The sequence below is a fragment of the Pseudomonas sp. MF06569 genome, from assembly GCF_059862735.1.
Genome location: NZ_JCBCUZ010000016.1, coordinates 1 through 56,553 on the forward strand (window position 1 = coordinate 1; position 56,553 = coordinate 56,553).

A 56,553-nucleotide genomic window follows, 5' to 3' on the forward strand; every position below is an offset into this window, starting at 1 on the left:
CCATTACCTCACCAACTAGCTAATCCGACCTAGGCTCATCTGATAGCGCAAGGCCCGAAGGTCCCCTGCTTTCTCCCGTAGGACGTATGCGGTATTAGCGTCCGTTTCCGAACGTTATCCCCCACTACCAGGCAGATTCCTAGGTATTACTCACCCGTCCGCCGCTCTCAAGAGAAGCAAGCTTCTCTCTACCGCTCGACTTGCATGTGTTAGGCCTGCCGCCAGCGTTCAATCTGAGCCATGATCAAACTCTTCAGTTCAAACATCTTTGGGTTTTTAAGAAACCCTAAACTTGGCTCAGCAATCGTTGGTTACATCTTTGATTTCTCGCGGAGTAACTTGTGATGCTGATAATCTTGTTGACTATCAGTCTGACTCCACAAGCACCCACACGAATTGCTTGATTCAGTTGTTAAAGAGCGGTTGGTTTAGCTTTCGCTGAACCGAGGCGCGCATTCTACAGCGTTACAAGCTGCTGTCAACACCTAATTTCCTGCTTCGATGACTTGAAGCTGACACTGCAAAACAATCCAACTCATTGATATTCAAGGAGTTTTCCGTTTCAACTGCGCCGGAAGTGGGACGAATTATAGGCCGCTAAAAATCCTAGTCAAGGGCTAATTGAGTAAAACTATCAATTAACTCCAAATACCCCTAATTACACCTATATAGAGGGGTGCTGACGCACCCCTCTATATAGCTACAGCACGCCAGACCGACGCAAACCCTCTACCACTACCGCGTCCAACCCCAGCACTTGCTCCAGAACTTGCTGAGTATGCTCACCCAACAAAGGAGGCGCATTGCGATACTCCACTGGCGTTTCGGACAGCCGAATAGGGCTCGCTACCTGCGGCACAAGCCCCGCCAACGCATGCGGTAGCTGCATCGCCAATCCGCGGGCACGCACCTGAGGGTCAGCAAATACCTGAGCCAGGTCATTGATCGGCCCACAGGGAACACCAACCGCCTCCAACTGCGCCACCCACTCAGCCGTGGTCTTGAAAACAGTTAACTGCCTGATAAGCGGCACCAACTCCGCCCGATTAGCAACACGCAGCTTGTTGGTAGCAAAGCGCGGATCCCCACCCAGCTCGGGCCGACCAGCCACTTCAGTAAATTTACGGAACTGACTGTCATTCCCTACCGTAAGAATGAAGTCGCCATCTGCCGTCGGAAAGTCCTGATAAGGCACGATATTCGGATGCGCATTGCCCAGGCGCTGCGGCGCTACGCCCGTAGTCAAATAGTTCATCGCCTGATTCGCCAGGCAAGCCACCTGCACATCCAGCAGCGCCATATCTATATGCTGCCCGCCACCATCATGCTGACGATGAGCAAGGGCGGCCAGAATCGCCACTGTCGAGTAAAGCCCGGTCAAGATATCTGTCAGCGCAACCCCAACCTTTACCGGCCCCGCCCCCTCATCACCTTCAGGCCGCCCCGTCAGACTCATCAGACCGCCAAGGCCCTGAACCATAAAGTCATAACCTGCCCGCTTGGCATAGGGACCGGTCTGACCGAATCCCGTAATCGAGCAATAGATCAAGTCAGGATTCAAAGCCTTTAGTGACGCATAGTCCAGACCATACGCCTCCAGCCCCCCAACTTTGAAATTCTCGATCAGAATGTCCGACTTGGCCGCCAGATCACGAACCAGCCGCTGCCCTTCAGGCTTGGTGAAATCAATAGTGACCGACTGCTTGTTGCGGTTTGCAGACAAGTAATAGGCAGCCTCCCCCGTACTTTCTCCATAAGCATCCTTGAGAAAGGGCGGCCCCCAGGCGCGAGTGTCGTCACCATTGCCAGGGCGCTCCACCTTGATAACTTCGGCCCCAAGGTCCGCCAGTATTTGCCCGGCCCACGGCCCCGCCAGCACCCGAGACAAATCCAACACCCGCAAATGCGATAAAGCACCCATGAGCCGAGCTCCTGTTAATAGAACGCCTGAAGGCCGGTCTGCGCACGCCCAAGAATCAAGGCATGCACGTCATGAGTGCCTTCATAGGTATTCACAACCTCCAGGTTGACCAGATGACGCGCAACCCCGAACTCATCCGAGATACCGTTACCACCCAGCATGTCGCGAGCCATACGCGCAATATCCAACGACTTGCCGCATGAGTTGCGCTTCATGATCGAAGTGATCTCAACAGCCGCAGTACCTTCATCCTTCATCCGCCCCAGACGCAGGCAACCCTGCAGGGCCAGCGTAATCTCGGTCTGCATATCAGCCAGCTTTTTCTGGATCAATTGGGTCGCCGCCAAAGGCCGGCCAAATTGATGACGATCCAGCGTGTACTGACGCGCCGCATGCCAGCAAAACTCAGCAGCCCCCAGCGCCCCCCAGGAAATCCCGTAGCGAGCCGAATTCAGACAGGTAAAAGGACCTTTCAGACCGCGCACATCCGGGAAGATGTTTTCTTGGGGGACAAACACGTTATCCATCACGATTTCGCCAGTAATGGACGCACGCAAGCCAACCTTGCCGTGAATCGCGGGCGTAGTCAGACCCTTCCAGCCTTTTTCCAGAACAAAGCCACGAATGTCGCCTTCATCATCTTTCGCCCACACCACAAACACATCGGCGATAGGACTGTTGGTGATCCACATCTTGCTGCCCGTCAGGCTATAGCCACCATCAACCGAGCGAGCACGGGTAATCATCGCGCCCGGGTCAGAGCCGTGGTTAGGCTCCGTCAGACCGAAGCAGCCAATCCATTCGCCAGATGCCAGCTTGGGCAGGTATTTTTGCTTCTGCGCCTCGGTACCGAACTCATTGATTGGCACCATCACTAAAGAAGACTGCACGCTCATCATCGAGCGGTAGCCCGAATCGACCCGCTCCACTTCGCGAGCTATCAGGCCGTAGCTGACGTAATTGAGACCGCTACCGCCGTACTGCTCAGGAATCATCGCACCCAGCAAACCGGTTTCGCCCATTTCACGGAAGATCGCAGGGTCAGTCTTCTCATTACGGAAAGCATCAAGAATACGTGGCGCCAACTTGTCCCGAGCAAACTGCTCAGCACTGTCGCGCACCATGCGCTCTTCTTCAGTGAGCTGCTGATCCAGCAACAGTGGATCAATCCAGTTGAAGCTTGCTTTACCCGCCATGAGAGAACCCTCGCGTAATAGATAAAATGTCGTGAGCCGATCCTAGGCTCCTTCTATATAGAAGGACAAACGAGGATTCAGCACCATCCTGTGATAATTTCTCACTCCGTAGCTCTATAAATAGCCTTTTCTGACTTCGTTTAGTGAGGAAGCCGTACATGCGCCGCAAGATCCCTAGCACAACAGCCCTGATCAGCTTCGAAGCGGCCGCACGCCATGAAAGCTTTACCAAGGCAGCACATGAGCTTTCCCTCACTCAAGGGGCTATTTGCCGACAGATTGCCAGCCTGGAAGAGTTCCTGAGTGTAGAGCTCTTCCGACGCTCTAAACGTGGCGTAAAACTGACCGAAGCAGGCCTTTCTTACAGCAGACGCATAGCAACCCAGTTGGATGCCGTGGAACGGGACACGCTGTCCGTCATGGGCCAACAGGGTGCCAACGTCATCGAGCTGGCTGTGGTGCCCACTTTCGGGACGCAATGGCTACTCCCTCGGCTCAAGGACTTTCAGCACCAGCATCCGGACGTCACGGTAAACCTGACCAACCGCACTCGCCCCTTTCTGTTTGCCGATACCGACTTTGATGCTGCCATCTACTTCGGAGATGCCGACTGGTCCGGAACATCGTCCTACCGCCTGATGGGTGAAAACCCGGTCCCCGTGTGCAGCCCCACATTATTGGGGGAACAGCAAAGCCTCACCCCGCAAGCGCTCTGCGAACTCCCCCTGCTGCAACAAACCACACGCCCCTACGCCTGGCGCCAATGGTTCAACGCGCAGGACATGAACGTACCTCGCGACATGACCGGGCCACGCTATGAACTGTTCTCGATGCTGGCCCAAGCCGCCATGCATGAAATGGGCGTCGCCCTTATCCCCCCCTTTCTGATTCAGCGAGAACTGGCCGAAAAACGCCTGGTGATTGCCAACAAGAGCACCCTGCTCAGCACCAAGGCTTACTACCTGATGATCCCCGAACGCAAAATCGAATCAGCTTCATTGCAGGCCTTTCGAGACTGGCTAGTCAATCAGGCCGCCACTTACAGCCTGATTTGAAAAACCGCATGGTCCAAACAAACTATGTAGTGATGCATAAAAACACACTACATATGTACGTAAATGTCGCGTTTAAACACTCTGTACTTTGGTCTAACTGGACAAACCTGCAAGCCAGTAACCACGCGGCCTGCAGGGTATTTCTCAAAGTTATGCAGCGATAACCAAAAGAAATGTGAAAAAAACTCAAAAAACACTCAAATCCTCTGAAAGCCTCGTATTTAAAGGCATGCAGCCGATCATTGCGACATTCGGTCACTGCATGACTTGTAGTTAAAATCCCGTCGCCCTCCATAAGTCCTTGAAGGGTAAAAAAATTGCCAGCAGAATGCCCCGCCCCACCCATACTTTGGTGGGATCGTGCTGATCGGCCGCCCCAGTCGCACCATCCGTAGTGCGCTGGCTTTCTTATAAAAGATCACGCAGGAGATATGACGTGCACATTGGTGTTCCTCTCGAGACCCATACGGGTGAAACCCGGGTTGCTGCAACCCCGGAAACCATCAAGAAGCTGATCGGCCAAGGCCATAAAGTGACTGTTCAAAGCGGCGCAGGTATCAATGCCAGCGTTATCGACAGTGCTTATGAAGCCGCCGGCGCAACTATTGGCAACGCTACAGATGCTTTCGGCGCAGAGCTGATTCTCAAGGTTGTCGCCCCAAGTGACAGCGAACTGGCCCTGATCAAGACCGGCACCGTGCTCATTGGCATGCTCAACCCGTTCAGCAATGAAACCATTGCCAAACTGGCCGAGCGCGGGATCACCGCTTTCTCTCTCGAAGCCGCTCCCCGAACCTCTCGTGCGCAAAGTCTTGATGTACTGTCATCCCAGGCCAACATCGCCGGCTATAAAGCCGTCTTGGTCGCCGCCCACCACTATCCGCGCTTTATGCCAATGCTCATGACCGCCGCCGGGACCGTTAAGGCCGCTCGCGTACTGATTCTGGGCGCAGGCGTGGCTGGCTTGCAGGCGATCGCCACGGCCAAACGCCTGGGCGCAGTGATCGAGGCATCCGATGTACGACCAGCCGTTAAAGAGCAGATCGAATCGCTGGGCGCCAAGTTCGTCGACGTACCTTACGAGACCGACGAAGAACGTGAGTGCGCCATTGGCGTAGGCGGCTATGCACGCCCAATGCCTGCCAGCTGGATGCAACGCCAGGCACAGGCTGTTCACGAACGCGCCAAGCAGGCTGACATCGTGATCACCACCGCCTTGATCCCGGGCCGTAAAGCTCCGGTACTGCTCAGCGCTGAAACCGTGGCCCAGATGAAACCCGGCTCGGTGGTCATCGATCTGGCTGCAGCCCAAGGGGGCAATTGCCCGCTGACCGTCGCCGACCAAGTAGTGGTTGAGCACGGTGTCACCATCGTCGGTCACACCAACCTTGCCGCAATGGTTGCTGCAGACGCCTCGGCGCTCTACGCCCGCAATCTGCTGGACTTCCTCAAGCTGGTCTTCACCCCCGAAGGACAGTTCCAGATCAACCTTGAAGACGACATCGTCGCCGCGTGCCTGATGTGCCGCGACGGTCAAGTCGTGCGCAAAAACGGCTGAGGATAAAAATAATGGAAGAGTTCATCTCCCCCGGTATCTACAACCTGATCATCTTCGTGCTGGCCATCTATGTGGGCTATCACGTGGTATGGAACGTGACACCTGCACTGCACACACCCTTGATGGCCGTCACCAATGCCATTTCAGCCATTGTGATTGTGGGCGCCATGCTCGCTGCCGCACTGACTGTTACCCCGCTGGGCAAAACCATGGGCACCCTGGCGGTCGCGCTGGCTGCCGTAAACGTATTCGGTGGATTTTTGGTCACCCGGCGCATGCTGGAAATGTTCAAGAAGAAAGCACCTAAAGCCAAAGAAGAGGTGCGCAAGCCATGAGCATGAACCTGGTCACTGTTCTGTATCTGGTTGCATCAATCTGCTTTATTCAGGCGCTCAAGGGCCTGTCGCACCCCACCACCTCACGTCGCGGCAACCTGTTCGGCATGCTCGGCATGGGCCTGGCGATCATTACCACGGTTGGCCTGATCTACAAGCTGGGCGCAGAGATCGCGACGGCTGGCATCGGCTACGTGATTGTCGGCCTGCTGGTCGGTGGTACTGCTGGCTCAATCATGGCTAAACGCGTCGAAATGACCAAAATGCCTGAGCTGGTCGCTTTCATGCACAGCATGATCGGCCTCGCGGCGGTATTCATTGCAATCGCAGCCGTGGTCGAACCGCAGTCCCTGGGTATCGTCAAACACCTGGGCGACTCTATTCCTGCAGGCAACCGTCTGGAACTGTTCCTGGGTGCGGCCATTGGTGCAATCACCTTCTCCGGTTCGGTGATCGCCTTCGGCAAACTCTCTGGCAAGTACAAGTTCCGCCTGTTTCAGGGCGCACCGGTACAGTTCAGCGGCCAACACAAGCTGAACCTGGTACTGGGCCTGGCCACGCTGGCACTGGGCATCACCTTTATGCTGACCGGCAACCTCAACGCTTTCGCGCTGATGCTGGCCCTGGCGTTTGTGCTGGGCGTGCTGATCATCATCCCGATTGGCGGCGCCGATATGCCTGTCGTGGTATCGATGCTTAATAGCTACTCAGGTTGGGCAGCAGCCGGTATCGGCTTCTCACTGAACAACTCGATGCTGATCATTGCCGGCTCGCTGGTAGGCTCTTCGGGTGCGATCCTGTCGTACATCATGTGCAAGGCGATGAACCGTTCGTTCTTCAACGTGATCCTCGGTGGTTTTGGTGGCGCAACAGACGCTGGCGGCCCAGCTGGCACGCAAGAGGCCCGTCCGGTCAAATCCGGCTCGGCTGACGATGCCACCTTCCTGCTGATGAACGCCGACACCGTGATCATCGTTCCAGGCTACGGCCTGGCTGTTGCCCGGGCACAACACGCGCTCAAGGAACTGACCGAAAAACTGACCCATCGCGGCGTCACCGTAAAGTACGCCATTCACCCGGTTGCAGGCCGTATGCCTGGCCATATGAACGTATTGCTGGCCGAGGCCGAAGTGCCTTACGACCAGGTGTTCGAGATGGAAGACATCAACTCCGAGTTTGGCCAGGCTGACGTAGTGCTCGTCCTGGGCGCCAACGACGTGGTCAACCCGGCGGCCAAGAACGATCCAAAATCGCCGATCGCTGGCATGCCGATCCTCGAAGCCTATAAAGCCAAAACCGTCATCGTTAACAAACGCTCAATGGCCAGTGGCTATGCGGGCCTGGATAACGAACTGTTTTATCTGGATAAAACCATGATGGTCTTCGGCGACGCCAAGAAGGTTATTGAAGATATGGTTAAAGCTGTCGAGTAACATCTGGTATCAACGCAATATCGAAAACCCCGGCGCTGTCATGGCCGGGGTTTTTCTTTTTCCAAGGAACCCGACCAAAGGCTCTAAATCGGCCGCTGGCATTCGACCATGGTAGCGGGACGAAAGGCTCTGAAAATGAATAGACTGCGCCTCTTGCTTCCGTTGCCCGAGATAACAATCCATGTACCGTGAACGTATTCGCCTGAACTCCCTGCACGATAAGGTCATGAGCGCCGAAGAAGCCGCCGCCCTTATCCAAGACGGCATGACCGTCGGCATGAGCGGTTTTACCCGTGCCGGTGAAGCCAAAGCCGTCCCTCAGGCCCTGGCTGAGCGTGCCAAAAAGTCGCCCCTGAAAATCACCCTGATGACCGGCGCAAGCCTGGGCAACGACCTTGACAAGCAATTGACCGAAGCCGGTGTACTGGCACGTCGCATGCCATTCCAGGTGGACAGCACTTTGCGCAAGGCAATCAACGCCGGCGAAGTGATGTTTATCGATCAGCATTTGTCCGAGACCGTAGAGCAACTGCGCAACAATCAGCTCAAGCTGCCAGACATCGCAGTGATCGAAGCTGTAGCCATTACCGAGCAAGGCCATATCGTTCCAACGACTTCAGTGGGCAACTCCGCCAGCTTCGCGATTTTCGCCAAACAGGTGATCGTCGAGATCAACATGGCGCACAACCCGAATCTGGAAGGCCTGCACGACATCTATATCCCGACTTACCGCCCGACGCGCACGCCGATCCCGCTGGTGAAGGTCGACGATCGCATCGGCAGCACCGCGATCCCGATCCCGGCAGAAAAAATCGTCGCCATCGTGATCACCAACAAACCTGATTCGCCGTCCACCGTGTCCGAGCCTGACAGCGAAACCGACGGTATCGCCTTCCACCTGATCAACTTCCTCAAGCAGGAAGTCGAAGCTGGCCGGATGACCAACAAGCTCGGCCCACTGCAAGCAGGTATCGGCAACATCGCAAACGCGGTGATGTGCGGCTTGATCGACTCGCCGTTCGAAGACCTGACCATGTACTCCGAAGTCCTGCAGGATTCGACCTTCGACCTGATCGACGCCGGCAAGATGAGCTTCGCTTCGGGCAGCTCGATCACATTGTCGGAGCGTCGCAACTCGGACGTGTTCGGCAATCTGGAGCGCTACAAGGACAAACTGGTGTTGCGCCCGCAAGAGATCTCCAACCACCCTGAAGTGGTTCGTCGTCTGGGCATCATCGGCATCAACACCGCGCTGGAGTTCGACATCTACGGCAACGTCAACTCCACTCACGTCTGCGGCACGCGGATGATGAACGGTATCGGCGGCTCGGGCGACTTCGCCCGTAACGCACACCTGGCGATTTTCGTGACCAAGTCGATTGCCAAGGCAGGCGCGATCTCCAGCGTTGTGCCAATGGTCAGCCACGTCGACCACACCGAGCACGACGTCGATATCCTGGTGACCGAGCAGGGCCTGGCCGATCTGCGTGGCCTCGCGCCGCGTGAGCGCGCACGCGTCATCATCGACAACTGTGTTCACCCGGACTTCCGTGAAGCCCTGAATGACTACTTCACCAAGGCCTGCGCGATTGGCGGCCACACGCCGCACATCCTGCGTGAAGCCCTGAGCTGGCATATCAACCTGGAAGAAACCGGGAAAATGCTGCCGTAACCCGCGAGCTAGAGAGCCGCTGACGTAAACACGTTTTTGTCAGCGGCTTTTTTATGCCCTTAATTTCAAAAACTGTACTGCTGTACTGGTCATTTCCCGCCTTCAACACACTCTTTCACGGCCACTTTTGCCAATTTCGCACCACTTAGGTGCGGACAGGTACAGTTACGCGTATTTGTGCCCGTACAGCGTGCATAAACAGTTAACTGGCCCATTGCAATACAGGTGAACTGTATCTAGAGACACTGGACAAAGAGGAGGATCATTGGCATCAGTTAAACCACTAGCCAATGCCGCCATAAGCGGAAGGATGACACCATGGAACGTACACTCAGTTCCGAACTGTTCAGCGAAAGCAACTCTGTAAACACCCAGGCTTCCATGCCTCTGCGCGTTCTTGCCAACCTGATGTTGTGGCAGCGCCGCATCTCCAGCCGCCATCAATTGGCTCGACTGGACTCGCGTCTTCTGGCTGATGCCGGTATTAGCGAAGCACAGCGTTACGAAGAGCTGAGCAAGCCGTTCTGGCGCTAACTTGCGCTCGCTGGCCCTGACCACCGGTCCACCGCCAGCAACCTGAATTGAAAAAACAGAACCCGTCGCGGATTACCGCTGACGGGTTTTGTCGTTTATGGACCACGGTTTTAAGCCTTGGCATAAAGACAGGTACAGTTTTAAATAAGCAAAAAAAAACAGGTACAGTTATCAAAATGCCTGATCTAGAGCACTTCACCTACAGTACCCACCAAAACGTCCTATGCCTGACGCAGGCCTGAGCCTACTATTCGGTCCATAAGCGTCTATTTTCATACGTTCATATTCAGGAGTCTCACCATGTCCACACTTCGCCTACTCAGCGCGGCGGCACTGCTGGCCGTTGCAGCCAGCGCCAACGCCACAAGCTTCATCGTCACGACCGATGGCATTGTGGGCACCCTCAAGGCAACGTCCGATCTGACATCGGATGCCACAGGCTCGTTTCGTGACAACAAAATCGTACGCGCAGCCCGTGATGATGCTGCCAGCTTCGTTGCCAGCGAAGGCACCATTCGCGGGGTAAAACTCGAAAGCGCGTTCGAAGCCATTCGCCAGCAAGCCCCGCAATTGCAGGCCACCGATGCACAGCTGGCCCAGGCCATTCTGACGATCTGAATGTAAATGACACCATAACGGGTCAGCTCTTTTGCTCGCGATGCAGGCGGCGCGTTCATTCAGTTGAACCGCGTCGACACCATCGCGAGCAAGCCCGCTCCCACAAAGACACCCCCCGCGCTGGCCCTGCCCAGACCATTACGCTAGCCTTGGCTCTCATTCAAACAGCCTCGAGACCCATGCGTTTTTCCTTATTAGCTCTTCTTGCACTCAGCTGGACTCAATCAGCCAACGCCTTCGACATGACCACCCAGAATGTGGTGCTCAGTGGTTACGTCACCAGTAAAGTGACGTCCGCGCCTTTTGATCACAAACTGATACGTGCCGCCCAGGATGATGCCGCCGTCTTTATTGCCAGTGATGGCCAGACAAGAGGAGCGCAGCTGGAGTCTGCCTTGCGCTATCTGCGCCAGAACACGCCAAAATTGAGTGCCAGCGACCTTGAACTGGCACAGACAATTCTCGTCCAATAAATACCCGCTTTTCCTGGAGATACTTCATGCGCAGCCCTTTAATTGTCGCCACCCTTGGCTTTTTGCTACTCGCCGATGTAGCGCAGGCACAAACCGTTGTGCAGACCAGCAACATCATCGTGCGCGCCTTTGGTCGCACCATCGATTTCACGTCCGACACCACGACCTCCATCCGCGACTCTAAAGTCGTGCGTGAAGCCCACGACGACGCGGCTACCTTTGTCGCCAGCCAGGGCGATATCCGGGGCGTGCAACTGGAAGCGGCTTTCAGCACCCTGCGTGACCGCGTGCCTGAAGCCCGCAACGCCAGTGACCAGGATCTCGCCGAAGCCATCCTCGCACTGTGAGGTCGCTAACGCGCTGGCTCGCAGCCTGTGGCCTGCTGCTGATCACCAGCAGCGCCCAGGCCGCGCTGCATCTGCAACTCAAGACCGAAGGCCTGAGCCCGGCCGAGCAACAGGCCAGCCAGGCCTTGCTGGATGAGGCCATGCAGAGCCTGCCACCGCGTTTTATCGAGCAATTGGATCGGCAGATTCTGGTGGGCTGGACGGATGACATGCCCAGCAACGCCTACGGCCAGGCATCGCTGACCTCCGAGCTGGACCTCAATCGCACGCTCCTGGCAGGGCTGACCGATGGTTCGGCTGCCACCCAGCAGACCAACCGCCCCCACGGCACCGTGCGCCGTGAAATGCTCGCCACCGTCTTGCATGAACTCACCCACCTCTACGATCGCGCCCGACTCTGGCCCGCAGCCGAGCGCACGCTGATCCGGCGCTGCACCCGACAAAACAGCAACGCGGGCCTGATTGGCCTGCCTGATCAATGTCGCGGGCAGACCGAGCGCCGTTTCACCCTCAGTGATGATCCGCGCCTGCTCGACCTGGCCGGCTGGCAGCAATACGTGGGCCGCCGTGGCGAGCGCGAACAAGAAAACCACCAGGTCGTGCGCAGCCCCGATCTCTACGAAATCAGCAGCCCCAAGGAGTTTGTCGCGGTCAACATGGAGTACTTCCTCCTCGACCCGGCCTATGCCTGTCGCCGACCGGCGCTGTATCGCTACTACAAAGAACATTTCGGCTGGGCACCCGCCGCCAGGGACGAGTGCCCCAAAGGCTTTGCCTTCCTCAATGCCGGCAACGATTTCGCCAAGACCCCGCTGGGTACCGTAGACCCGGAGCGGGTGTACGCGGTCGACTACCTGCTGGCCGAAGCCAATCAGGAATGGGCCAGCCGCTGGGGTCACAGCATGCTCCGTCTGGTGATCTGCGCCCCAGGTCGACCACGCGGCCCGGACTGCCGACTCGACTTGCAAGAACACCTGGTGTTGTCCTACCGGGCGTTCGTCAATGACGTACAGCTCTCAAGTTGGGACGGCCTGACCGGTGCCTACCCTTCGCGCCTGTTCGTATTACCGCTGGCTCAAGTGATCGACGAATACACCAAGACCGAACTGCGCAGCCTGGCTTCCGTACCGCTCAAACTGAGCCGTCCGGAAATCGAGGAAGTGGTTGAGCACGCGGCCGAGATGCACTGGAGCTATGACGGCGACTACTACTTCATCTCCAACAACTGCGCGGTCGAGACCCTGAAACTGCTGCGCAGCGGCAGCAACAATGCCCAGCTCAAGGGCCTGGACAGCATTGTGCCCAACGGTTTGCTTGAAGTACTCAAAACCCGGGGGCTGGCGGATACCAGCGTGCTGGACGATCCCAAGGAAGCGCTGCGCCTGGGTTATCGCTTTGACTCCTACCGTGATCGCTACCAGGCGATGTTCGATGTACTCAAGACCCGCTTGCCGATCAAACAAGCCACCGTCGAAGACTGGTTGGCCCTGAACGCGGACGAGCGCCGCCCATGGATCGCGCAAGCCGACTTGCGCGCCAGCGCAGCCTTGTTGCTACTGGAGCAAGCCGGCTTTCGCCGACAACTGCTGCTGGCTCAGGATGAGGTCAAACAAAAGTACCTGGGCGCACGCGGGCTCAAGGATGGCGGCATGGACAAGGCCAACAAGACCCTGCAGGAAATTCTCGCCAGCAGCGGCTTTCTCAGCCGCCCGGCCGAGTTGCTCGGCAGCAATGGCTACGGCCTGCCCCAAACCAGGGAGTGGGAAATGCTCGAGTCCGAAAGCAGTCAGCGCCAGCAGCAACTGCTGCGCCTGACCACTGACCTGGACAAGGAAGTGCGCAGCCTGCTGGAGCCTTCCCGCGCAGCTGAAATTGCAGCGACTGAAGCCAACGTCAAACAGATTGGCGAACACCTGCGGGCGATCCACAAGGCATCGGGCGGGTTGCAGCTGCCCTGATCCACAAGGGCACTTCACGCACCCGGCACAAAATGCTTCTGTGCCGTGCCGTGGGCAATCAGTCGTGACAGGTAGTTCATTTTGTCGGCATCCTGATCGACAAAGCGGAAGGTCAGTTGCAGCCAGGCACTGTCCGGTTTTGGCTCATACGCCACGATGGCATGCAGATAACCATTCAAGCGCGCCACCTCGGCGCTCTCGCCCTGCTCAAGGTCCAGTACGGCGCTGTCCAGCACCTGAGGCAGCACGTCGCCGCGACGCACCACCAGCAGCGCCTCCTTAAGGCTCAGTGCCTTGATCACACACGTCTGTATACCGCTGGGCAAACGCAGCTGTCCTTGGCCACGGCTTGTCAGTGTCGGCGCGGGCACTGGGACCGGTCGCGGTGCAGGGGCCGCCGGTGCAGGGGTTACGACCTGCGCCTTGCCGCCGGTCAACGCATTGAGCGAATCATTGCCAAATGCCGAGCTCATGCGTGCCGGTGCGCTGGACATCACCGAGTCGAGCAACCCGGCCTTGGTGAACGCTTTCTTCACTTTGGACAGCAACTGCTCGTTGGTAAAAGGCTTGCTGACGAAGTCCGAAACCCCTGCCTGAATGGCCTGGATCACGTTCTCTTTGTCACCTCGGCTGGTGACCATGATAAAGGGCAACGTTTTCAACCGGTCCTGCTCGCGACACCAGCTCAACAGCTCAAGGCCGGACATCTCTGGCATTTCCCAGTCGCACAGCACCAGATCGAAGGCTTCGCGGGTCAGCAGGGTCTGGGCTTTGCGGCCGTTGACCGCGTCTTCGATCCTGATACCCGGAAAATAGTTACGCAGGCAATTTTTAATCAGGTCACGAATAAACGACGCGTCATCCACCACCAGCACACTCACCTTGCTCATCGACTGCTCCTTGGATATGAACGCCCAAAAACCAAAACGCCCGGCATTGAGCCGGGCGCTTTTTAGATCAGGCTGTCTTATTTATCGTCAGGCGGCGGCGCAACATTAGCGCTATCCGCGCCGGTGCCCTGAACTTCTTCGCGCATGCGCTTGAGGCCCATGTGCCGCACGTCAGTACCGCGCACCAGATAAATCACCAGTTCCGAGATATTGCGGGCGTGGTCGCCGATACGCTCCAGCGAACGCAGCACCCAGATGATGCTCAGCACGCGCGAGATCGAGCGCGGGTCTTCCATCATGTAAGTGGCCAGCTCACGCAGCGCGGTCTTGTATTCGCGGTCGATGATTTTGTCGTACTGGGCCACCGACAGGGCGAGGTCGGCATCGAAACGGGCAAAGGCGTCCAGTGCATCGCGCACCATGTTGCGCACCTGATCACCGATGTGACGCACTTCAACATAACCCCGCGGCGCCTCACCCTCTTCGCATAACTGGATGGCCCGGCGCGCGATTTTGGTCGCTTCGTCACCGATGCGCTCAAGGTCGATCACCGACTTGGAGATGCTGATGATCAGACGCAAGTCAGAGGCCGCAGGCTGACGACGGGCCAGAATGCGCAGGCATTCCTCGTCGATGTTGCGCTCCATCTGGTTGATCTGTTCATCAATCTCGCGCACCTGTTGGGCCAGGCCCGAGTCGGCCTCGATCAACGCGGTCACCGCATCATTGACCTGCTTCTCGACCAGGCCGCCCATCGCCAGCAGGTGGCTGCGCACGTCTTCGAGTTCCGCGTTGAACTGCGCGGAAATGTGATGGGTGAGGCCATCCTTTGAAATCATGGTTCTGCTCCGCAAAAGCTGTGAGCTGCGCGCTGTAAGCGGCTAGCCAAATTGTCGATACGTCGAACGGTCACTGCCGCTCAAACTAGCCATAGCGCCCGGTGATGTAGTCTTCGGTCTGCTTCTTGGCCGGGTTGGTGAACAGCGTGTCGGTGTCGCCGTACTCGACCATTTTGCCCATGTACATGAACGCCGTGTAGTCCGAAACACGAGCCGCCTGTTGCATGTTGTGGGTCACGATCACGATGGTGAACTTGGACTTGAGCTCATAGATCAGCTCTTCGACCTTCAATGTCGAGATCGGATCGAGTGCCGAGCAAGGCTCATCGAGCAGCAACACTTCGGGTTCTACCGCGATGGTGCGGGCAATCACCAGACGCTGTTGCTGACCACCGGACAGGCCCAGTGCCGATTCGTGCAGGCGGTCCTTGACCTCATCCCACAACGCCGCGCCCTTGAGTGCCCATTCAACCGCTTCGTCCAGAACGCGCTTTTTGTTGATGCCCTGAATCCGCAGGCCGTAGACCACGTTCTCGTAGATGGTCTTGGGGAACGGGTTAGGCTTCTGGAACACCATACCGACGCGACGGCGCAGCTCAGCGACGTCCTCGCCCTTGCGGTAGATGTTGTTGCCGTACAGGTTGATCTCGCCTTCTACGCGGCAACCGTCTACCAGATCGTTCATGCGGTTGAAGGTACGCAGCAGCGTGGACTTGCCACAGCCCGATGGACCGATAAACGCCGTGACCCGTTGTTTCGGAATATTCAGGGTCACGTCGTACAGCGCTTGTTTTTCGCCGTAGTAAAGATTCAGGCCCGGCACTTCAATGGCGACTTCTTCGTTGTCCAGGTTCAAGCTTTGTTTGGTGCGACCCAAGGCTGACATGTTGATGCCGTGGGCTGAGGATTCATGCTGCATGGGTTACTCCATACGCTAAAAATTCGTTCCGGTTTTCAGTCACCGGGTTTCTTCTGTGGGGGCGGGCTTGCTCGCGATTCAGGCACCTCGGTTTCACGTTGAAACCTTACCGATACCATCGCGGGCAAGCCCGCTCCCACAGGTCATGTGTCTATCAGCTATCCAGCGCCTTGTACTTCTCGCGCAGGTGGTTACGAATCCACACCGCCGACAGGTTCAGGGTCGCGATGACCAGCACCAGCAGCAGTGCCGTGGCATAGACCAGCGGGCGTGCAGCTTCGACGTTCGGGCTCTGGAAGCCGACGTCATAAATATGGAAGCCCAAGTGCATGATCTTCTGGTCAAGGTGCAAGTACGGGTAGTTGCCGTCCAGCGGCAGCGACGGCGCCAGCTTGACCACGCCCACCAGCATCAGCGGTGCCACTTCACCGGCCGCACGGGCCACGGCGAGGATCATGCCGGTCATCATGGCCGGACTGGCCATCGGCAGCACGATCTTCCAGAGCGTTTCGGATTTGGTCGCACCCAGCGCCAGCGAGCCTTCGCGAACGGTACGCGGAATGCGCGCCAGCCCTTCCTCAGTGGCCACGATCACTACCGGCACCGCCAGCAGCGCCAGCGTCAGTGAAGCCCACATCAAGCCCGGCGTACCAAAGGTCGGCGCAGGCAATGCCTCAGCGAAGAACAAGCGGTCTACCGAACCACCCAGCACATACACAAAGAAGCCCAGACCAAACACGCCGTAAACAATGGCCGGTACACCCGCCAGGTTGTTCACCGCTATACGGATCACCCGGGTCAGGGTGTTTTGCTTGGCATATTCACGCAGGTAAACCGCTGCCAGCACACCAAACGGCGTCACGATCACAGCCATGATCAACGTCATCATCACCGTGCCGAAAATAGCCGGGAAGATCCCGCCCTCGGTGTTGGCTTCACGGGGATCCTGGCTCAGGAACTCCCAGATGTTGCTGAAATACATGGCCAGTTTCTGCCAGCTGTTCATGGCGTTCGGCTGGTAGGCCTTGACCACTTTGCCGATGCCGATTTCCAGCTCTTTGCCGTTGGCATCGCGAGCCGTGAGGCTGTCGCGGTTGAACTGTGCGTGCAACTCACCCAGGCGATCTTCGATGGCCTTGTAACGCGCATTCAGCTCGGCGCGTTCGGCTTCCATGTCGGCTTGTGCCTGCGGCGTCAGCTTGCCTTCCAGTTCCAGCTTGCGACCATGCAGGCGGATACGCTCCAGCCCGTAGTTGATCGCGCCGATGTCTTTTTTCTCAAGCTGGCTGAGTTGCGATGCCAGGTCATTCACACGTTTGACCCGGGCTTGCAGCTCAGGCCAGGCGGCGGCACCTTCTGCCACCACCTTGCCGTTTTCTTTCACGTTAACCAGATAACCGTAAAAGTTGCCCCACTCGCGGCGCTCAATGGCCATCAGCTCTGGCGGCGTGCTCTGGTTGGTCAGCCACTCGCCGACCACCCAGGTAAAGTCGTTGCCGTTCAAGTCACGGTTGCCGACCTTGATCAGCTCGCGAGTCATGAACTCCGGGCCCTGCTCAGGGACTGGCAAGCCCGCGCTTTTCAGACGCTCGCGGGGTACTTCTTCCTTTTGCACCACTTCGCCGACCACCAGGTGATTGGCATCACCCGGCACGTTGTACTCGGCGTGGATCAGATCGGCAGGCCAGAAGTGACCCAGGCCACGCACGGCGATCACCGACAGCAAGCCGATGGTCATGATGACGGCGATGGACACCGCACCACCGCTGATCCAGACGCCAGGAGCGCCGCTCTTGAACCAGCCTTTGAGGGAGTTCTGTTTCACAGACTTCTACCTTCCTTAAAGCGACGAATATTTCTTGCGCAGACGCTGACGGATCAGCTCGGCAAGAGTGTTCATGACAAAGGTGAACAGCAGCAGCACCAGCGCCGAGAGGAACAGCACGCGGTAATGGCTACCGCCTACTTCCGACTCCGGCATTTCCACCGCCACGTTTGCCGCCAAGGTACGCAGGCCTTCGAACAGGTTCATTTCCATGACCGGGGTGTTACCGGTGGCCATCAACACAATCATCGTCTCGCCGACCGCACGGCCCATGCCGATCATCAGTGCCGAGAAGATCCCCGGGCTGGCCGTCAGGATCACCACGCGGGTCATGGTTTGCCACGGTGTGGCACCCAGCGCCAGCGAACCCAGGGTCAGGCCACGAGGCACGCTGAACACGGCATCTTCAGCAATCGAGTAGATGTTGGGGATAACCGCAAAACCCATTGCCAGGCCCACTACCAGTGCGTTGCGCTGGTCGTAGGTAATGCCCAGGTCGTGGGAGATCCACATGCGCATGTCACCGCCAAAGAACCAGGCTTCCATATACGGGCTCATGTACAGCGACAGCCAGCCCACAAACAGCAGCACCGGAATCAGGATCATGCTTTCCCAACCATCCGGTACTCGCAGGCGGATCGACTCGGGCAGACGGCTCCAGGTGAAACCGGCAACCAAAATACCAATCGGCATCAACATCAACAGACTGAAGATCCCCGGCAGATGCCCCTCGACATACGGTGCCAGGAACAGACCGGCAAAGAAGCCCAGAATCACCGTCGGCATCGCTTCCATCAGCTCGATCACCGGCTTGACCTTGCGGCGCAGGCTCGGCGCCATGAAGTAAGCGGTATAAATCGCGGCAGCTACGGCCAGTGGCGCAGCCAGCAACATGGCGTAGAACGCAGCCTTCAACGTACCGAAGGTCAATGGCGCTAGGCTCATCTTCGGTTCGAAGTCCGTGTTGGCGGCGGTCGACTGCCAGACGTATTTAGGCTCGTCGTAGTTCTCGTACCAGACCTTGCTCCACAGCGCGCTCCAGGACACTTCCGGGTGCGGGTTCTTCAAGGTCAGTGGCAGCAGCTTGCCGCCCTCTTCCACGATGATGCGGTTGGCACGCGGCGACAACGCCATGATGCCAGGGCCTTCGGCAACTTTTTCGACCAGCAGGGTGCGGTGCGCAGTGCTGTGGAACACACCGATCTCACCGGCCGCATCCAGGGCCAGGAAGCCCTTGCGACGCTGCTCGGCAGTGATTTCAACAATCGGCGAAGTGCCCATCTGGAAGCTGCGAATATGCTTGAAGCGTTGTTCGCCATCCGGGTCGCGGGCCATGAACCATTGGCTCAGACCGCCCTTCGAATCACCAAAGATCAGCGAGATGCCACCCACCAGCTGCGTACTGGCAGTGATCTCGGTCGTTGCGTCATCTGCCAGCGTGTAACGACCGTTGAGGCTCTTGTCGCGCAGGCTGAACACATCCACCAGGGCCCGATCGTTGACCACATACAACCACTGCTGACGCGGGTCGATGTAGAGCGCTTTAACCTGCTTGGTCATTTGCGGCAGATCGATGCGGGTCTCGGTGTTCGTGACCTCTTCGGTCATCATGTTTTCTTCGCGGGCCAACGACACCACATGCAACTGCGCGCCGGTTGAACCCGCCAGCACCAGCGTCGAATCGTTCACGCTGAGGTTAACGTGATCCAGTGCCCTGCCTTGCGGGTCCAGGACGACGGGCGTTTCACCGTAGGGGTACTCAACTGCAGGGGTGATGGTCTTTTTGTTGTCCGGATAGCTGACGCGATAGGTGTGACGGAACACCAGCGCCTGGCCGTTGGACAAGCCCAGTACAACCACCGGATTACCCGGCTGATCCTCGCCTAGCGAAGTCACTTGCGTGCCCGCTGGCAACGGCAAGTTGACCCGCGACAGCTCTTCGCCATTCTTCACATTGAAGAACAGCACCATGCCCTTGTCGGATACCCGCATGCCGACTTGATTCTGCTCCTCGACGGAGATCATCAAAGGCTTGCCGGCGTCCTGCATCCAGACCGGCGTAATCGCCTGCTTGGCATTCAGGTCGGCGCCCTGGAACAGTGGGTAAACCACATAGCCCAGGAAGAAGAAAATCAGGGTAATGGCGCCGAGCACGGCAAGACCGCCGATAAATACATACCAGCGGGTCAAGTGGTCTTTAAGCGCGCGGATACGGCGCTTGCGCTGCAGTTCAGGCGTATTGAAATCAATGCGCTTGGGAGCGGATGTCGTAGTCATTGGGGAATTGGCCAGATCATTCATGCGCACACCCTAGCGGTCCTGTATGACAGAAAGATGACAAAGCAGTGACGCAAAAAATCCGCCGCCCAACGGTGCCGGCAGCGGAGTGAAAAATGAGATGAAGCAGAAGTGAAATAACCCTGTAGTCGCTGCCGCAGCCTGCGAAGGGTTGCGCAGCAACCCGTTGAACTGAGGTCTGCGCGATCCTTTTCGCAGCCTTCGGCAGCGACTACACAGTCATTACTTCTTGGCGACGTCAGCGCCGCCTTCTTTCAGGCCCAGGTCAGCCAAGGCTTTGGCAGCGACTTTGGCTGGCAGAGGGATGTAGCCGTCTTTGACAACCACTTCCTGACCTTGCTTGGACAGAACCAGCTTGATGAACTCGGCTTCGAGCGGGTTCAGCGGCTTGTTCGGCGCCTTGTTCACATACACGTAGAGGAAACGCGACAGCGGGTACTTGCCGTTCAATGCGTTTTCTTCGGTGTCTTCGATGAACTCGGTGCTGCCTTTTTTAGCCAAAGGCACGGTCTTCACACTGGCGGTCTTGTAACCGATACCCGAGTAACCGATGCCGTTCAGCGAGCTACTGATCGACTGAACCACCGAGGCAGAGCCCGGCTGTTCGTTCACGTTAGGCTTGAAGTCACCTTTACACAGGGCTTCTTCCTTGAAGTAACCGTAAGTGCCGGATACCGAGTTGCGACCAAACAGTTGCACCGGCTTGTTGGCCAGGTCGCCCGTCACACCCAGATCACCCCAGGTCTTGATGTCGGATTTGCCGCCACACAGACGCGTGGAGGAGAAGACAGCGTCTACTTGCTCCATAGTCATGTGCTTGATCGGGTTGTCTTTGTGCACGAACACGGCCAGGGCATCCACTGCCACCGGGATAGCGGTCGGCTTGTAGCCGTACTTCTGCTCGAAAGCAGCCAGTTCGTTGTCTTTCATCTTGCGGCTCATCGGGCCCAGGTTAGCGGTGCCTTCAGTAATCGCAGGCGGCGCGGTCGAAGAACCGGCAGCTTGAATCTGGATGTTCACGTTTGGATATTCTTTCTTGTAAGCCTCGGCCCACAAGGTCATCAAGTTCGCCAGGGTGTCAGAACCAACGCTGGACAGGTTGCCCGATACACCTGTTGTCTTCACATAGGGCTGAATAGCCGGGTCAACACCAGCGGCAACCGCATTGGCAGTTGCAACGCCTGCGGCAACAAAAGTCAGGGCCGCCATAACACGCTTCAGTTTCATGCCTTACTCCTAACAAACGGGGTTAGATGAATCGGGGGCCAGTATCTGCAGGCCATGTGACTACTCTATGAACCGATTGTGACAATTAGATGAAAGGCCATCATTCGTTACAAATGATGGCCTTCAGGGAGAGGCTAACGAGGTGTCGCGACAGACAAGCCGTCGATCAGCGCCCCTTCTTCCACAGGTAAGCACCCACCAACAGGCCCATCGTGCAAATGATTGCCACGTAATACGCCGGGCCCATCGGGCTTTCCTTGAGCAACAAGGTAACGGCCATTGGGGTCAGGCCGCCAAAGATGGCGTAGGCCAGGTTGTAGGAAAACGACAGACCACTAAAGCGCACCACCGCCGGGAAAGCTTTAACCATCACGTAGGGCACGGCGCCGATGGTGCCTACAAACAGACCGCTCAAGGCATACAACGGGAACAGCCAGTCGGGGTGTTGCAGCAGGCTGTGATAGAAGGTCCACGAGCTGATCAGCAACCCGGCGCAACCCACCACAAACACTTTGCCCGCACCAAAGCGGTCAGCCAGGGCGCCCGAGGCAATGCAGCCCAAGCTCAAGAAAACGATCGCAAGGCTGTTGGCCTGCAACGAGGTCGTCGCAGAAAAACCGTAGATGGTTTGCAGAACCGTCGGCGTCATCAGGATGACCACAATGATCCCGGCAGACAGCAACCAGGTCAGCAGCATCGAGATCACAATCGCCCCGCGGTGATCACGCAACACGGTCTTGAGCGGGACTTCAGCGGCCAGCGCCTTGCGCAGTTGCAACTCGGCGAACACCGGAGTCTCGTGCAACCAGCGACGCAGGTAGACCGAGAACAAACCGAATACACCGCCCATCAGGAATGGGATCCGCCACGCGAAATCAGAGACTTCAGCCGGTGTGTAGATCGTATTGATGGCCGTGGCCATCAACGAGCCCAGCAGAATCCCTGCCGTCAGCCCGCAGGTCAGTGTGCCGCAGGCATAGCCCACATGGCGTGGCGGTACGTGCTCGGCCACAAATACCCAAGCTCCCGGCACTTCACCCCCAATGGCGGCGCCCTGGATCACACGCATCAGCAGCAACAGGATCGGCGCCCACATGCCGATCTGCGCATAGGTCGGCAGCAAGCCCATGATCAAGGTCGGTACGGCCATCATGAAGATGCTCAAGGTGAACATCTTTTTGCGCCCCAGCAGGTCACCAAAGTGCGCCATGACAATGCCGCCCAGCGGACGCGCCAGATAACCGGCAGCAAAAATGCCGAAGGTTTGCATCAGGCGTAGCCACTCGGGCATGTCCGCCGGGAAGAACAATTTGCCGACCACGGTGGCAAAAAACACAAAAATAATGAAATCGTAAAACTCCAGCGCACCACCCAGGGCAGACAGCGACAAGGTTTTGTAGTCATTACGGGTCAACGGCCGCGAAGGCGGTGCAGCACTGGAAGGCTCTGTGATCATGGGGTAATGCTTCTCTTATTAGGCTCGGCAAAAGCTGCAACTTCGCCGGCAGGGGCTGGGCAGGTTTTGAAAGATAACAAATTGTTTGCAAAAGCACAGAGCTAGACGTGCAGCGCACGCAAAAAGCAGTATCAGGAGGTCGTCGGCCAGGCTGTCGCCCGATATACTCCCGCTGTAAGAAATACTTGGTAACTTCTGAGGTTGCTGTGCGAAAACGCCCGCAGGATGACTTCAGCCGGTTTCGCAGAGTTTCCCCTTGGCGCGGCTTATGAAGAACGTGACGAACGTAGTATGTTCGGGCTGAATCGTTTTTCTAAAGACGCTTTTTCACCCGCAGTACTCATGAAGAATCACGGGTCAGAGGCCCTTCGGCATGCTAGAGCTCGAACAAGAAGATCCAATCCCGCAAGGCGACCTCGCCTTGCAAATCACCGCCCTGCCACGTGAAACCAATGGTTTCGGTGACATTTTCGGTGGCTGGCTGGTTTCACAAATGGACCTCGCCGGTACCGCTATGGCCAGTAAGGTTGCAGGTGGCCGTGTAGCCACTGTCGCTATTGATCGCATGGCGTTTCTGGTGCCTGTGGCCGTTGGCGCGCAATTGTCGTTCTACACCCAGGCACTGGAGATCGGCCGCAGCTCGATCCAGATGATGGTTGAAGTGTGGAGTGACGACCCGTTGTCCAGCGAGTGGCGCAAAGTGACCGAAGCCGTCTTTGTGTTTGTTGCCATCGATGGCAGCGGTCGTACCCGCTCCGTTCCACCGCGTCGCTGAATTTTTCGCGGTTTGCCTGCCCACTGCTGCCTTTGCCACTGAAATAGAGAGCCTGCCATGCACCATATTGAGTCAGTCACCCTGGACGAACTGGAGTGCTGGCACTTCCAGCATGGTCAGGCACAACTGTTGATCGCAAAACAGGGCGCACAGGTACTCAGCTATCAGATAGGCGATGAGCCTCCCATTATCTGGCTCAACGAAAAAGCGCAGTACAAACAGGGCAAAGGCATTCGCACTGGCGTGCCAGTGTGCTGGCCATGGTTTGGCAATCTGGCGCTGAACCCGCAAAGCGTACAGGCCATGCGCCACAGTGATGAGCCTGCCACCGCTCACGGCCTGGTACGTACCCGCGAGTGGGAAGTGCTGGAGATCGATGATGCGGGCGAAGCGCTGCATATTGAACTGGGCCTGCCCCACATCGAAGGCGGCCTGCCCGGCTGGCCCCACGATGTGGCGCTCACGTTGAGCATTCGCCTCGACACCCAGTTGCACATCAGCCTCACCAGCCATAATCGCAGCGACATCCCGGTCAGCATCAGCCAGGCGCTGCACAGTTACTTCGCGGTCAGTGACGTGCGCAAGGTTCAGGTTCAAGGGGTAGAAGGCCTGACCTACATCGATACGCTCAACGACTGGGAACACGTCAAACAGTCGGGCGACTTGACCTTCAGCGGCGAAACCGACCGCATCTATCTCGACACGCCGCAGCAACTGAGCATCGTCGACCCCGACTGGTCGCGCACCGTTGAGCTGACCAGCCGTGGCTCACGCTCAGCGGTGATCTGGAATCCGTGGATCGACAAGACTGCCAGCTTCAGCGATATTGCAGCAGATGGCTGGCAACGCATGCTGTGCATCGAAACCGCCAATGTGATGGACGACGTGATCACCCTGGAGCCAGGCGCCAGTCATACGATGGGTGTGAGCATTGCGAGCAAGCGGCTGAAAGCCTGATACACACAAAACCTGTGGGAGCGGGCTTGCTCGCGATGGCGTCAACTCGACAGGCCTGTCGTACCGAGTCGCTTGCATCGCGAGCAAGCCCGCTCCCACTAAGGTTTCAAGCCCTACAAATCTTCCTCGACCACCACCCGCACCTTGCTGGCATCCAGCGCATAGGCCGCATCGGCCAGGTCATTGCTGACCTTCTCGACCTTCAGCGTGCCCATGACCCAGAGCGGCGTGTAGATGTCATCCAGCTTCAGACCCTTGGGGTAGCGCACCAGCACCAACTGATTGGGCGGCGGAGGCGGCACATGAATGCAGGCGCCCGGGTACGGCACCAGGAAGAACAGCGTGCTGCGCCCCTTGGCATCGGTTTCCAGAGGCACGGGATAACCGCCCAGACGGATATTTTTACCGTTCATGCCCGCAACGGTTTTGCTGGAATACATCACGGCCGGCAAACCCTTGCTCTGCTTCAAACCACCCTTGTCGGTAAACGTACCATTGGCCTCGGGCGAGTCATGGTCAATTTCGGGCATTTGTTCGAGGGCTTTTTGATCCGACATCGGCATCAATTCAAGCCAGTCGGTTTCGGGCAGTTCTGCCGCGTGTACCAGGCCTGAGCCCAGCAAAAGAAAAGTCAGTAGAAGACGGCGCATGCAAGGCTCGATAAAAGAAGGATTGAACGCGCGCAGTTTAGCCCTCTCTGCGGCTGGCGCAGAGAGAACCAAAGCGTTAAATCAGGACTTTTTCGACACCATGCCGTAGATGATCAGCAAGATCACAGCACCTACCACGGCACCGATAAAACCGGCCCCCTCGCCCGCCTTGTAGATACCCAGCGCCTGGCCACCATAGGTAGCCGCCAGCGAACCGCCGATACCCAGCAGGATGGTCATGATCCAGCCCATGCTGTCGTCACCCGGTTTCAGGAAACGGGCCAGCAGGCCAACGATCAAGCCTATGAAAATGGTTCCGATGATGCCCATGGGCGCTTCCTCTTGATTAGATGGCGTTATACCAAAGCCTAGTCAGCACTTTGGCATCACGCCATCAGAGAGCAGCGACAACCCAATGGTTCCCGGCGAAAGCGATTTACGCTTCGTCGATCAGGGCTTCAACCTTGAGGATTTGCGCTTGCAGCGTGGCCATGTCTGCGCAGCGCAGGTTGGCGTGACCGACTTTACGGCCGACCTTGAACGCCTTGCCGTAGTGATGCAGATGGCAATCAGCAATCGCGATCACCTTTTCAACGGGTGGCACACTGCCGATGAAGTTGAGCATGGCGCTCTCACCGACCTTGGCCGTCGAACCCAGCGGCAAGCCAGCAATGGCCCGCAAGTGGTTTTCAAACTGGCTGCACTCGGCGCCTTCAGTGGTCCAGTGCCCGGAGTTGTGCACACGCGGGGCAATTTCGTTGGCCTTGAGGCCGCCGTCGACTTCGAAAAACTCGAATGCCATCACGCCGACATAATCCAGCTGCTTGAGCACACGGCTGGAGTAGTCTTCAGCCAAAGCTTGCAGCGGGTGATCCGTGCTGGCGACCGACAGCTTGAGAATGCCGCTGTCGTGGGTGTTGTGGACCAACGGATAGAAGCGGGTCTCGCCATCACGACCGCGTACGGCGATCAGCGACACTTCACCGGTAAACGGTACAAAACCTTCCAGCAGGCACGACACGCTGCCCAGTTCGGCAAACGTGCCCACTACATCGGCCGGTGTGCGCAGCACTTTCTGGCCCTTGCCGTCATAACCCAGGGTGCGGGTCTTGAGCACGGCAGGCAGGCCGATAGTGGCGACTGCCGCATCCAGGTCCGCCTGGGACTGAATGTCGGCAAACGCCGGCGTCGGAATGCCCAGGTCCTTGAACATGCTCTTTTCGAACCAGCGGTCACGAGCAATGCGCAACGCTTCGGCACTTGGATACACCGGGACGAATTGCGACAGGAAAGCCACGGTTTCAGCTGGAACGCTTTCGAACTCAAACGTCACCAGGTCGACTTCATCGGCCAGTTGGCGCAAGTGATCCGGGTCGCTGTAATCCGCACGCAGATGTTCGCCCAGTGCGGCTGCGCAGGCATCGGGAGCCGGGTCAAGGAAAGCGAAGTTCATGCCCAGCGGAGTGCCCGCCAAGGCCAGCATACGGCCCAGTTGGCCGCCACCGATTACACCGATTTTCATCGTCAGAAACCTCAGGCTACGCGCGGGTCTGGATTGTCCAGCACGCTGTCTGTCTGTTCAGCACGGAATGCTTTCAAAACGGTATGGAACTGCGGGTGTTTGGCACCCAGGATGCTCGCCGACAACAGGGCCGCGTTGATCGCGCCCGCTTTGCCGATGGCCAGGGTTGCAACCGGAATGCCAGCTGGCATTTGTACGATCGACAGCAGCGAGTCGACGCCCGACAGCATGGCCGACTGCACCGGAACACCCAGTACAGGCAAATGGGTTTTAGCCGCACACATGCCTGGCAGGTGGGCTGCGCCACCGGCACCAGCGATGATGACCTCGATCCCGCGGCCTTCGGCCTCTTCGGCATACTGGAACAGCAGATCCGGAGTGCGGTGGGCAGAGACCACTTTCACTTCGTAAGGAATGCCGAGTTTTTCCAGCATATCGGCGGTGTGGCTGAGGGTGGACCAATCGGACTTGGAGCCCATGATCACGCCTACCAGTGCACTCATCGTCGCGCCTCTTCTCTTGGGCGCCCGCAGGCGCGTCAAAAAACAACAAGCCACGTGGAGGATCCGACGTGGCTTGTTATAGGAATTAAGGCCGGTCAAGCCAGCCGAAGGCCGCGCAGTATACCGCAAAGAGGTGTTTTGACAGCACCTTTGGCGACCATCTGTCTTGCACGGTAAAAACGGCCCGGACGCCCGGTTTTATTGACTCTAAGGTCAAATGAAAAAAACACCTCAGGCCGGCGTTGGCGCCTGGCCGGTCGGGTTCTCCAACTTGCGCCACAACAACCGCACGTTGGCCTTGCGCACCAGGGCGCAGCGGTACAGGCGAATCTCCAGCGGCACATGCCATTGCGGGCCACCACACACCACCAGCTCACCTCGTGCCAGCTCGGCACGCACGCTCAGGTGCGGCACCCAGGCAATGCCCAACCCTTCCAGGGCCATGCTCTTGAGGCTGTCGGCCATGGCCGTTTCATAAATAGTGGTAAAGCGCAGACTGCGCTGGCGCAGCAGCAGATTCACCGAGCGGCCCAAAAACGCGCCAGCGCTATAGGCCAGCAACGGCACACTGCCTTCACCTTCAAGATCAAACAACGGCTTGCCGTCTGCATCGGCCGCACACACCGGGAGCATTTCGGTGTTGCCCAGGTGCAATGACGGAAAAATCTCCGGATCCATCTGCAAAGCAGCGTCCGGATCGTAGAAAGCCAGCATCAAATCGCAGCCGCCTTCGCGTAAAGCGTGCACCGCGTCTCCGACGTTAGTCGCAACCAGCCGGGTGGCGATATTCAGACCTTCATTGCGCAATTGGGCGATCCACCGCGGGAAAAACCCCAGCGCCAGGGAGTGTGCGGCAGCCACTTGCATGACCTCGCCCTGCCCGCCTTCGAGGTGATGAAGATGACGCAGCACCTCACCCAACTGCTCGACCACCGTACGTGCCGTAACCAAAAACAGCTGACCGGCCGCAGTCAACTCCACCGGGGTGCGGGAACGATTCACCAAGGTCAGCCCAAGCGCCGCTTCAAGGCTTCGAATACGCCGACTGAAGGCCGGCTGAGTGACGAAACGACGCTCTGCCGCCTGGGAAAAACTGCGAGTAGCAGCCAGGGCACTGAAGTCCTCTAACCATTTACTTTCGAGATTCATCGAGTCCTCCCGGACGCGCACCAAAATGGGTCACACGCTCGACGCGCCTGCCGCGTCACGTCGCCATTATGCCGTTTATGCATAGGATAGTGTTTAAAGGCATTGGCCCAAAATAGACTGCAGGCCTAGGATTCGCAGCGTTCCGGCCCAGACCGGGTTCATATCGAGATGATTTCTATCATGTCCTCCGCTGCATCTTTCCGTACCGAAAAAGACCTGCTTGGCGTACTCGAAGTACCGGCTCAAGCGTATTACGGCATCCAGACCCTGCGAGCGGTGCATAACTTCCGCTTGTCCGGCGTCCCGATCTCGCACTACCCGAAGCTGGTTGTGGGCCTGGCCATGGTTAAACAAGCCGCCGCTGACGCCAACCGCGAGCTGGGTCATCTGAGCGACGCCAAGCACGCTGCCATCAGCGAAGCCTGTGCCCGCCTGATCCGCGGCGATTTCCACGAAGAGTTCGTGGTGGACATGATTCAAGGCGGCGCTGGCACTTCAACCAACATGAATGCCAACGAAGTCATCGCCAACATCGCGCTGGAGGCTATGGGCCACCAGAAGGGCGAGTACCAGTACCTGCACCCTAACAACGACGTCAACATGGCGCAGTCGACCAACGACGCCTACCCGACTGCGATCCGTCTGGGTCTGCTGCTGGGTCACGATGCCATGCTTGCCAGCCTCGACAGCCTGATCCAGGCGTTCGCCGCCAAAGGCGTTGAGTTCAGCCACGTGCTGAAAATGGGCCGCACCCAACTGCAAGACGCCGTGCCGATGACCCTGGGTCAAGAGTTCCGCGCGTTTGCCACCACTTTGGGTGAAGACCTGGCACGCCTGAAAACACTGGCACCAGAGCTGCTGACCGAAGTGAACCTGGGCGGTACGGCCATCGGTACCGGCATCAACGCCGACCCGCGCTACCAATTGCTGGCCGTCAACCGTCTGGCAACCATCAGCGGTCACCCGCTGGTACCGGCTGCCGACTTGATCGAAGCCACGTCCGACATGGGCGCCTTCGTACTGTTCTCCGGCATGCTCAAGCGTACCGCGGTCAAACTGTCGAAGATCTGCAACGACTTGCGCCTGCTCTCCAGCGGCCCGCGCACCGGCATCAACGAAATCAACCTGCCAGCGCGTCAGCCAGGCAGCTCGATCATGCCAGGCAAGGTCAACCCGGTTATTCCGGAAGCCGTTAACCAGGTTGCGTTCCAGATCATCGGTAACGACCTGGCACTGACCATCGCTGCCGAAGGCGGTCAACTGCAACTGAACGTGATGGAGCCGCTGATCGCCTTCAAGATCTTCGACTCGATCCGCCTGCTGCAACGCGCCATGGACATGCTGCGCGAGCACTGCATCGTCGGCATCACCGCCAACGAAGCACGCTGCCGCGAACTGGTCGAGCACTCGATCGGTCTGGTGACTGCACTGAACCCGTACATCGGCTATGAAAACGCCACCCGTATCGCCCGTATCGCCCTTGAAAGCGGCCGTGGCGTACTGGAACTGGTGCGCGAAGAAGGCTTGCTCGACGACGCCATGCTCGACGACATCCTGCGCCCGGAAAACATGATTGCTCCGCGTCTGGTGCCTCTCAAGGCCTGATGCTGTAACACGCTCACCAGGTCGAGGGACTAGACACCTCTCACCTTTTGAGGGCCTGCAGATACGTCTGCAGGTCCTTTTTTTTGCCTGAAAAAAGGGCAAATCGGACACAAACTGATGCCTTTTAAGACGACTCGCACATGAAAAATCAATCACTTATGCAGACGCTTCCTGCGCTCCTAGGTATAGTGCCGCCCCTCTTCCTGTGCCCGGCCCCAGCACCAGCGGCCATCGCCAGCACGGAAACAGCATCGTAAACCAAGCAGCAACATGGCCAGGGTCTCATTGATCGCCTACGTTTATGCCTTGCTCAAGCAGGTGTAACGCGATATTTCGATCCGCCCGTGTTGCCATCAGATAAAAACAGCGAGGAATAATCCATGCTTGAAGTCATCAATGACTTCCTCTCAGGGAAAGTGCTAATCGTGCTTATGGTCGGGCTCGGTGGTTACTTCACGATCCGCTCGCGTTTCGTTCAGTTTCGTTACTTCCTGCACATGTTTTCGGTATTCAAAGACAGCCTGCGCAGCAGCGCCGGTGAACTGAGCTCGTTTCAGGCATTGATGCTGAGCCTGGCCGGCCGTGTAGGCGCGGGCAACATTGCCGGTGTCGGCATTGCCGTTACCCTGGGCGGACCGGGTGCCGTGTTCTGGATGTGGGTCACCGCACTGGTCGGCATGTCCAGCAGCCTGATCGAATGTTCCCTGGGCCAGCTGTACAAGCGTCGTGACGCCGAAGGCCAACTGCGTGGCGGTCCGTCCTTCTATATGAAGCATGGCCTGGGCAAATTGTGGATGGGCCAGTTGATGGCCGTGCTGCTGCTGATCACCTTCGGCTTCGCCTTCATGGGCCTGCAAGCCCACGCCGTAACTCACTCGCTGCAAGATGCCTTCGGTTTCGATGTCAGTTACTCAGGGCTGGCCATCGCCATTCTGCTGGGCCTGGTGTTTATCGGTGGTATCAAACGTATCGCTTCGGTGGCTGACCTGCTGGTACCGGTCAAGACCCTGGCCTACATCGCCGTGACCCTCTACGTAATCGTGCTGCAATTCGACCACGTGCCCGCCATGCTGGGCCATATCGTCAAGAGCGCCTTCGGCCTCGACCCGGTGTTTGGCGGCCTGATCGGCAGTGCGATCGTGATGGGCGTCAAACGTGGCGTATTCGCCAACGAAGCCGGTCTGGGCAGCGCCCCGAACGTGGCCGCCGTGGCCGATGTCGAACACCCGATCGCCCAAGGCGTGGTTCAGGCGTTCAGCGTATTCCTCGATACATTCGTGATCTGCACCTGCACCGCCTTGCTGATCCTGCTCTCGGGCTTCTACACACCAGGCTTTGAAGGCGACGGCATTGCCCTGACCCAGAACTCCCTGGCGGCCGTAGTCGGCGAGTGGGGCCGTGTGTTCATCAGCGTGGCCCTGGCGTTGTTCGTGTTCACCTCGATGCTCTACAACTACTACCTGGGCGAGAACAACCTGCGCTTCCTGGTCGGCGAAAGCCGCAAGGCGCTGATTGGCTACCGCGCACTGGTGCTGGTATTGATTTTCTGGGGCTCGATCGAAAACCTGCAGACCGTTTTCGCGTTCGCCGACATCGCCATGACCATGCTGGCCTTCGTTAACCTGATTGCCCTGGCGATGCTGTTCAAGATCTGCATGCGCGTGCTCAAGGACTACGATGACCAGCGCCGTGCGGGGATCAAGACACCGGTGTTCGATTCCAGTAAATTCCCGGATCTGGATCTGGACCTGAAGGCCTGGCCGCCAAAACCGGCCGACAAGGTCGAAGAAACAAAACGCTGATACTTGACGCGGCGGTTCTCCAGAACCGCCGCGTTTTTGCTTATGGGGACTCAACAATGACTGCAGCCACTCACCACCCTTCCCAACGCGTCATGGTGCTCTACACCGGGGGCACCATCGGCATGCAAGCCAGCGCCGGCGGCCTGGCGCCAGCGTCGGGTTTTGAAGCGCGCATGAGCGAGCACCTCGCCAGCCAACCGGCGCTGACAGTGCCGCAGTGGTCCTTTCGCGAGATGAGCCCGCTGATCGACAGCGCCAACATGACGCCTGCCTACTGGCTGCGCCTGCGTGGCGCGATCATCGAAGCCATCGAACAGGATGGCTGCGATAGCGTCCTGGTCCTGCACGGCACTGACACGTTGGCCTACAGTGCGGCAGCGATGTGTTTTCAACTGCTGGGGTTGCCAGCACCGGTGCTATTCACGGGCTCCATGCTGCCAGCAGGCGTACCGGACAGCGATGCCTGGGAAAACGTCAGCGGTGCACTGCAGGCGCTGGGTCAAGGCCAGCCTCACGGGGTTCAGCTGTACTTCCACGGCAAATTGATGGCCCCGACACGTTGCGCAAAGGTCCGTAGCTTTGGGCGCAACCCGTTTGTGGCGTTGACGCGCAACGGCGGCGTGGCCAAAGCCACATCACTGCCGGACGAGCTGGCCTACAACCATCCAGGGCACGAAGCCAGCGTGGGTGTATTGCCGCTGGTACCGGGAATTGGCGCAGCCCAGCTCGACGCACTGCTCAGCAGCGGGATCGAAGCGCTGGTGCTCGAATGCTTCGGCAGCGGCACTGGCCCCAGCGATAACCCGGATTTCCTCGCCAGCCTGCAACGGGCGCAGGAGAACGGCATTGTGGTGGTAGCCATCACTCAATGCCATGAAGGCGGTGTGGAACTGGACGTGTACGAAGCTGGCAGTCGTTTGCGTGGGGTTGGCGTGCTGTCAGGGGGTGGCATGACCCGTGAAGCCGTGTTCGGCAAACTGCATGCCCTGCTCGGTGCCGATCTGCCGCTGGCTGAAGTCCGGCGCCTGATCGAGCTGGACGTGTGCGGGGAACTGGCCTGATCGACGCGTAGCTGCGCCCGCCCCGGCACACAACTTGCTCGCTTCCTGCACCTCCATGCAGGAAACGAGCATGCTCCACTCTCATCTCACAACGCTCAACGCCGTTTCGCTGGTGCTCAGCACCTTCAATGCCGAAGGCTTGTCCAGCGAAGCACTGTTGGCGGGTAGCGGCATCCGGGCGGCGGACTTGAGCCGCGCAGACACACGCATCACGACCAATCAGGAGATGCGCGTGTGTGCCAACGCCGTGGCCTTGCGCCGCGAAATCGGCCTGGAGCTGGGCCGGCGAATGCATGTGTCGTCCTACGGAATGCTGGGTTACGCCCTACTCACCAGTGCCACCTTAGGTGACGCACTGCGTCTGGCTTTACGCTACCCGGCGCTGCTGGGAACACTTTTTGAGCTCAGCCTTGAGGTCGAAGGAGATCAGGTGTGGTTCTGCGCCAGCGGGTATGGCGAAGGCCCACAGCTCGCGGTATTCAATACCGAGTTATGCCTGGTTTCGCTCAAGGTCATTTGCGAAGACCTGCTCGGCCAACCGTTGCCACTATTGGGTGCACGCTTTGCCCACAGCGCGCCCGACTACCACGCCAGCTACGGGCAAAGCTTCGACTGCCCGCGCGTGTTCGAGGCCGACAGCAATGCGTTCGCTTTCGCCAAACGCTGGCTTGACTATCCCTTGCCGCTGGCCGATGCCGTTACCCATCAGGCGATGGCCGAGCGCTGCCGTAAACAGAACCTGGAATTCACCGGGCGGCAAACCTGGCTGGAACGTATCCGCCAACTCCTTGGCGCACAGATGCACGCCGCCCCGGGGCTTGAGGGGCTGGCCGAACAAATGAACTGCTCGCCGCGTACTCTGCGTCGCCATTTGCACGACGTGGGATGCAGCTATCAAACCCTGCTCGACGACTTGCGCTTCGAACGGGCCAAGCTGCTGCTCAACGACACCGATTGGCCCATCTACCGGATTGCCGAAACCCTGGGTTTCAGTGAGACCGCGAGCTTTCGCCACGCCTTTGTACGCTGGAGCGGGGTTGCGCCCAGCCAGTTCCGTGTTTGATTCAGGGGCGAATTTCGGTCAGTGATGTTGGCCACATTCATCCCCTTTTGGCCGCTCCTGCCGTTCTCTCAAACACCCCGGGCCGCAAAACTGTAGGCCACCGCCAAAGCCTTGGGAGAACAAGAACATGCTGACGATCTACTCGGACGATCATCACCTGCATCATGGCCGCTGTGAGTTGATGGACGGGCAATTGATGCCTTGCTTCGAAATGCCCTCTCGCGCCGACCATATTCTGCAGCGGGTACAAACCCGCGAACTGGGACCGGTGCGCGCGCCGCAAGACTTTGGTCGGGGCCCCATCGAACGTATCCACAGCGCCGCGTACCTAGATTTTTTCCAGGGCGCCTGGGATCGCTGGACAGAACACGGTCGTGACGGCGACTTGCTGCCATACACCTGGCCAGCCCGAACCTTGCGCGCAGTTTTGCCCACCAGCCTCCACGGCCAGCTCGGTTATTACAGCTTTGATGGCGGCGCCCCCATTACTGCGGGTACCTGGCAAGCGGCCTACAGCGCAGCGCAAGTCGCCCTGACCGCCCAGGCCGAGATTCAAAACGGCGCCCACAGCGCTTTCGCACTTTGCCGCCCACCCGGGCATCACGCTGCCAGCGACTTGATGGGCGGTTATTGCTACCTGAACAACGCAGCAATCGCAGCCCAGGCGTTCCTCGACCAGGGCCGTCGCAAAGTGGCGATCCTCGACGTGGACTATCACCACGGCAATGGCACGCAGTCGATTTTTTATGAGCGCAGCGACGTGCTATTTACCTCGATCCACGGCCATCCTGAAGCCGAGTTTCCGTTCTTCCTGGGCTACGAAGATGAACTGGGCGAAGGACCGGGCGAAGGTTTCAACTTCAACTATCCCCTGGCCGCAGGCTCGGCCTGGGATCGCTGGAGCGCAGCACTTGAATTGGCCTACTCCGAAATCGAAAGCTACGACGCTGACGTCATCGTGGTTTCACTGGGTGTGGATACGTTCAAGAACGACCCGATTTCCCAGTTCAAGCTCGACAGCCCGGACTACCTGCGCATGGGCGAACGCATTGCACGCCTGGGTAAACCAACGCTGTTTGTGATGGAAGGCGGCTACGCCGTTGAGGAAATCGGCGTGAATGCGGTGAACGTGCTCGAAGGGTTTGAAAGCGCGCAATGATCAAGCCCTGCCTGTGGGAGCGGGCTTGCTCGCGATTCAGCCGGTGCGGTCTGTCTGAATTAATGCGGTGCCCCTCTCGCGAGCAAGCCCGCTCCCACAGGTTCAACGGCTGCCATTCCACACCTTGCCCAGCCGCTCCAGCGCCGCCTTGATCTCCACTTCGGGCACCGCTGCAAACCCCAGCACCAGCCCCGCTCTTTTATCCACAGGCTCAATCGAGTCTTGCTGCCAATAACTGCTTAACCCGTTGATTTCCACTCCGGCCGTTTTGGCTTGCGCCAACAGTGCCTGCTCCCGCGCAAAGCTCGTCACCGGCACGGCAACATGCAACCCCGCGGCGATGGTCGGCATCGCCCCCACCCCGTCCAGCGTATGGGGCCAATTGGCCAGCAACACATCCCGTCGACTCAAGGCCGCACGACGCATCCGCCGAATGTGCCGCTGAAAATGCCCCGCCGCCATAAACTCAGCCATGACCGCCTGGGTGCTGACTTCCGAATGGCGCATGTCGAGGGATCGGCGCCGGGCAAACGGCTCGGTCAAACCTTTGGGAAGCACCAGGTACCCCAGCCGCAATGCCGGAAAGGCCACTTTGCCGAACGTGCCGACATAAATCACCCGACCACTACGGTCCAAAGCCGCCAACGGGGCCAGCGGCGCACCGCTGTAACGGTACTCGCCATCGTAGTCGTCTTCGACAATCCAGCCCTGGGTGCGCTCAGCCCAGGCCAACAGTTCCAAACGCCGGGCCAGGCTCAGGGTCACACCGCTCGGGTACTGGTGAGAGGGCGTCACGTAGGCCAGCCGACAGTTGCTCAAGTGTGCCAGTGCCGAACAATCCATACCGTCCTGATCCACCGCCACACCCTGCACATGCGCTCCGGCAATCGCGAACGCATAGGCTGCTGCGCGATAGCCCGGGTTCTCCACAGCCACCCCCTCGCCCGGCTCCACCAGCAGCTGTGCACAAAGGCTAATCCCCTGCTGCGCACCACTAGTGATCAAAATTTGATCACTAGTGCACGATAAACCCCGCGAAGTACGCAAATACGCCGCAATAAGTCCACGCAAGCGTTCATCACCAGCCGGATCGCCGTAACACAGTTGCTGCAAGTCTGGCTTACGCCAAAAAGCCGCCTGCAGCTTGCTCCATACCTCGAAAGGGAATAAGTCAAACGCCGGTACCCCTACTCGAAATGCACGAGGAACCCCACTGGGAGGCAGGTCAAGGGCGTGCTTTGCGACCCGGCTCAAAGCAGTGCTGTGGATAACTTTACTGGATGTAATTACAGGTAATTCAGCCTGTTTTGTGGATAACCCTGGGGATAAGCCTGTTGAAAACCCTGTGGATAAGTTGGTGGACAACTTTTTTATCGGCAGCGCTTTTTCAGGCAATTTTGCGACATAAGTGCCATCACCCACTCGCCCCTCAATAAACCCCTCGGCATACAACTGGTCATAGGCCCGCACCACGCTATTACGGGAAATACCAAGAGCAGTGGCCAGGTCACGGCTGGCCGGCAACCGCGCACCGCCACTCAACCGACCATCGAGCACGCGCTGGCGCAATGCCTGATACAGCTGGCGGCTCAGGCCTTTTTTCGGATCAAGCTCGATTCCGGCTGGGTTGAAGGCGATGGAAAGCGCTGAATCCGACATGAATTGGACCTATGAAAATGACCATTAATGGCTCTTACAACAAACCAATAGCCTGCCTAGGATGAGGCCATTCGCCAAGGATAATTTCTATGTACGTTCCCCGCGCCTTCGCAGTAGATGACATCCCAATGTTGCATCAACAGATGCTGGCCACGCCCTTGCCCGTGCTGGTCACTCACGCCAGCCAAGGCATGATCGCCAGTCATGTGCCTTTGCTGCTGAGCCCGGATGAAGGCGCCTGCGGCACCCTGTATGGCCATCTTGCCCGCGCCAATCCCCACGGCAAGGCCCTGGCTGAAGGGACCGAAACCCTGGTGATTTTCTCCGGAGAACAGGCCTACATCAGCCCGTCTTTTTATCCCGGCAAGGCCGAACACGGTAAAGCCATGCCCACCTGGAACTACCTCGCCGTTCACGCTTATGGCACCGCAGAAGTCTTCGAGGATGCCGAGCGTTTACTGGCGCTGGTCAGCCGCTTGAGCAACCAGCACGAAGCCGGTCGATCCCAACCCTGGTCGGTCAGCGATGCGCCAGCGGACTACATCGACAGCATGCTCAAGGCCATTGTGGGTTTTCGCCTGCCCATCACCCGCCTGGACGGCAAACGCAAACTCAGCCAGAACCGCGACGCCGCTGACCAGGCGGGCGTACGCAAGGGACTCCTGGCCAGCAGCAACCCGCAAGACCACGCACTCGCTCACTTAATGGCCAAGGAATAGCTCACATGACTCAAATCCAGATCAAACCCGCAACCACTGCTGATCACGAACAGTGGCTCCCCCTCTGGCAGGCCTACTTGCGCTTCTACAACACCGAGCTGTCAGACGAAATCACCCAATCCACCTGGACACGTTTTTTCGATCCGGCTGAGCCGACCTCTCTGGCCCTTGCCTGGCAAGGCGACAAGGCCGTGGGCATGGTGCAGTGCGTGTATCACCGCACCAACTGGAGCATTAAAAACGCCTGCTACCTTCAAGACCTGTTTGTCAGCCCCCAGGTTCGCGGTAAAGGGGTAGGTCGCCAACTGATCGAGCACGTCTATGCCGTCGCTCGCGATAAAGACTGTGCCAAAGTCTATTGGATGACTCAGGAAACCAACGCCACGGCGATCCAGTTGTATGAGCGCATTGCCGAGCGCCCTGGCTTTATCCAGTTTCGCAAAACCTTGTAATAACTAAGGAACGCGCAATGCCCGACTCTCTAGAACACTGGCTGGCGGCCAAAACACCCGATACCCGAACCCTTGAAGGGCAATTCATTCGTCTGGAAAAGCTCGACCCGGCACGGCATGGCGATGAACTATGGCTAGCCTTACAGGGGCCGCAGGCTGATCCCAAGCTTTGGGACTATTTACCCTACGGGCCCTTCAATGAGCGTCCGACGTTTGATAGCTGGTTGCAAAGCCATGCCGCCAGTCGTGACCCGCATTTTTATACCGTCGTTGATAAGTTGAGCGGCGAGGCGCAAGGCTTGATCAGCCTGATGTGCATCGTCCCTGAGCACGGGCGCATCGAGATCGGCCACGTGACCTTCGGCGCCCCCATGCAGCGCTCGCCAAAGAGTACCGAGGCGGTCTACCTGCTGGCCAAGGAAGCCTTCGCACTGGGCAACCGACGCTTGGAGTGGAAGTGCAACAACGACAACGCGCGATCAAAGCGTACTGCAGTACGATTGGGGTACACATATGAAGGCGTCTTTCGCCAGCATATGGTAGTTAAAGGCAAGAATCGTGATACCACGTGGTACAGCATTATCGGTACGGAATGGCCCTCTATAGCGGCAGGCTTCGAAAAATGGCTGGCACTGGATAACCAACCAGAAAGCGGCCAAATAAAGACCCTGGAAGAATGCAGAGCATCAACTGTATAAAATTTGATCAATGCGCCCAGCAAGGACTGTTGGGCGTTTTTGTTACAGAAGGGGATTAGAATTTTCGCGGTAAGCGGACCACACCCATTTGCAGACCAAAGGGCTTGAAGACTGCATTCAGGGATTTAAGCGTCGGATTGCCCTCGCCGTGCTCGATTTGAATCAAGGTACGGACCGAAATTTTGCACATGCGGGCAAACTGGGTTTGCTGCAATCCGGTCACATCAACCCGAAAGCGTTTTACCGCCTCACCCAGTGCGATTTTGCCCTGAGCAAGATCAGCCTCAATACTTTCGATCATCAACTGGCGCGCATCAATAGTCAGGGTCATTTCAAGCCCCACTCGCGCAAGCGCTGGTCGAGGTTTTTAAGCGCGACTTGTGGATGGTTCATCGTCAGCTCCGGTAGCCCTTCAGCACTTAACAAATCCGGCAGGGCCCGTAGCGGCTCGACATCAGCGCGTAAGCGCTGATACGCCATATCCGGATCAATAATCGAGCTCAGCGACTCACAGGCACCTCGCCAATCAATTTGCCCTGCACGCTCTACCTCCCGCGACCACTTGGTTGTACGCGTAATACCTTCACCATCCATCACCATGGGCGCCAAGTCATAGACAGGCGCCAGGCGAAATGAATCAACACCCCGAATAATCGCGGTGTTGCGGCCATGGTTATCACTGTTGCCGAGGATTTTGTTCAGCAGATCGCGGCGCAAGTATTCAGCCACCAGATCAGGGATCTGATCCTGCTGGCCAGCATGCTTCCAAAGTGCTGCCAACCGCTCAATCACTTTGACGTGAGCCATGTCGCTGCCGGGCTCAGTGACCTGGGCAAGAGAATAGACAGACTCCACAGCAAGCCTCTCGACGCCTTGCCCAGTGACCTTGCGGTCAAAGCGCGCATCCACAGGCTCGGCTTTCGCCCTTCTTCCAGCGCCAGCCCTTGAGCTGGAACAGTTTCAATACCCAATGCCTGCAAGGCTTTGTAGTACATGAATTCGCTACGCAAAATGTCGCAGTCCAGCTCCAACCCCTTGTTGCGAGCAAACTTGATGAACCAATGCTGCCTGACGTCAGGGTCCGCCAGGGTAGCGTCGGGATACAACAAGCCATCCGCGCCTTCAGACATCAACAGTTTGGGCGCTTCGCCACCCGCCCCTGTTGCGCCGCCAATCGCAGCCCCCTGCTCGTGGGCGTACTCAAGAAAGCTGTTGTCACGATCGATCACGTCCTGGCGAGAGAAGCCCAGCGCCGCATGGGAATCAAGCCGCTCAAACGACTCTTTAATCCGCAGATGGCCTATCGGCGCAGGCGTGCTGCGGCCAAGCAAAAACAAATCAATGCTCAAGTCCTCAGGTTTTTCCCGCCCTATTTGCTTGATCAGGATCTTCTTCGCAGCCCCGGCCGGGACAATGTCGTGCAGGAAGGCGGGAGCCTTTTTCAGAATGTGCGTATCCCACTCAACGGGCACACAAGCACTCACCGAGCAAAGAAAGGGGCTTTCAATGGCCTCCAGGTTTTGCATCAGGTACTTCTGCTTGTAGCCAAAGCGGCAAGGACCCTCGAGCCCTTTATTCGGTTCAGAAAAAGCCAGCGTCATCGCGTCCTGCCACTGACCGGCACGGTAGAGCTGAAGGGTTAGCTGAAACATGCTCGCACCCGCAATTCAATGCATATCAAACAAACGAATAAACCATTACCTGCAATATAGTGCAGTTGTGGTTATTTTTCTCGCCCAGAAAATGCATTTTAATGCAGATAAAGGCGATTTCCGGATCACCCGTCTGCATTAAAATACAGATACAAAAAGCCAGTCGAAAAAAAAGGGGAGCACATGCTCCCCCGAGGTTTAAAGCGTTTGTATCAAAGGCGGTATCAGGCTTCGATTTCGATCAGAATTTCGCCCGGGTTAACGCGGTCGCCCTTGATGACATGGATGGTGACGATTTTACCCGCGATGGCGGCCTGAACTTCGGTCTCCATTTTCATCGCTTCGGTGATCAGTACTGACTGGCCAGCCTTGACGACGTCGCCTACGGCAACCAGTACATCAACGATGTTGCCCGGCATTGCAGTGCTGACGTGGCCCGGCTCGCTCGCTTGCTTGCGCTTGCTCGAAGTGCCACCCACAAATTCGTTAAGCGGCTCGAACACCACCTCTTCCGGCATGCCGTCAATGGACAGGTAGAAGTGACGCTTGCCTTCTGCCTTAACGCCTACACCGGTGATGTCTACGCGATAGCTTTCGCCGTGTACGTCGATCACGAATTCGGTCGGTACACCCTCACCGCTCGCCTTGGTAACACCGCCAGCTTCAGGAATCGGCAGCAATACTTCCGGGGCCAGGGTGCCTGCAGCACGCTCTTCGAGGAATTTGCGGCCGATGTCCGGGAACATGGCGAAGGTCAGTACGTCTTCTTCCGACTTGGCCAAAGCACCAATCTCAGCACGCAACTTGACCATTTCTGGCTTGAGCAGGTCAGCAGGACGTACGTCGATCAGCTCTTCGTTACCGATGGCCTGACGACGCAGTTGCTCGTTGATCTCGCCTGGCGCCTTGCCGTAGCCGCCTTGCAGGTAGAGCTTCACTTCGTTGGTGATGGTTTTGTAACGCTCGCCAGCCAGTACGTTGAAAAACGCCTGGGTGCCGACGATTTGCGACGTCGGTGTCACCAGCGGCGGGAAGCCCAGGTCTTCACGTACACGCGGGATCTCGGCCAGCACTTCGCTCATGCGGTTCAGGGCGCCCTGTTCCTTGAGCTGGTTGGCAAGGTTGGAAATCATCCCGCCCGGTACCTGGTTCACTTGAACACGGGTGTCGACTGCGGTGAATTCGCTTTCAAACTGGTGGTACTTCTTACGCACGGCATAGAAGTACAGACCAATTTCCTGCAACAGCGACAGATCAAGACCGGTGTCGTATTCGCTGCCTTTGAGGGCCGCTACCATCGACTCGGTGCCCGGGTGGCTGGTGCCCCACGCGAAGCTGGAGATCGCAGTGTCGATATGGTCGGCACCGTTTTCTATCGCCTTGAGCTGGCACATGGAAGCCAGACCGGCGGTGTCATGGGAATGAATAAAGATCGGCAGGCTGATTTCAGCCTTCAGCGCCTTGACCAGTTCGCCGGTGGCAAACGGGGTCAACAGGCCAGCCATGTCCTTGATTGCCACCGAGTCGCAACCCATGGCCTCCATCTGCTTGGCCTGGGCCACAAACGCTTCAGTGGTATGCACCGGGCTGGTGGTGTAGGCGATGGTGCCCTGAGCGTGCTTGCCGGCAGCCTTGACCGCCTCGATGGCGACGCGCAGGTTACGGACGTCGTTCATGGCATCGAAAATACGGAACACGTCGATACCGTTGACAGCTGCCTTGGCGACGAAGGCTTTGACCACGTCATCGCTGTAGTGGCGATAGCCCAGCAGGTTTTGACCGCGCAACAGCATTTGCAGGCGAGTGTTAGGCAAGGCCGCACGCAGTTGGCGCAGACGCTCCCACGGATCTTCCTTGAGGAAGCGTACGCAAGCATCAAAGGTGGCGCCGCCCCAGACTTCCAGCGACCAGTAGCCGACTTTGTCGAGCTTGTCGCAGATTGGCAGCATGTCTTCAGTGCGCATGCGGGTTGCCAGCAGCGACTGGTGGGCGTCACGCAGGATGGTGTCAGTTACAAAGATCTTCTTGGACATGAAAATTTTCCTCACAGGCCTGCGTGGGCGGCAATGGCGGCAGCGATGGCCAGGGCCAGCTCTTCGGGTTTGCGCTTGATCGAGTAGTTGGTCAGTTCTGGATGGCTTTCTACGAAGCTGGTATTGAACTGGCCACTACGGAATTCCGGGTTACGCAGGATTTCCTGGTAATACGCGGCGGTGGTTTTGACCCCTTGCAGACGCATGTCGTCGAGGGCGCGCAAACCACGGTCCATCGCTTCTTCCCAGGTCAGGGCCCACACCACCAGCTTCAGACACATGGAGTCGTAATACGGCGGGATGGTGTAGCCGGTGTAGATCGCCGTGTCGGTACGCACGCCAGGACCGCCGGGCGCGTAGTAACGGGTGATCTTGCCGAAACTTGGCAGGAAGTTGTTTTTCGGGTCTTCGGCATTGATCCGGAACTGCAAGGCAAAACCGCGGTGCTGGATGTCTTCTTGCTTGATCGACAACGGCAGACCGGAAGCAATGCGAATTTGTTCACGAACAATATCGATGCCGGTGATTTCTTCGGTGATGGTGTGTTCCACCTGCACCCGGGTGTTCATCTCCATGAAGTACACCTCGCCCTCGGCGAGCAGGAACTCCACGGTACCGGCGTTCTCGTAACCCACGGCCTTGGCCGCACGCACAGACAGGTCGCCGATGTAGGCGCGCTGTTCCGGGGTCAATTGAGGGCTTGGGGCAATTTCGATGAGCTTTTGGTTGCGACGCTGGATTGAACAGTCGCGCTCAAACAAATGCACCACGTTGCCAAAGCTGTCACCGAGGATCTGGGCTTCGATGTGCTTGGGGTTGACGATGCACTTTTCGAGGAACACTTCTGCCGAGCCAAAGGCTTTGGTGGCTTCAGAGATCACTCGAGGAAAGGCTTGTTCCAGTTCTTCACGGCTGTTGCAGCGACGAATCCCGCGTCCGCCACCACCCGAGGTGGCTTTGAGCATGACCGGATAGCCAATGCGCTCGCCTTCAAGCAGTGCTTCGTGGATATCGGCAACGTTGCCTTCAGTGCCTGGCGTGACCGGTACACCGGCCTTGATCATGCTGCGGCGCGCTTCAGTCTTGTCGCCCATGCGGCGGATGACTTCAGCGGACGGGCCGATGAACTTGATTCCGCGCTCGGCGCAAATATCAGCCAGCTCTGCATTTTCTGACAGAAAACCATAACCGGGATGCAGGGCATCACAACCGGTTTCAACCGCCAGGTTCACCAGCTTGCGCGGGTTCAAATAACCGGCCAGCGGGTCTTCGCCAATGCTGTGGGCTTCATCGGCACGCTTGACGTGCAAGGCATGTCGATCCGCTTCGGAATAGACCGCCACGGAACGAATACCCATCTCGGCGCAGGCACGCACGATGCGGACGGCAATTTCTCCGCGGTTGGCGATCAGGATCTTTTTTATCACTTGGATTTTCCCTAAAGCCCATGGAACAAACGACCTGCTAGACCAGGTCGGCACGTGTCCAAATGTGTCTGAACCGTTGTGTCGTCACACTAGACCCACGCAACAATAAACAAAAATCAATAATTCTTGGGTCGTGCATAAGTAACGACTTATAGTCAGATCACTTGCCGCTTCGGATAATTTTATAAAAATGCGTAAGTCATTGATGCGTATCACTTTTCGTCAATTACAGGTATTCAACGAAGTCTGTGATTTGCGCTCTTACAGCCGCGCTGCAGAAGAAATGTCGCTGACACAACCCGCCGTAAGTCTACAAATTCGTCAGCTTGAAGAGCTGATTGGCCAGCCTTTGTTCGATTACGTAGGCAAAAAGCTGTACATGACCGAGGCCGCTGAAGCGCTTCAGTTGGCCAGCCGGGATATTTTCGGGCGCCTTGAAAACCTCGACATGCAGCTCTCGGACATGCTCGGGTCGCTGCAGGGCCAACTGAAACTGGCGGTTGAATCGAGTGCAAAATATTTCGTCCCCCACCTGTTTGCCGCTTTCAAGCGCCAGCACCCTGAGGTCAATCTGCAGCTAACGGTGGTCAATCGGGCGCAAGCCGTTCGTCGACTGTCGGATAACCGCGACGATCTGGTGATCATGTCGATGGTGCCGCAGGACATGGGCCTGGAATTTCTGCCGTTTTTGAATAACCCGATTGTGGCCGTCGCACCGCCAGACCACCCGCTGTGCAGCCGTGGTCCGCTCCGTTTGCAGGACCTGGAGCCGTATACCTTGCTGATGCGCGAACAGGGGTCGGGCACACGCATGGCGTGCGAGGAGTACTTCAAGGAGAAGCGTGTTCACTTCAGTCAAACACTGGAAGTGTCGTCCAACGAGTCCCAGCGCGAGTGCGCAGTGGCCGGGTTGGGCGTGGCGCTATTAACACGCCACGCCGTCAGCCTGGAACTTGCGACCGGCCTGCTGCGCGAGTTGCCGGTCGAAGAGTTGCCGCTGTATCGCAGCTGGTGCGTGGTGCAGGCCAAAGCCAAGCGCCTGTCACCGGTGGCCCATGCATTTCTGGGGTTTATTCGCAGTGAGCGCCTGCAAATCAGCGAGCTGGTTGAGCGCTTCGACGGTCACTTGCCGACGCAGCCTGCCAATAGTTGATTGCATTGAGGTCGGGATAATCCGAGGTTTCAAGCCTTAGCTGGCGCTGATTGTCATGGTCTTCGATTGCGCGGCGAAAGGCCATGCGGCGCTGGTCTTCTTGCTGACGGCGGGTTTTGACGGCGCTATTGCGTTCTTCGTAAGGCTGGGCCATTTCGAGTCTCCCAAGGCGTGTACGGGAGTTTCAAGATGGACTTTGTTTATGACGACTTGGCGAAGATGGGATGACAGGGGGATGAAGACTGAATATGAGTACTGTGCGGGAGGGAGCTTGATCGCGATCCAGGCAACGCGGCCTGTCAGGAAAGCTTCAGCGATGCCATCGCGAGCAAGCCCGCTCCCACAATTATTCTTCGTGGCTTTTCAGCGACTTGGGCGACAGACGCAAGCTGCGCAGGCTGCGCTTGACGCTTTTAAGGTGGTTGACCAGGCTTGGGCCGCGAGCCATGGCAACCCCCATCGCCAACACGTCAATCACCACCAGGTGGGCAATACGCGAGGTCAGCGGGGTATAGATTTCGGTGTCTTCGTGCACATCGATGGCCAGATTGACAGTCGCCAGCTCCGCCAGTGGCGTTTGGCTCGGGCACAAGGTAATCAAGGTCGCGCCACTTTCACGCACCAGATTGGCGGTGATCAGCAAGTCTTTGGAACGGCCCGACTGGGAGATGCAAATCGCTACATCCGTAGGCTTCAAGGTTGCAGCCGACATCGCTTGCATATGGGGGTCGGAGTACGCCGCAGCCGTCAGTAAAAGGCGGAAAAACTTGTGCTGGGCATCGGCCGCAACGGCACCCGAGGCACCGAAACCATAAAACTCGACCCGCTGCGCTTGCGACATGGCCGTCACCGCACGCTGCAGCGCCACGGGATCAAGCTTCTCGCGCACTTCCATCAGGGTGTGCAGCGTGGTGTCAAAAATTTTCAGACTGTAGTCCGCAACCGAATCGTCTTCGTGGATTGCGAACTGACCGAAACTGGCACCTGCTGCCAGGCTTTGCGCCAGCTTGAGTTTCAAGTCCTGGAACCCGGAACAGCCAATTGCCCGGCAAAAGCGCACGATGGTGGGCTCACTGATACCGACACTGTGGGCAAGGTCGGCCATGGAACTGTGCATTACAGCCGCAGGATCAAGCAGCACGTGATCGGCGACCTTGAGTTCCGATTTACGTAACAGGTGGCGTGACTGGGCAATATGTTGCAGCAGGTTCAAAGGGCAGGACTCGGTCTGTAAGCGGCAGGCGCCGGGGATGTAGCATTCTTGTAGTTATACTACAAGAATTCGCTTTCTGCCCACCCAATACACCCTCTCGTACCCTTATCTTTCCCATGATTCATGCAGCTTCAGGGCGATGTAGCCCTTTTTGGCACTACAAATCCACTACACCGGCACGTAACAAATCGCCAAACTGCGCAGCGTTTACCGGACGGCTGATCAAGTAACCCTGTACTTCGTCGCACTGGCGAGCCTTGAGAAATGCCAGCTGCGCCTCGTTTTCGACACCTTCGGCCACGACTTTGAGGTCGAGGCTATGGGCCATGGAGATAATCGCGAGGGTGATCGCCTCGTCTTCACTGCAGCGCCCCAGGCCGTGGATAAAGGTTTTATCAATCTTCACGTAATCCACTGCAAATCGTTTGAGGTAACTGAGCGAGGAGTAACCGGTCCCGAAATCATCAATCGCCAGCCTCACGCCCAGCTCGTGCAATTGCTGGAAGGTTGCGATGACGTATTCAACATTGTCGAGCAACTGGCTTTCTGTCAGCTCAAGTTCCAGGCAGTGCGGCGCCAGACCGGTTTCTTCAAGCACCTGGCGCACCAGGCTGACCAGTTTGCCCTGGCGCAACTGATGCCCCGACAGGTTCACCGACACCCGTATCGGCGCCAGCCCTGTGCGCTGCCATTCACAGGCTTGCCGGCAGGCTTCGCGCAGCACGAACTCTCCGATGGCGCTGATCAGGCCAGTCTCCTCGGCCAAGGCAATGAAGTCGCTCGGAGGGACGCTACCCAACTGCGGATGATCCCAGCGAACCAGCGCTTCAGCTGCGTGCAGGCGCCCCGTTGCAAGACATAGTTTAGGTTGATAGAAAACGTCGAGCTGGCATTGGGCAATGGCTTTGCGCAACTGACTTTCCAGTTGCAAGCGCTCCAGGGTGCTGTGTTGCAGGCTGTGACTGTAGAACTGAAAAGTGCCGCCGCCCAGATGCTTGGCCTGGCGCATGGCTTTATTGGCCTGGTGGACCAGGGTGGCAATGTCCCGTGCGCTGCCCGGCAGCAGGCTGATGCCCATGGACACGCTGATGATCAACTCATGGCCATCCACCACCAAGGGCCGGCCGAGTCTTTCCATCAGTCGGGTCGCTACCCGCGCCAGACTGGTCAGGCTGCTGTAAGCATCAAACAGCACGGCAAACTCATCGCCCGACAGTCGCGCAATGGTGTTGGCCTCAGGCAAGGCCTTGGTGATGCGTTCTGCCATTTTTTGCAGCACATGATCGGCCAGCTCGTGCCCAAGATTGTCATTGAGCAATTTGAAACGATCGAGGTTGATGTGCAGCAACGTCAGGTGGCATGAACCCTGGCGAACACGCTGGCTGGCCTCCTCCAGTCGCTCCTTGAACAAGAGACGGTTGGCCAGGCCGGTCAGCTCATCAAAATGGGCGAGGTGGCGAACGCGCGCTTCAACGAGACGGCGCAGTTCCACTTCGCGCAAGAGCTCGGCGTTCAGTTGCTCACTGCGGACATTGGCTTGCTGCAAGTCGTCGAACAGACCTTGATGGCGCAAACGCTGAACCTTGTGACGCAGATTGACCCGCTTTACTTGCCAACCCAGACCACTCACCAGCAGAAAAAGGCCGAACCCGAGGCCGAAAAAAAATCCCGGCGAATTTAAACTCTGAACCATCGGCGAAATTCTTATCAGTAGGGGAGCCAGGAAGTTGCCCGAGCATACACAAGCTGTGCCCGCGACCAAACGCACAGGCATCATTTAATAGATGAAACCGGCACAGCCCATACCGGCAGGCTTTTTGACCGCTCGGCCCAAGAGCGCTACGTGGCTAGCAATAAAACGTCAACAGCCCCTAAAATGCCCCGATGCGCGATGATCTCTCTCTCTTGTTAAATTCTCTCAACGATGCCCAACGTCAGGCCGTCACGGCCAGTGTGGGGCGTCAGTTGGTTCTGGCCGGCGCAGGTTCCGGCAAAACCCGTGTGCTGGTGCACCGTATCGCCTGGTTGATCCAGGTCGAGAACGCGTCGCCGCACTCAGTCCTGTCGGTGACATTCACCAACAAGGCCGCCGCCGAGATGCGCCACCGCATCGAGCAACTGATGGGTATCAACCCGGCGGGCATGTGGGTCGGCACCTTCCACGGGCTGGCACACCGTTTATTGCGGGCTCACTGGCAAGAAGCCGGGCTGAGCCAGACCTTTCAGATCCTCGACAGCGATGACCAGCAACGCCTGGTCAAGCGCGTGATCCGTGAACTGGGGCTGGATGAACAGCGCTGGCCGGTGCGCCAGGCGCAGTGGTTTATCAACGGTCAAAAAGACGAAGGCCTGCGTCCTAAACATATCCAGGCCAGTGGCGACTTGTTCCTGGCCACCATGCGCAATATTTACGAGGCCTATGAGGTCGCGTGCCAGCGTGCCGGTGTCATCGACTTTTCCGAGCTGCTGCTGCGCGCCCTGGATCTGTGGCGCGACAACCCGGGCTTGCTGGCGCACTACCAGAAACGCTTCCGCCACATTCTTGTCGACGAATTCCAGGACACCAACGCCGTTCAATATGCCTGGCTGCGATTGCTGGCCCAGGGCGGCGACAGCTTGATGGTCGTGGGCGATGACGACCAGTCGATCTACGGCTGGCGCGGCGCGAAAATCGAAAATATCTACCAGTACTCAACCGATTTCCCGGACGCCGAAACCATTCGCCTGGAGCAGAACTATCGCTCCACGGCAGGCATCCTCAAAGCGGCCAACGCCCTGATTGCCAACAACACCGGACGCATGGGCAAAGAGCTGTGGACTGACGGCGGTGAAGGCGAAGCAATCAATTTGTACGCAGCCTTCAATGAACACGATGAAGCGCGCTACGTGGTCGAGACCATCGAAAGCGCCTTGAAAACCGGCCTGGCCCATAGCGATATCGCCATTTTGTACCGCTCCAACGCCCAATCGCGGGTGCTTGAAGAAGCGTTGTTGCGCGAGCGTATTCCTTACCGCATTTATGGTGGCCAGCGCTTCTTCGAGCGCGCAGAAATCAAAAACGCCATGGCTTACATGCGCTTGCTCGAAGGCCGTGGCAATGATGCCGCGCTGGAGCGGGTGATTAACGTGCCTGCCCGCGGTATCGGCGAAAAAACCGTCGAGGCCATTCGCGATCACGCACGTCACAGCGATGTGTCGATGTGGGAGGCGATGCGCCAGTTAATTGCCAATAAAGCCCTCCCCGGTCGTGCTTCAGGCGCCATTTCCGGCTTTATTGAACTGATCGAGAACCTCGCGGCAAAAGTCATGGAGATGCCTCTGCATCTGATGACCCAAACCGTGATCGAGCAGAGTGGGCTGATTGCCTACCATCAGGCGGAAAAAGGCGAAAAAGGCCAGGCCCGGGTAGAAAACCTTGAGGAGCTGGTCAGCGCAGCGCGCAACTTCGAGAACAATGACGAAGATGAAGAGCTGTCGCCATTGGCCGCCTTCCTTGGTCATGCCTCACTGGAGGCAGGCGATACCCAGGCCGAAGAGCATGAAGACGGTATCCAGCTGATGACGCTGCACAGCGCCAAGGGTCTGGAGTTTCCGTATGTGTTCCTGGTGGGCATGGAAGAAGGTTTGTTCCCGCACAAGATGAGCCTGGAAGAACCCGGCCGCCTTGAAGAGGAGCGGCGTCTGGCTTACGTGGGCATTACCCGCGCCATGCAGAATCTGGTCATGACGTACGCTGAAACCCGACGCCTGTACGGTAGCGAGACCTACAACAAGGTTTCGCGCTTCGTGCGAGAAGTGCCGAAAGGCCTGATCCAGGAAGTTCGTCTGTCCAACAGCGTCAGTCGCCCTTTCGGTGGTGGTCAAAAGCAGAGCGCCAGCAGCCTGTTTGGCGGTTCGGAAATACCAGAAACCGAATTCAAGCTTGGCCAGATGGTCAAGCACGCGGTCTTTGGCGAAGGCGTCATCCTCAACTTCGAAGGCGCAGGCGCGCAGGCGCGGGTACAGGTGAACTTCTCCGAAGGCAGCAAGTGGCTGATGATGGGCTACGCCAAACTTGAAGCGGTCTGACAGCAACCCGACAGCTTTGCGGGAATAGTCTGGATTGATAGATAACGGTGGGAGCGGGCTTGCTCGCGATGGCAGCACCTCGGTGTATCAGATGCACTGAGTGCCGGGAATCGCGAGCAGGCCCGCTCCCACATCAATGCGTCCTACAGTAAAAAAATCTGTCTCTTACAGATAAATAGGCAAAAGCCCGAAACACTTCACCGCTAGCCAGTCACAACTCACCTGTGCAACATGGCGCGCGTGATATCCACAAATGGGAACCCCTTATGAAACGTTTTCTTAGCATCGCCATGGCGTTGTGCATCGGTTTGACGATGAGCCTCGACGCGAACGCCAAGCGCTTCGGCGGCGGCAAAAGCGCTGGTGCAGCGCCTAGCCACCAAACGCGCCAGGCCGCTCCAGCTGCAGCCCCTGCAGCTGCCGGTGCTGCAGGCGCCGCCGCAAAAGCCGGTGGTGCTTCGCGCTGGCTCGGCCCTCTGGCTGGCCTCGCAGCCGGTGGCCTGTTGGCGTCCATGTTCATGGGCGGTGGCTTCCAGGGCATGCAGTTCTTCGACATCCTGATCATGGCGGTCATCGCCTTCCTGATCTTCCGCTTTATCGCGGCCCGTCGTCGCAAGCAACAATCCGAGATGATGGCCCCTGCCGGTCACGCTCCACTGCAACGCGAAGCCTTTGACGCCAAGCCAGCACCTTCGTCCTTCTTCGGCGGCGGTTCGGCAGCCCCTGCGGCACGCCCGGTGATCAATGCACCGGCCTGGTTCAATGAGCAGAACTTTCTTGAAGCTGCGCGCAACCATTTCCAGTCCCTGCAACAGCACTGGGATGCCAACGAAATGGACAAGATCGCCGAGTTCGTAACACCGCAGATGCTCGACTTCCTCAAGCGTGAACGCGCTGAGCTGGGTGATGGCTTCCAGTCCACCTACATCGACAACCTGACCGTGCAACTGGACGGCCTGGATGATCGTGCAGACAAAACCATTGCAACCCTGACCTTCAGCGGCGTGTCGAAAAACTCGCGCTTTGACCAGGGCGAAGCCTTCAGCGAAAGCTGGAACATGGAGCGTCAGCAAGGTGATAACCAGCCTTGGCTGGTAGCCGGTATCCGCCAGAACGGCTGATCCCGCAAGCTACACATGCGTTAACCAAAGCCCCGGACTTGTCCGGGGCTTTGCATTTCACGATTGCACTTATAACGAGCTACTGTATAAAGCGCGTCATATAAACCGCGCCATAGAGCATGAGGATGAGGTCGTGGAAGAGATCATTGAAGAGCTACGCGAAAAAAACGAGCCTGTACCAGTTCCTCTGGAACTGCCTGAAGAAGACCAGTTGGTGGAAATCGAAGAACAGCTGTTCATTGATATTCCGTTTGTCTTCAGAGAGTTTCTGCTGACCGTCAGTGACGTGGTGTATGGCAGCCTGGAGCCGGTCACCGTGACCGACCCACAATCACACACCTACCTGCCGGAAGTGGCAGCCAACGCTTGGGATGCCGGCGTTGACCGCAGCTTGATCCCTATTTGCCAGGACGGCGACGACTACTACTGCGTAGAAGAAGACGGCACCGTGGTGCTGTGGTCCGGCGAAGAAGAGCTCGTTACCGAGGAAACATGGGAATCGGTCTGGCACTGGGCGCGCGACGTCTGGCTGGAAAGCTGATACCTGCTTGATGCCCGCTTTCCAGCCATTGGTCAGCGGGCTGTCAGTGCCCCCCTTCCTTGTGGTTATCCAGCGTCTCCAGCAATGCAACCTGCATGCGGGTATGGATCCGGATGAACCAGCGCCACAACAGCGCAGCCACTCCCGCTGCCACTACTGCAATCACGATCAGCAATTCATTGGTGGGCAAGATGCTCGCCGACAATGCCGACAACAGCAGAAAAATCACCAGTAACGACAGAATCGGGATCACTTCCGAGATCACCCGACGCACGCGCTGCGTGTGACGCCCGGCCATTTCCGGTTTGACGCCCATCTCGGCCAGGAGCATCGACAACGCCTTGAGCTTGCGATACGCCGCGATCAAAAATGGCAGCGACAGCAACAAGGCCACGCCCCAGATAATCCCTTTTTGCCAGCTCGGCTCCAGAATCCAGCCCTGCAAGTAACGGCCAATCCGGGGGGCGAAGTAACCACCCGCGAAGAAAATAGCGATGACCAGGGCCAGGTTGACCCCAACCTGCATCAGGATTTTCCGGATCATCGCGGCCAGCAACGCCCCTTCTCCCTGCGGCTGAATACTGCGCAGCCATTCGCCATAGAGCCCGAACACCCGTGACACACGACCAGGCACCACCTGTGCCAGCTTGAGCGAGAGCGGGTCTGCGGCGCGAATCAGATAAGGCGTCATCAAGGTCGTCAGTACGGATACAGCAACCGCTACGGGGTACAGGAAGCTGCTGGTGACCTGTAATGTCATACCCAGCGCCGCGATGATGAAAGAAAACTCCCCAATCTGAGAAAGTCCCATCCCAACCCGCAACGATGTGCGTCCGTCATTACCTGCGATAAATGCCCCTAGCCCGCAGGACAGCATTTTGCCCAGCACCACCGCAATGGTGATCACCACGATGGGCACCGCGTATTCCAGCAGGATCGCCGGGGCGAGCATCAGCCCGATGGCGACAAAGAAAATCGCGCTGAACAAATCACGTACCGGTTCGATCAGGCGCTCGATTTTCAGCAACTGACGGGATTCAGCCATGATCGCCCCGATCAAAAAGGCCCCGAGCACCATGCTGTATTCCAGCTTGACCACCAGCAGGCAGAAGCCAAAACACAGCCCCAACACGGTGATCAGCAGCATTTCATTGCTTTCGAATCTGGCCACATACGCCAGCACACGCGGCACCAGCAAGATGCCGATGACCAGCGCCACAATCATGAACAACGACAATTTACCGACTGTCGAAAAAACTTCCTCGGGGCTGACACTGCCGCTGACAGCGATGCTCGACAGCAGCGCAATAATCCCGATGCCTAAAATATCTTCAACGATCAGCACGCCAAAAATCAGCTGTGCGAAGCGCTCGTTCTTCATTTTCAGGTCGTTAAGGGCTTTGACGATGATGGTGGTCGATGAAATGGCCAGAATCGCGCCTAAAAACAGCGAATCCATCGTGTTCCAATCAAACCAGCGGCCAATTTCGTAGCCGATCCAGATCATCAGCGTAATTTCCATAAACGCTGCGATAAAGGCGGTTGCCCCGACCTTGAATAACTTGCGCAGGCTGAACTCCAGTCCCAGGCAGAACATCAAAAAAATAACCCCCAGCTCGGCCAGGGTTTTGATCGTTTCTTCATCGTGGATCAGGCCAAACGGCGGGGTGTGCGGGCCAATGATAAAACCCGCAACGATATAGCCCAGCACCACGGGTTGCTTGAACCTGTGGAAAAGAATCGTCACCACACCTGCGACCAGCATGATGACTGCCAGATCCTGGATAAAACTGATGGCATGCATGGCGTGGCGCTCCTTGTTTAATTTTCAACAGGCAACATGACGACAGACGCCGCCTGACTGGCTGTGCGTATCGACCGTTCTAAATGTAGGAATTACCCGACTAACGGGCTTTTGCAGGTTAACACCGCGACTTCCAGCATAAAGGCGGTGCAATATATGGAAACAGATGGATATAAGCGTGACGGCAGTCAAAACGGCAACGTCCCGTTAATTACTGTTTCAAAAATCGACAAGTATCCACAGAGATACCCATTTCACTGCTGCAACACAACCACGAGCCTGCTGCTATGGAACCCGGAAACGCCCAACTGTCGATGACGGTCCTGATGACCCCGGACATGGCCAATTTTTCTGGCAATGTTCACGGCGGAACCCTGCTCAAGTACCTGGATGAGGTCGCTTACGCCTGCGCCAGCCGCTATGCGGGGCGTTATGTAGTCACCTTGTCGGTGGATCAGGTTATTTTTCGCGAGCCGATTCATGTCGGTGAGCTGGTGACTTTCCTGGCATCGGTCAACTACACCGGCAACACCTCGATGGAAGTCGGCATCAAGGTCGTCACCGAAAATATCCGTGAACGCTCGGTGCGCCACACCAATAGCTGTTTCTTCACGATGGTCGCCGTGGACGACGACCGTAAACCGGCCGCTGTTCCGCCGCTGCAGCCGTTGAACAGTGAAGACAAGCGTCGTTTTATTCAGGGCAAGCAACGTCGCCAGATCCGTCAGGAACTGGAGCAGCGTTATCGCGAGCTGAAAGACGAGACGGTGTAAATGACCTGTGGGAGCAAGCTTGCTCCCACAAGGTTTTCAAGTTTGCTTACAAACTGATCGGCACGGCTTCAAACCGCACACGCGGATGAGCAATGCGGTCCTGGGCCCGGATCAACTGCAATTCGTAGCTGGTGCAGGCCTGGGTTTCCAGCAGCACCTCGTGCACCGCCGCAGCGGTGAACTCAAAAGCGGCCACCAGGCTGTCACCCAGCAATACACGCGCTAAAAACAGGCCTGAAGTCAGATCGCCCACACCCACGGGCTGACGCGGGAAAGCCAACAGTGGACGGCGCAAGTGCCAGTTCCCTTCTGCTGTTACCAGCAGCATCTCGAAACTTTCTGCCGGCTTGCCGGGATAAGACAAATGCTTGACCAGCACCGCTTTCGGGCCGCGGGCCAGCAGGCTGCGGGCCATCGCCAGGCAGTCGAACAACGATTGCGGATGGCGACCGCAAAAACTGTCCAGCTCCAGCTGATTGGGGCACAAAAAATCGGCCATCGCGGCCGCTTCTTCGAGCAGGAAATCACTCACTTCCTGGGGGACGATGCAGCCTTTCTCCGGGTGGCCCATTACCGGGTCGCACAGGTACAACGCATGGGGGTTTACGGCCTTGATACGCGCCACGCCACTCAAGATTGCCCGCCCCTGAGCCGCACTGCCAAGGTAACCGGACAAGACCGCATCACAGTTGCCCAGCTCACCGATGGCGGCAATTCCGTCAACAAGCGAAGGAATTTGCTCGGGAGCCAACACTTCGCCTGTCCACTGACCATACTGAGTGTGGTTGGAGAACTGCACCGTGTTCAGAGGCCAGACATTCACCCCCACGCGCTGCATCGGAAAAACGGCTGCGCTGTTGCCGGCATGGCCGAAAACCACGTGGGATTGGATGGCGAGTAAATGAGGTGTACGTTTCATGCCGGATTCCAGACTACGGGTGGATTCAAGCCACGCAGTATGCGACGAAACGCGGCCTGTACGACAGGTTGAAGACGCAGTTAAGCTGAGCACAATCTGTTGGAGCACATGTAATGCTGACCCTAGGAAATATGTTTGTGCTGATGCTGCTGGCCACTGGCGCAGCCTGGCTGTGGCACAACCACGGTTTGCGCGAGCGGGCGCTGGAGCGCGTCAAACAGCACTGCAAGAATCTCGATATCGAGTTGCTGGATGAAAACGTGGCACTCAAAAAAATCGGCCTGATCCCCGATGCCAATGGCCACAAACGCCTGGCCCGTGTGTATAACTTCGAGTTCACGGTTACGGGAGATCAACGCCATACCGGGACCATCACCCAGTTCGGTGCCCATAGCGCAAAAATCGAACTGCCGCCCTATCCCTTCCAGACCGAGCCTGAGCCCAGCGAAATTCCCAGCGCTCAAGTGATTGAACTCAGCCAATGGCGCCAGGAACACAGCAAGACCCGCCACTGAGCCCTTCTCGCACCTTTCTGCAACGTACCTGTGGATAACTTCCCCGCATAACAGGCTAAAACCATTGAGATAGACACTTCTCTTGGTTTTTGGCCGGTGGAAATCAATGGGCACACTTAATGTTGTAGGACAATTTTACCAGCACAGAATCAAGTAAAACGCCCTGTTCCTTGCTCACGCCCCATGCCCGCCCCCCCTAAAAAACGTCCTCGTGCAGGCAGTTTTCCAGTCCCGAGCGAAGCACATCCAGGTCTTGCGGCTGATCAAAGATTAATTCGAGGCGTGAATCCGTACGCCACTCACTCGGCACCCACGCTGCGACTGAGTTATCCACAGAATTACTTGAAAACCAGCCTTCCGGGCCATGAATAACCACCTTCGCACGGCGCCAATTGAGGCTTTCCAGCCACTGGCGCAGCAACCCCAAGTCAAATTGCCTTGAGGCATGCCAACGCCAACCCACACTCCAGGCCTGAGGCTGAAGCTGAGTCATCACAATCGGTGTACTTGGGTCTGAAAACACGCTGACTATTTGATTAAACTCCTTATAAATCAACGAGTTATCCACAGCATGAGTGATATTCATGTCGGCTGCAGGCAGCGTATTTAAAGGGATTCGGCCATATTCGACCCATACAATCGGGCACTTTGGCAGGCTGTATGCAATCTGCTCACGTTGCTCATTTGGGACACTATTAGATTTATTCATGACCACTAAACCGGCACTTTTCAAGGCTTCTTGCTGGGTTTCAGGCAAGGGTTTGCCCTGGGCCAAGGCTTGCGCATCAAGCACCATGACGCACGGCTGCAGGGCCAGAACACCACGCCAGGGTGCCTCACTCAGCTGCTTTAAAATCTGTGCGGGATGCCCCAAGCCTGAGGGCTCAATCAATAATCGGTCGGGGCGGGCCTTGCGTAAAAGACGGCTCAAACCAATCTGGAAAGGAGCGCCATTGACGCAGCACACACAACCGCCAGCCACTTCGGCAATCGCAATTGCATCGTT

Annotated in this window: 50 protein-coding genes, 1 rRNA gene and 1 pseudogene (1 of these 52 only partly in view); 26 read left to right on the plus strand and 26 right to left on the minus strand. The window is 57.5% G+C overall.

Translation table 11 applies throughout. The features are described 5' to 3' along the window. From AC19YQ_RS15340 to AC19YQ_RS15350, 3 genes are all read right to left on the minus strand, one after another. A 16S ribosomal RNA gene (locus AC19YQ_RS15340) occupies positions 1–260 on the minus strand; the annotation flags it as partial. A 440-nt stretch (positions 261–700) separates the two neighbouring features. Then, the gene (locus AC19YQ_RS15345; protein ID WP_500595441.1) at positions 701–1,921 is read right to left on the minus strand and encodes a CaiB/BaiF CoA transferase family protein; all 1,221 of its coding nucleotides are present in this window, start codon (positions 1,919–1,921) and stop codon (positions 701–703) included. Between the two features lie 14 nt (positions 1,922–1,935). Then, a complete protein-coding gene (locus AC19YQ_RS15350; RefSeq protein WP_500595442.1) occupies positions 1,936–3,117 on the minus strand; it encodes an acyl-CoA dehydrogenase in 1,182 nt (393 codons plus the stop codon). A 158-nt stretch (positions 3,118–3,275) separates the two neighbouring features. Between AC19YQ_RS15350 and AC19YQ_RS15355 the strand changes: the two genes are divergently transcribed. From AC19YQ_RS15355 to AC19YQ_RS15400, 10 genes are all read left to right on the plus strand, one after another. Next, positions 3,276–4,172 carry a LysR family transcriptional regulator gene (locus AC19YQ_RS15355; protein WP_500595443.1) on the plus strand — a complete coding sequence of 299 codons (897 nt, stop codon included), beginning with the start codon at positions 3,276–3,278 and terminating at the stop codon, positions 4,170–4,172. 436 nt (positions 4,173–4,608) lie between these two features. Further along, positions 4,609–5,730 carry a Re/Si-specific NAD(P)(+) transhydrogenase subunit alpha gene (locus AC19YQ_RS15360; protein WP_133074889.1) on the plus strand — a complete coding sequence of 374 codons (1,122 nt, stop codon included), beginning with the start codon at positions 4,609–4,611 and terminating at the stop codon, positions 5,728–5,730. Positions 5,731–5,741: 11 nt separating this feature from the next. Next, positions 5,742–6,065: an NAD(P) transhydrogenase subunit alpha part 2 gene (locus tag AC19YQ_RS15365; protein ID WP_019826992.1), complete on the plus strand. Its 324-nt coding sequence runs from the start codon at positions 5,742–5,744 to the stop codon at positions 6,063–6,065. Beyond that, entirely contained in the window at positions 6,062–7,498 is a 1,437-nt protein-coding gene (locus AC19YQ_RS15370) for an NAD(P)(+) transhydrogenase (Re/Si-specific) subunit beta (protein ID WP_500595444.1), read from the plus strand. The genes AC19YQ_RS15365 and AC19YQ_RS15370 overlap by 4 nt, the downstream gene beginning before the upstream one ends. Before the next feature lie 181 nt (positions 7,499–7,679). Further along, positions 7,680–9,170, plus strand: coding sequence for a succinyl-CoA:acetate CoA-transferase ScpC (scpC, locus tag AC19YQ_RS15375; RefSeq protein ID WP_133074891.1), 1,491 nt, complete (start codon positions 7,680–7,682; stop codon positions 9,168–9,170). Positions 9,171–9,488: 318 nt separating this feature from the next. Then, positions 9,489–9,704, plus strand: coding sequence for a DUF1127 domain-containing protein (locus tag AC19YQ_RS15380; RefSeq protein ID WP_019826986.1), 216 nt, complete (start codon positions 9,489–9,491; stop codon positions 9,702–9,704). A gap of 300 nt (positions 9,705–10,004) precedes the next feature. Next, positions 10,005–10,322, plus strand: coding sequence for a DUF2388 domain-containing protein (locus tag AC19YQ_RS15385; RefSeq protein WP_133074892.1), 318 nt, complete (start codon positions 10,005–10,007; stop codon positions 10,320–10,322). Between the two features lie 179 nt (positions 10,323–10,501). Beyond that, entirely contained in the window at positions 10,502–10,795 is a 294-nt protein-coding gene (locus AC19YQ_RS15390) for a DUF2388 domain-containing protein (RefSeq protein WP_133074893.1), read from the plus strand. Between the two features lie 26 nt (positions 10,796–10,821). Further along, positions 10,822–11,142, plus strand: coding sequence for a DUF2388 domain-containing protein (locus AC19YQ_RS15395; RefSeq protein WP_133074894.1), 321 nt, complete (start codon positions 10,822–10,824; stop codon positions 11,140–11,142). Continuing rightward, complete coding sequence (locus AC19YQ_RS15400; protein WP_500595445.1) at positions 11,139–13,100, plus strand: DUF7844 domain-containing protein; 1,962 nt, start codon at positions 11,139–11,141, stop codon at positions 13,098–13,100. The genes AC19YQ_RS15395 and AC19YQ_RS15400 overlap by 4 nt, the downstream gene beginning before the upstream one ends. 14 nt (positions 13,101–13,114) lie before the next feature. Here the strand turns inward: AC19YQ_RS15400 and AC19YQ_RS15405 are convergent, their stop codons facing one another. From AC19YQ_RS15405 to AC19YQ_RS15435, 7 genes are all read right to left on the minus strand, one after another. After that, positions 13,115–13,990 carry a response regulator gene (locus tag AC19YQ_RS15405; protein ID WP_500595446.1) on the minus strand — a complete coding sequence of 292 codons (876 nt, stop codon included), beginning with the start codon at positions 13,988–13,990 and terminating at the stop codon, positions 13,115–13,117. Between the two features lie 77 nt (positions 13,991–14,067). After that, on the minus strand, positions 14,068–14,829 hold the full coding sequence (gene phoU, locus AC19YQ_RS15410) for a phosphate signaling complex protein PhoU (protein ID WP_133074897.1): 762 nt from the start codon (positions 14,827–14,829) through the stop codon (positions 14,068–14,070). Positions 14,830–14,914: 85 nt separating this feature from the next. Beyond that, positions 14,915–15,748, minus strand: coding sequence for a phosphate ABC transporter ATP-binding protein PstB (gene pstB / locus AC19YQ_RS15415; protein ID WP_500595447.1), 834 nt, complete (start codon positions 15,746–15,748; stop codon positions 14,915–14,917). Between the two features lie 154 nt (positions 15,749–15,902). After that, complete coding sequence (pstA, locus tag AC19YQ_RS15420; protein WP_133074899.1) at positions 15,903–17,573, minus strand: phosphate ABC transporter permease PstA; 1,671 nt, start codon at positions 17,571–17,573, stop codon at positions 15,903–15,905. A 15-nt stretch (positions 17,574–17,588) separates the two neighbouring features. Continuing rightward, the gene (locus tag AC19YQ_RS15425) at positions 17,589–19,874 is read right to left on the minus strand and encodes an ABC transporter permease subunit (RefSeq protein ID WP_339474963.1); all 2,286 of its coding nucleotides are present in this window, start codon (positions 19,872–19,874) and stop codon (positions 17,589–17,591) included. Positions 19,875–20,093: 219 nt separating this feature from the next. Continuing rightward, entirely contained in the window at positions 20,094–21,098 is a 1,005-nt protein-coding gene (locus tag AC19YQ_RS15430) for a phosphate ABC transporter substrate-binding protein PstS (RefSeq protein WP_133074901.1), read from the minus strand. 166 nt (positions 21,099–21,264) lie between these two features. After that, the gene (locus tag AC19YQ_RS15435; protein ID WP_133074902.1) at positions 21,265–22,554 is read right to left on the minus strand and encodes an MFS transporter; all 1,290 of its coding nucleotides are present in this window, start codon (positions 22,552–22,554) and stop codon (positions 21,265–21,267) included. A gap of 373 nt (positions 22,555–22,927) precedes the next feature. Between AC19YQ_RS15435 and AC19YQ_RS15440 the strand changes: the two genes are divergently transcribed. Both AC19YQ_RS15440 and AC19YQ_RS15445 read left to right on the plus strand, forming a co-directional pair. Continuing rightward, a complete protein-coding gene (locus AC19YQ_RS15440; RefSeq protein WP_003438129.1) occupies positions 22,928–23,329 on the plus strand; it encodes an acyl-CoA thioesterase in 402 nt (133 codons plus the stop codon). A gap of 57 nt (positions 23,330–23,386) precedes the next feature. Next, on the plus strand, positions 23,387–24,286 hold the full coding sequence (locus AC19YQ_RS15445) for a D-hexose-6-phosphate mutarotase (RefSeq protein ID WP_500595448.1): 900 nt from the start codon (positions 23,387–23,389) through the stop codon (positions 24,284–24,286). A gap of 113 nt (positions 24,287–24,399) precedes the next feature. On the opposite strand, the gene AC19YQ_RS15450 is transcribed toward AC19YQ_RS15445, so the two are convergent. From AC19YQ_RS15450 to AC19YQ_RS15470, 5 genes are all read right to left on the minus strand, one after another. Continuing rightward, positions 24,400–24,936, minus strand: coding sequence for a DUF3299 domain-containing protein (locus tag AC19YQ_RS15450; RefSeq protein WP_019826960.1), 537 nt, complete (start codon positions 24,934–24,936; stop codon positions 24,400–24,402). Positions 24,937–25,017: 81 nt separating this feature from the next. Beyond that, complete coding sequence (locus AC19YQ_RS15455) at positions 25,018–25,266, minus strand: GlsB/YeaQ/YmgE family stress response membrane protein (protein ID WP_088378553.1); 249 nt, start codon at positions 25,264–25,266, stop codon at positions 25,018–25,020. 106 nt (positions 25,267–25,372) lie between these two features. Next, positions 25,373–26,458 (minus strand): 5-(carboxyamino)imidazole ribonucleotide synthase, encoded by a 1,086-nt coding sequence (locus tag AC19YQ_RS15460; protein WP_219261958.1) that lies wholly within the window; start codon positions 26,456–26,458, stop codon positions 25,373–25,375. An 11-nt stretch (positions 26,459–26,469) separates the two neighbouring features. Further along, the gene (gene purE / locus AC19YQ_RS15465; protein ID WP_016782937.1) at positions 26,470–26,961 is read right to left on the minus strand and encodes a 5-(carboxyamino)imidazole ribonucleotide mutase; all 492 of its coding nucleotides are present in this window, start codon (positions 26,959–26,961) and stop codon (positions 26,470–26,472) included. 231 nt (positions 26,962–27,192) lie between these two features. Next, the gene (locus tag AC19YQ_RS15470) at positions 27,193–28,110 is read right to left on the minus strand and encodes a LysR substrate-binding domain-containing protein (protein ID WP_219261959.1); all 918 of its coding nucleotides are present in this window, start codon (positions 28,108–28,110) and stop codon (positions 27,193–27,195) included. A 180-nt stretch (positions 28,111–28,290) separates the two neighbouring features. On the opposite strand from AC19YQ_RS15470, the gene aspA reads away from it, so the two are divergent. The 5 genes from aspA to AC19YQ_RS15495 all read left to right on the plus strand — a co-directional run bounded on the left by aspA (position 28,291) and on the right by AC19YQ_RS15495 (position 34,800). Then, a complete protein-coding gene (aspA, locus tag AC19YQ_RS15475) occupies positions 28,291–29,715 on the plus strand; it encodes an aspartate ammonia-lyase (RefSeq protein ID WP_019826952.1) in 1,425 nt (474 codons plus the stop codon). A gap of 380 nt (positions 29,716–30,095) precedes the next feature. Further along, complete coding sequence (locus tag AC19YQ_RS15480) at positions 30,096–31,517, plus strand: alanine/glycine:cation symporter family protein (RefSeq protein WP_133074906.1); 1,422 nt, start codon at positions 30,096–30,098, stop codon at positions 31,515–31,517. A gap of 56 nt (positions 31,518–31,573) precedes the next feature. After that, entirely contained in the window at positions 31,574–32,578 is a 1,005-nt protein-coding gene (locus AC19YQ_RS15485; RefSeq protein ID WP_326397183.1) for an asparaginase, read from the plus strand. A 70-nt stretch (positions 32,579–32,648) separates the two neighbouring features. Further along, positions 32,649–33,641: an AraC family transcriptional regulator gene (locus AC19YQ_RS15490; protein WP_500595449.1), complete on the plus strand. Its 993-nt coding sequence runs from the start codon at positions 32,649–32,651 to the stop codon at positions 33,639–33,641. Positions 33,642–33,768: 127 nt separating this feature from the next. Then, positions 33,769–34,800 (plus strand): histone deacetylase family protein, encoded by a 1,032-nt coding sequence (locus AC19YQ_RS15495; RefSeq protein ID WP_500595450.1) that lies wholly within the window; start codon positions 33,769–33,771, stop codon positions 34,798–34,800. Between the two features lie 102 nt (positions 34,801–34,902). On the opposite strand, the gene pdxR is transcribed toward AC19YQ_RS15495, so the two are convergent. Further along, complete coding sequence (gene pdxR / locus AC19YQ_RS15500) at positions 34,903–36,459, minus strand: MocR-like pyridoxine biosynthesis transcription factor PdxR (protein ID WP_500595451.1); 1,557 nt, start codon at positions 36,457–36,459, stop codon at positions 34,903–34,905. An 89-nt stretch (positions 36,460–36,548) separates the two neighbouring features. Between pdxR and AC19YQ_RS15505 the strand changes: the two genes are divergently transcribed. From AC19YQ_RS15505 to AC19YQ_RS15515, 3 genes are read left to right on the plus strand one after another with little or no spacing between them, the layout of a single operon-like run. Beyond that, a complete protein-coding gene (locus tag AC19YQ_RS15505; RefSeq protein WP_500595452.1) occupies positions 36,549–37,178 on the plus strand; it encodes an FMN-binding negative transcriptional regulator in 630 nt (209 codons plus the stop codon). Between the two features lie 5 nt (positions 37,179–37,183). Then, positions 37,184–37,630 carry a GNAT family N-acetyltransferase gene (locus AC19YQ_RS15510; RefSeq protein WP_219261964.1) on the plus strand — a complete coding sequence of 149 codons (447 nt, stop codon included), beginning with the start codon at positions 37,184–37,186 and terminating at the stop codon, positions 37,628–37,630. A 17-nt stretch (positions 37,631–37,647) separates the two neighbouring features. Beyond that, the gene (locus AC19YQ_RS15515) at positions 37,648–38,328 is read left to right on the plus strand and encodes a GNAT family N-acetyltransferase (protein ID WP_500595453.1); all 681 of its coding nucleotides are present in this window, start codon (positions 37,648–37,650) and stop codon (positions 38,326–38,328) included. 55 nt (positions 38,329–38,383) lie between these two features. Here AC19YQ_RS15515 and AC19YQ_RS15520 read toward each other — a convergent pair whose 3' ends face one another. From AC19YQ_RS15520 to AC19YQ_RS15535, 4 genes and pseudogenes are all read right to left on the minus strand, one after another. Further along, positions 38,384–38,659 carry a helix-turn-helix domain-containing protein gene (locus AC19YQ_RS15520; protein WP_048362256.1) on the minus strand — a complete coding sequence of 92 codons (276 nt, stop codon included), beginning with the start codon at positions 38,657–38,659 and terminating at the stop codon, positions 38,384–38,386. Beyond that, positions 38,656–39,980: pseudogene (locus AC19YQ_RS15525) on the minus strand (HipA domain-containing protein). The gene AC19YQ_RS15520 and the pseudogene AC19YQ_RS15525 overlap by 4 nt, the downstream one beginning before the upstream one ends. A gap of 224 nt (positions 39,981–40,204) precedes the next feature. Beyond that, positions 40,205–42,013: a sodium-extruding oxaloacetate decarboxylase subunit alpha gene (oadA, locus tag AC19YQ_RS15530; RefSeq protein WP_133074915.1), complete on the minus strand. Its 1,809-nt coding sequence runs from the start codon at positions 42,011–42,013 to the stop codon at positions 40,205–40,207. A gap of 11 nt (positions 42,014–42,024) precedes the next feature. Beyond that, positions 42,025–43,440, minus strand: coding sequence for an acetyl-CoA carboxylase biotin carboxylase subunit (locus tag AC19YQ_RS15535; protein ID WP_019826929.1), 1,416 nt, complete (start codon positions 43,438–43,440; stop codon positions 42,025–42,027). A 190-nt stretch (positions 43,441–43,630) separates the two neighbouring features. On the opposite strand from AC19YQ_RS15535, the gene AC19YQ_RS15540 reads away from it, so the two are divergent. Beyond that, entirely contained in the window at positions 43,631–44,593 is a 963-nt protein-coding gene (locus AC19YQ_RS15540) for a LysR family transcriptional regulator (protein WP_326427631.1), read from the plus strand. On the opposite strand, the gene AC19YQ_RS15545 is transcribed toward AC19YQ_RS15540, so the two are convergent. The 3 genes from AC19YQ_RS15545 to AC19YQ_RS15555 all read right to left on the minus strand — a co-directional run bounded on the left by AC19YQ_RS15545 (position 44,535) and on the right by AC19YQ_RS15555 (position 47,499). Further along, on the minus strand, positions 44,535–44,747 hold the full coding sequence (locus AC19YQ_RS15545; protein WP_133074917.1) for a PA3496 family putative envelope integrity protein: 213 nt from the start codon (positions 44,745–44,747) through the stop codon (positions 44,535–44,537). The two genes, AC19YQ_RS15540 and AC19YQ_RS15545, sit on opposite strands and share 59 nt — an antisense overlap. Positions 44,748–44,939: 192 nt before the next feature. Continuing rightward, entirely contained in the window at positions 44,940–45,806 is an 867-nt protein-coding gene (hexR, locus tag AC19YQ_RS15550) for a transcriptional regulator HexR (RefSeq protein WP_500595454.1), read from the minus strand. A gap of 157 nt (positions 45,807–45,963) precedes the next feature. Continuing rightward, positions 45,964–47,499 (minus strand): putative bifunctional diguanylate cyclase/phosphodiesterase, encoded by a 1,536-nt coding sequence (locus AC19YQ_RS15555; protein WP_339474973.1) that lies wholly within the window; start codon positions 47,497–47,499, stop codon positions 45,964–45,966. 191 nt (positions 47,500–47,690) lie between these two features. Between AC19YQ_RS15555 and uvrD the strand changes: the two genes are divergently transcribed. From uvrD to AC19YQ_RS15570, 3 genes are all read left to right on the plus strand, one after another. Continuing rightward, positions 47,691–49,874 carry a DNA helicase II gene (uvrD, locus tag AC19YQ_RS15560; RefSeq protein WP_133074920.1) on the plus strand — a complete coding sequence of 728 codons (2,184 nt, stop codon included), beginning with the start codon at positions 47,691–47,693 and terminating at the stop codon, positions 49,872–49,874. 266 nt (positions 49,875–50,140) lie between these two features. Continuing rightward, entirely contained in the window at positions 50,141–50,995 is an 855-nt protein-coding gene (locus AC19YQ_RS15565; protein WP_133074921.1) for a Tim44 domain-containing protein, read from the plus strand. Positions 50,996–51,128: 133 nt separating this feature from the next. Beyond that, positions 51,129–51,536: an SMI1/KNR4 family protein gene (locus tag AC19YQ_RS15570; RefSeq protein ID WP_016782918.1), complete on the plus strand. Its 408-nt coding sequence runs from the start codon at positions 51,129–51,131 to the stop codon at positions 51,534–51,536. A 43-nt stretch (positions 51,537–51,579) separates the two neighbouring features. Here the strand turns inward: AC19YQ_RS15570 and AC19YQ_RS15575 are convergent, their stop codons facing one another. Next, on the minus strand, positions 51,580–53,340 hold the full coding sequence (locus tag AC19YQ_RS15575) for a cation:proton antiporter (protein ID WP_500595455.1): 1,761 nt from the start codon (positions 53,338–53,340) through the stop codon (positions 51,580–51,582). A gap of 287 nt (positions 53,341–53,627) precedes the next feature. On the opposite strand from AC19YQ_RS15575, the gene AC19YQ_RS15580 reads away from it, so the two are divergent. Then, positions 53,628–54,113 carry an acyl-CoA thioesterase gene (locus tag AC19YQ_RS15580; RefSeq protein WP_019826917.1) on the plus strand — a complete coding sequence of 162 codons (486 nt, stop codon included), beginning with the start codon at positions 53,628–53,630 and terminating at the stop codon, positions 54,111–54,113. A gap of 46 nt (positions 54,114–54,159) precedes the next feature. Here AC19YQ_RS15580 and pdxY read toward each other — a convergent pair whose 3' ends face one another. Continuing rightward, entirely contained in the window at positions 54,160–55,032 is an 873-nt protein-coding gene (pdxY, locus tag AC19YQ_RS15585; RefSeq protein WP_133074923.1) for a pyridoxal kinase PdxY, read from the minus strand. A gap of 113 nt (positions 55,033–55,145) precedes the next feature. Between pdxY and AC19YQ_RS15590 the strand changes: the two genes are divergently transcribed. Continuing rightward, positions 55,146–55,547 carry a DUF3301 domain-containing protein gene (locus AC19YQ_RS15590; RefSeq protein ID WP_326397169.1) on the plus strand — a complete coding sequence of 134 codons (402 nt, stop codon included), beginning with the start codon at positions 55,146–55,148 and terminating at the stop codon, positions 55,545–55,547. 196 nt (positions 55,548–55,743) lie between these two features. Here AC19YQ_RS15590 and AC19YQ_RS15595 read toward each other — a convergent pair whose 3' ends face one another. Beyond that, on the minus strand, positions 55,744–56,553 hold the 3' portion of the coding sequence (locus AC19YQ_RS15595; RefSeq protein WP_500595456.1) for a CobW family GTP-binding protein. 165 nt of this gene lie beyond the right edge of the window; the window shows 810 of its 975 coding nt (coding positions 166–975); its start codon lies beyond the right edge, outside the window; it ends in the stop codon at positions 55,744–55,746.

What these genes read in the sequence shown, in the direction of transcription:
- oadA (WP_133074915.1), bottom strand. Translation starts at nt 42,013, where the DNA reads ATGTCCAAGAAGATCTTTGTAACTGACACCATCCTGCGTGACGCCCAC.
- AC19YQ_RS15520 (WP_048362256.1), bottom strand. Translation starts at nt 38,659, where the DNA reads ATGACCCTGACTATTGATGCGCGCCAGTTGATGATCGAAAGTATTGAG.
- AC19YQ_RS15565 (WP_133074921.1), top strand. Translation starts at nt 50,141, where the DNA reads ATGAAACGTTTTCTTAGCATCGCCATGGCGTTGTGCATCGGTTTGACG.
- AC19YQ_RS15365 (WP_019826992.1), top strand. Translation starts at nt 5,742, where the DNA reads ATGGAAGAGTTCATCTCCCCCGGTATCTACAACCTGATCATCTTCGTG.
- AC19YQ_RS15470 (WP_219261959.1), bottom strand. Translation starts at nt 28,110, where the DNA reads ATGAATCTCGAAAGTAAATGGTTAGAGGACTTCAGTGCCCTGGCTGCT.
- AC19YQ_RS15455 (WP_088378553.1), bottom strand. Translation starts at nt 25,266, where the DNA reads ATGGGCATCATCGGAACCATTTTCATAGGCTTGATCGTTGGCCTGCTG.
- pstB (WP_500595447.1), bottom strand. Translation starts at nt 15,748, where the DNA reads ATGCAGCATGAATCCTCAGCCCACGGCATCAACATGTCAGCCTTGGGT.
- aspA (WP_019826952.1), top strand. Translation starts at nt 28,291, where the DNA reads ATGTCCTCCGCTGCATCTTTCCGTACCGAAAAAGACCTGCTTGGCGTA.
- AC19YQ_RS15390 (WP_133074893.1), top strand. Translation starts at nt 10,502, where the DNA reads ATGCGTTTTTCCTTATTAGCTCTTCTTGCACTCAGCTGGACTCAATCA.
- AC19YQ_RS15575 (WP_500595455.1), bottom strand. Translation starts at nt 53,340, where the DNA reads ATGCATGCCATCAGTTTTATCCAGGATCTGGCAGTCATCATGCTGGTC.
- AC19YQ_RS15440 (WP_003438129.1), top strand. Translation starts at nt 22,928, where the DNA reads ATGCTAGAGCTCGAACAAGAAGATCCAATCCCGCAAGGCGACCTCGCC.
- AC19YQ_RS15425 (WP_339474963.1), bottom strand. Translation starts at nt 19,874, where the DNA reads ATGAATGATCTGGCCAATTCCCCAATGACTACGACATCCGCTCCCAAG.
- AC19YQ_RS15405 (WP_500595446.1), bottom strand. Translation starts at nt 13,990, where the DNA reads ATGAGCAAGGTGAGTGTGCTGGTGGTGGATGACGCGTCGTTTATTCGT.
- AC19YQ_RS15590 (WP_326397169.1), top strand. Translation starts at nt 55,146, where the DNA reads ATGCTGACCCTAGGAAATATGTTTGTGCTGATGCTGCTGGCCACTGGC.
- AC19YQ_RS15435 (WP_133074902.1), bottom strand. Translation starts at nt 22,554, where the DNA reads ATGATCACAGAGCCTTCCAGTGCTGCACCGCCTTCGCGGCCGTTGACC.
- AC19YQ_RS15430 (WP_133074901.1), bottom strand. Translation starts at nt 21,098, where the DNA reads ATGAAACTGAAGCGTGTTATGGCGGCCCTGACTTTTGTTGCCGCAGGC.
- uvrD (WP_133074920.1), top strand. Translation starts at nt 47,691, where the DNA reads ATGCGCGATGATCTCTCTCTCTTGTTAAATTCTCTCAACGATGCCCAA.
- AC19YQ_RS15480 (WP_133074906.1), top strand. Translation starts at nt 30,096, where the DNA reads ATGCTTGAAGTCATCAATGACTTCCTCTCAGGGAAAGTGCTAATCGTG.
- phoU (WP_133074897.1), bottom strand. Translation starts at nt 14,829, where the DNA reads ATGATTTCAAAGGATGGCCTCACCCATCACATTTCCGCGCAGTTCAAC.
- AC19YQ_RS15555 (WP_339474973.1), bottom strand. Translation starts at nt 47,499, where the DNA reads ATGGTTCAGAGTTTAAATTCGCCGGGATTTTTTTTCGGCCTCGGGTTC.
- AC19YQ_RS15515 (WP_500595453.1), top strand. Translation starts at nt 37,648, where the DNA reads ATGCCCGACTCTCTAGAACACTGGCTGGCGGCCAAAACACCCGATACC.
- scpC (WP_133074891.1), top strand. Translation starts at nt 7,680, where the DNA reads ATGTACCGTGAACGTATTCGCCTGAACTCCCTGCACGATAAGGTCATG.
- AC19YQ_RS15370 (WP_500595444.1), top strand. Translation starts at nt 6,062, where the DNA reads ATGAGCATGAACCTGGTCACTGTTCTGTATCTGGTTGCATCAATCTGC.
- AC19YQ_RS15545 (WP_133074917.1), bottom strand. Translation starts at nt 44,747, where the DNA reads ATGGCCCAGCCTTACGAAGAACGCAATAGCGCCGTCAAAACCCGCCGT.
- AC19YQ_RS15485 (WP_326397183.1), top strand. Translation starts at nt 31,574, where the DNA reads ATGACTGCAGCCACTCACCACCCTTCCCAACGCGTCATGGTGCTCTAC.
- AC19YQ_RS15510 (WP_219261964.1), top strand. Translation starts at nt 37,184, where the DNA reads ATGACTCAAATCCAGATCAAACCCGCAACCACTGCTGATCACGAACAG.
- AC19YQ_RS15495 (WP_500595450.1), top strand. Translation starts at nt 33,769, where the DNA reads ATGCTGACGATCTACTCGGACGATCATCACCTGCATCATGGCCGCTGT.
- pdxY (WP_133074923.1), bottom strand. Translation starts at nt 55,032, where the DNA reads ATGAAACGTACACCTCATTTACTCGCCATCCAATCCCACGTGGTTTTC.
- AC19YQ_RS15380 (WP_019826986.1), top strand. Translation starts at nt 9,489, where the DNA reads ATGGAACGTACACTCAGTTCCGAACTGTTCAGCGAAAGCAACTCTGTA.
- AC19YQ_RS15490 (WP_500595449.1), top strand. Translation starts at nt 32,649, where the DNA reads ATGCTCCACTCTCATCTCACAACGCTCAACGCCGTTTCGCTGGTGCTC.
- AC19YQ_RS15395 (WP_133074894.1), top strand. Translation starts at nt 10,822, where the DNA reads ATGCGCAGCCCTTTAATTGTCGCCACCCTTGGCTTTTTGCTACTCGCC.
- AC19YQ_RS15580 (WP_019826917.1), top strand. Translation starts at nt 53,628, where the DNA reads ATGGAACCCGGAAACGCCCAACTGTCGATGACGGTCCTGATGACCCCG.
- AC19YQ_RS15345 (WP_500595441.1), bottom strand. Translation starts at nt 1,921, where the DNA reads ATGGGTGCTTTATCGCATTTGCGGGTGTTGGATTTGTCTCGGGTGCTG.
- pdxR (WP_500595451.1), bottom strand. Translation starts at nt 36,459, where the DNA reads ATGTCGGATTCAGCGCTTTCCATCGCCTTCAACCCAGCCGGAATCGAG.
- AC19YQ_RS15540 (WP_326427631.1), top strand. Translation starts at nt 43,631, where the DNA reads ATGCGTAAGTCATTGATGCGTATCACTTTTCGTCAATTACAGGTATTC.
- AC19YQ_RS15350 (WP_500595442.1), bottom strand. Translation starts at nt 3,117, where the DNA reads ATGGCGGGTAAAGCAAGCTTCAACTGGATTGATCCACTGTTGCTGGAT.
- AC19YQ_RS15505 (WP_500595452.1), top strand. Translation starts at nt 36,549, where the DNA reads ATGTACGTTCCCCGCGCCTTCGCAGTAGATGACATCCCAATGTTGCAT.
- AC19YQ_RS15355 (WP_500595443.1), top strand. Translation starts at nt 3,276, where the DNA reads ATGCGCCGCAAGATCCCTAGCACAACAGCCCTGATCAGCTTCGAAGCG.
- AC19YQ_RS15450 (WP_019826960.1), bottom strand. Translation starts at nt 24,936, where the DNA reads ATGCGCCGTCTTCTACTGACTTTTCTTTTGCTGGGCTCAGGCCTGGTA.
- AC19YQ_RS15385 (WP_133074892.1), top strand. Translation starts at nt 10,005, where the DNA reads ATGTCCACACTTCGCCTACTCAGCGCGGCGGCACTGCTGGCCGTTGCA.
- AC19YQ_RS15445 (WP_500595448.1), top strand. Translation starts at nt 23,387, where the DNA reads ATGCACCATATTGAGTCAGTCACCCTGGACGAACTGGAGTGCTGGCAC.
- purE (WP_016782937.1), bottom strand. Translation starts at nt 26,961, where the DNA reads ATGAGTGCACTGGTAGGCGTGATCATGGGCTCCAAGTCCGATTGGTCC.
- AC19YQ_RS15460 (WP_219261958.1), bottom strand. Translation starts at nt 26,458, where the DNA reads ATGAAAATCGGTGTAATCGGTGGCGGCCAACTGGGCCGTATGCTGGCC.